This is a genomic window from Curtobacterium sp. MCBA15_012 (genome assembly GCF_001864935.2).
In the GTDB taxonomy this organism is placed as follows: Bacteria; Actinomycetota; Actinomycetes; order Actinomycetales; family Microbacteriaceae; genus Curtobacterium.
Window position 1 is genome coordinate 1891884 of the sequence record NZ_CP126267.1, and the last position, 57671, is coordinate 1949554.

Annotated in this window: 47 protein-coding genes, 1 tRNA gene and 2 pseudogenes (2 of these 50 cut by a window edge); 18 read left to right on the top strand and 32 right to left on the bottom strand. The window is 71.6% G+C overall.

Translation table 11 applies throughout. The annotated features are described in order from the left end of the window. Positions 1-798, top strand: the 3' portion of a protein-coding gene (locus QOL15_RS08725) for a hypothetical protein (RefSeq protein ID WP_065959002.1). It extends 12 nt beyond the left edge of the window; the window shows 798 of its 810 coding nt (coding positions 13-810); its start codon lies beyond the left edge, outside the window; the stop codon is at positions 796-798. A 193-nt stretch (positions 799-991) separates the two neighbouring features. Here the strand turns inward: QOL15_RS08725 and QOL15_RS08730 are convergent, their stop codons facing one another. From QOL15_RS08730 to glgA, 3 genes are all read right to left on the bottom strand, one after another. Then, the gene (locus QOL15_RS08730; RefSeq protein WP_065959005.1) at positions 992-1240 is read right to left on the bottom strand and encodes a type B 50S ribosomal protein L31; all 249 of its coding nucleotides are present in this window, start codon (positions 1238-1240) and stop codon (positions 992-994) included. A 145-nt stretch (positions 1241-1385) separates the two neighbouring features. Further along, positions 1386-2168 (bottom strand): ABC transporter ATP-binding protein, encoded by a 783-nt coding sequence (locus QOL15_RS08735; protein WP_065959006.1) that lies wholly within the window; start codon positions 2166-2168, stop codon positions 1386-1388. Positions 2169-2177: 9 nt separating this feature from the next. Then, positions 2178-3377: a glycogen synthase gene (glgA, locus tag QOL15_RS08740; RefSeq protein WP_071247054.1), complete on the bottom strand. Its 1200-nt coding sequence runs from the start codon at positions 3375-3377 to the stop codon at positions 2178-2180. A 47-nt stretch (positions 3378-3424) separates the two neighbouring features. On the opposite strand from glgA, the gene glgC reads away from it, so the two are divergent. Beyond that, entirely contained in the window at positions 3425-4666 is a 1242-nt protein-coding gene (gene glgC, locus QOL15_RS08745; protein WP_065959011.1) for a glucose-1-phosphate adenylyltransferase, read from the top strand. 113 nt (positions 4667-4779) lie between these two features. Next, positions 4780-5418: a phosphoserine phosphatase SerB gene (gene serB, locus QOL15_RS08750; RefSeq protein ID WP_071247052.1), complete on the top strand. Its 639-nt coding sequence runs from the start codon at positions 4780-4782 to the stop codon at positions 5416-5418. A 23-nt stretch (positions 5419-5441) separates the two neighbouring features. Here serB and fabG read toward each other — a convergent pair whose 3' ends face one another. Beyond that, positions 5442-6155 (bottom strand): 3-oxoacyl-ACP reductase FabG, encoded by a 714-nt coding sequence (gene fabG / locus QOL15_RS08755; RefSeq protein ID WP_065959014.1) that lies wholly within the window; start codon positions 6153-6155, stop codon positions 5442-5444. 165 nt (positions 6156-6320) lie between these two features. On the opposite strand from fabG, the gene QOL15_RS08760 reads away from it, so the two are divergent. From QOL15_RS08760 to QOL15_RS08770, 3 genes are read left to right on the top strand one after another with little or no spacing between them, the layout of a single operon-like run. Continuing rightward, on the top strand, positions 6321-6821 hold the full coding sequence (locus QOL15_RS08760) for a DUF3099 domain-containing protein (protein ID WP_065959015.1): 501 nt from the start codon (positions 6321-6323) through the stop codon (positions 6819-6821). Further along, on the top strand, positions 6821-7129 hold the full coding sequence (locus QOL15_RS08765; protein WP_065959017.1) for a hypothetical protein: 309 nt from the start codon (positions 6821-6823) through the stop codon (positions 7127-7129). Before QOL15_RS08760 ends, QOL15_RS08765 begins: the two co-directional genes overlap by 1 nt. Then, positions 7126-8121, top strand: a complete 996-nt coding sequence (locus tag QOL15_RS08770) for an SURF1 family protein (protein ID WP_083393971.1) — start codon at positions 7126-7128, stop codon at positions 8119-8121. The genes QOL15_RS08765 and QOL15_RS08770 overlap by 4 nt, the downstream gene beginning before the upstream one ends. Positions 8122-8322: 201 nt before the next feature. Here QOL15_RS08770 and QOL15_RS08775 read toward each other — a convergent pair whose 3' ends face one another. Beyond that, entirely contained in the window at positions 8323-9921 is a 1599-nt protein-coding gene (locus tag QOL15_RS08775; protein WP_065959018.1) for an ABC-F family ATP-binding cassette domain-containing protein, read from the bottom strand. 116 nt (positions 9922-10037) lie between these two features. Here QOL15_RS08775 and QOL15_RS08780 point away from each other — a divergent pair, with 116 nt between their 5' ends. Further along, positions 10038-10637 carry a biotin transporter BioY gene (locus QOL15_RS08780; protein WP_071247050.1) on the top strand — a complete coding sequence of 200 codons (600 nt, stop codon included), beginning with the start codon at positions 10038-10040 and terminating at the stop codon, positions 10635-10637. Positions 10638-10955: 318 nt separating this feature from the next. Here the strand turns inward: QOL15_RS08780 and QOL15_RS08785 are convergent, their stop codons facing one another. The 5 genes from QOL15_RS08785 to sufB all read right to left on the bottom strand — a co-directional run bounded on the left by QOL15_RS08785 (position 10956) and on the right by sufB (position 15195). Further along, positions 10956-11285 carry a metal-sulfur cluster assembly factor gene (locus tag QOL15_RS08785; protein ID WP_022902786.1) on the bottom strand — a complete coding sequence of 110 codons (330 nt, stop codon included), beginning with the start codon at positions 11283-11285 and terminating at the stop codon, positions 10956-10958. A gap of 2 nt (positions 11286-11287) precedes the next feature. Beyond that, on the bottom strand, positions 11288-12061 hold the full coding sequence (gene sufC / locus QOL15_RS08790) for a Fe-S cluster assembly ATPase SufC (RefSeq protein ID WP_065959025.1): 774 nt from the start codon (positions 12059-12061) through the stop codon (positions 11288-11290). A 103-nt stretch (positions 12062-12164) separates the two neighbouring features. Beyond that, positions 12165-12491: a non-heme iron oxygenase ferredoxin subunit gene (locus QOL15_RS08795; protein ID WP_083229935.1), complete on the bottom strand. Its 327-nt coding sequence runs from the start codon at positions 12489-12491 to the stop codon at positions 12165-12167. Further along, positions 12491-13777: a Fe-S cluster assembly protein SufD gene (sufD, locus tag QOL15_RS08800; protein ID WP_071247048.1), complete on the bottom strand. Its 1287-nt coding sequence runs from the start codon at positions 13775-13777 to the stop codon at positions 12491-12493. The genes QOL15_RS08795 and sufD overlap by 1 nt, the downstream gene beginning before the upstream one ends. Further along, a complete protein-coding gene (gene sufB / locus QOL15_RS08805) occupies positions 13777-15195 on the bottom strand; it encodes a Fe-S cluster assembly protein SufB (RefSeq protein ID WP_065959033.1) in 1419 nt (472 codons plus the stop codon). The genes sufD and sufB overlap by 1 nt, the downstream gene beginning before the upstream one ends. A gap of 264 nt (positions 15196-15459) precedes the next feature. Here sufB and QOL15_RS08810 point away from each other — a divergent pair, with 264 nt between their 5' ends. Continuing rightward, positions 15460-16446, top strand: coding sequence for a heme A synthase (locus QOL15_RS08810; RefSeq protein ID WP_083229936.1), 987 nt, complete (start codon positions 15460-15462; stop codon positions 16444-16446). A gap of 396 nt (positions 16447-16842) precedes the next feature. On the opposite strand, the gene QOL15_RS08815 is transcribed toward QOL15_RS08810, so the two are convergent. Continuing rightward, the gene (locus QOL15_RS08815; protein ID WP_065959037.1) at positions 16843-17775 is read right to left on the bottom strand and encodes a heme o synthase; all 933 of its coding nucleotides are present in this window, start codon (positions 17773-17775) and stop codon (positions 16843-16845) included. A gap of 383 nt (positions 17776-18158) precedes the next feature. Between QOL15_RS08815 and tkt the strand changes: the two genes are divergently transcribed. The 6 genes from tkt to pgl all read left to right on the top strand — a co-directional run bounded on the left by tkt (position 18159) and on the right by pgl (position 26519). Then, on the top strand, positions 18159-20252 hold the full coding sequence (gene tkt, locus QOL15_RS08820; RefSeq protein ID WP_071247047.1) for a transketolase: 2094 nt from the start codon (positions 18159-18161) through the stop codon (positions 20250-20252). A 134-nt stretch (positions 20253-20386) separates the two neighbouring features. Continuing rightward, positions 20387-21499 (top strand): transaldolase, encoded by a 1113-nt coding sequence (tal, locus tag QOL15_RS08825; RefSeq protein ID WP_071247045.1) that lies wholly within the window; start codon positions 20387-20389, stop codon positions 21497-21499. Beyond that, positions 21500-23098 carry a glucose-6-phosphate isomerase gene (locus QOL15_RS08830; RefSeq protein WP_071247043.1) on the top strand — a complete coding sequence of 533 codons (1599 nt, stop codon included), beginning with the start codon at positions 21500-21502 and terminating at the stop codon, positions 23096-23098. It abuts the gene before it with no gap. Between the two features lie 23 nt (positions 23099-23121). Further along, on the top strand, positions 23122-24660 hold the full coding sequence (gene zwf / locus QOL15_RS08835; protein ID WP_065959048.1) for a glucose-6-phosphate dehydrogenase: 1539 nt from the start codon (positions 23122-23124) through the stop codon (positions 24658-24660). Then, on the top strand, positions 24657-25601 hold the full coding sequence (locus QOL15_RS08840; protein ID WP_065959052.1) for a glucose-6-phosphate dehydrogenase assembly protein OpcA: 945 nt from the start codon (positions 24657-24659) through the stop codon (positions 25599-25601). Before zwf ends, QOL15_RS08840 begins: the two co-directional genes overlap by 4 nt. A gap of 147 nt (positions 25602-25748) precedes the next feature. After that, on the top strand, positions 25749-26519 hold the full coding sequence (pgl, locus tag QOL15_RS08845) for a 6-phosphogluconolactonase (protein WP_065959056.1): 771 nt from the start codon (positions 25749-25751) through the stop codon (positions 26517-26519). Between the two features lie 282 nt (positions 26520-26801). On the opposite strand, the gene QOL15_RS08850 is transcribed toward pgl, so the two are convergent. From QOL15_RS08850 to polA, 15 genes and pseudogenes are all read right to left on the bottom strand, one after another. Then, positions 26802-27161 (bottom strand): RNA polymerase-binding protein RbpA, encoded by a 360-nt coding sequence (locus tag QOL15_RS08850; RefSeq protein ID WP_065959058.1) that lies wholly within the window; start codon positions 27159-27161, stop codon positions 26802-26804. Positions 27162-27164: 3 nt separating this feature from the next. Next, positions 27165-27416: a preprotein translocase subunit SecG gene (gene secG / locus QOL15_RS08855; RefSeq protein ID WP_065959060.1), complete on the bottom strand. Its 252-nt coding sequence runs from the start codon at positions 27414-27416 to the stop codon at positions 27165-27167. 183 nt (positions 27417-27599) lie between these two features. Next, positions 27600-28379, bottom strand: a complete 780-nt coding sequence (gene tpiA / locus QOL15_RS08860) for a triose-phosphate isomerase (RefSeq protein WP_071247042.1) — start codon at positions 28377-28379, stop codon at positions 27600-27602. A 52-nt stretch (positions 28380-28431) separates the two neighbouring features. Further along, positions 28432-29649 carry a phosphoglycerate kinase gene (gene pgk, locus QOL15_RS08865; protein ID WP_071247041.1) on the bottom strand — a complete coding sequence of 406 codons (1218 nt, stop codon included), beginning with the start codon at positions 29647-29649 and terminating at the stop codon, positions 28432-28434. Then, on the bottom strand, positions 29646-30656 hold the full coding sequence (gene gap, locus QOL15_RS08870; RefSeq protein ID WP_058742911.1) for a type I glyceraldehyde-3-phosphate dehydrogenase: 1011 nt from the start codon (positions 30654-30656) through the stop codon (positions 29646-29648). Before gap ends, pgk begins: the two co-directional genes overlap by 4 nt. A 266-nt stretch (positions 30657-30922) precedes the next feature. Then, positions 30923-31903 (bottom strand): DNA-binding protein WhiA, encoded by a 981-nt coding sequence (whiA, locus tag QOL15_RS08875; protein WP_071247039.1) that lies wholly within the window; start codon positions 31901-31903, stop codon positions 30923-30925. A 73-nt stretch (positions 31904-31976) separates the two neighbouring features. Further along, positions 31977-32813, bottom strand: coding sequence for an RNase adapter RapZ (rapZ, locus tag QOL15_RS08880; protein ID WP_071247235.1), 837 nt, complete (start codon positions 32811-32813; stop codon positions 31977-31979). A 565-nt stretch (positions 32814-33378) separates the two neighbouring features. Then, a pseudogene (uvrC, locus tag QOL15_RS08885) lies at positions 33379-35265 on the bottom strand (excinuclease ABC subunit UvrC); the annotation flags it as partial. After that, a complete protein-coding gene (uvrA, locus tag QOL15_RS08890; protein WP_065959294.1) occupies positions 35266-38226 on the bottom strand; it encodes an excinuclease ABC subunit UvrA in 2961 nt (986 codons plus the stop codon). Between the two features lie 121 nt (positions 38227-38347). Beyond that, positions 38348-39277 carry an SDR family NAD(P)-dependent oxidoreductase gene (locus tag QOL15_RS08895; protein ID WP_065959069.1) on the bottom strand — a complete coding sequence of 310 codons (930 nt, stop codon included), beginning with the start codon at positions 39275-39277 and terminating at the stop codon, positions 38348-38350. Further along, the gene (gene uvrB, locus QOL15_RS08900; RefSeq protein WP_171898683.1) at positions 39267-41351 is read right to left on the bottom strand and encodes an excinuclease ABC subunit UvrB; all 2085 of its coding nucleotides are present in this window, start codon (positions 41349-41351) and stop codon (positions 39267-39269) included. The genes QOL15_RS08895 and uvrB overlap by 11 nt, the downstream gene beginning before the upstream one ends. A gap of 75 nt (positions 41352-41426) precedes the next feature. Then, positions 41427-42038, bottom strand: a complete 612-nt coding sequence (gene coaE, locus QOL15_RS08905; RefSeq protein WP_071247037.1) for a dephospho-CoA kinase — start codon at positions 42036-42038, stop codon at positions 41427-41429. A 140-nt stretch (positions 42039-42178) separates the two neighbouring features. Continuing rightward, positions 42179-43657, bottom strand: a complete 1479-nt coding sequence (gene rpsA, locus QOL15_RS08910) for a 30S ribosomal protein S1 (RefSeq protein WP_065959074.1) — start codon at positions 43655-43657, stop codon at positions 42179-42181. Between the two features lie 348 nt (positions 43658-44005). After that, positions 44006-45685 carry a DUF885 domain-containing protein gene (locus tag QOL15_RS08915; protein ID WP_065959298.1) on the bottom strand — a complete coding sequence of 560 codons (1680 nt, stop codon included), beginning with the start codon at positions 45683-45685 and terminating at the stop codon, positions 44006-44008. A 126-nt stretch (positions 45686-45811) separates the two neighbouring features. Beyond that, a complete protein-coding gene (polA, locus tag QOL15_RS08920) occupies positions 45812-48457 on the bottom strand; it encodes a DNA polymerase I (protein ID WP_305404218.1) in 2646 nt (881 codons plus the stop codon). A gap of 143 nt (positions 48458-48600) precedes the next feature. Between polA and QOL15_RS08925 the strand changes: the two genes are divergently transcribed. After that, a complete protein-coding gene (locus tag QOL15_RS08925; RefSeq protein ID WP_071247232.1) occupies positions 48601-48969 on the top strand; it encodes a PaaI family thioesterase in 369 nt (122 codons plus the stop codon). Positions 48970-48980: 11 nt separating this feature from the next. On the opposite strand, the gene QOL15_RS08930 is transcribed toward QOL15_RS08925, so the two are convergent. The 3 genes from QOL15_RS08930 to QOL15_RS08940 all read right to left on the bottom strand — a co-directional run bounded on the left by QOL15_RS08930 (position 48981) and on the right by QOL15_RS08940 (position 50488). Beyond that, a complete protein-coding gene (locus QOL15_RS08930; RefSeq protein ID WP_071247034.1) occupies positions 48981-49451 on the bottom strand; it encodes a GNAT family N-acetyltransferase in 471 nt (156 codons plus the stop codon). A 227-nt stretch (positions 49452-49678) separates the two neighbouring features. After that, the gene (locus QOL15_RS08935) at positions 49679-50284 is read right to left on the bottom strand and encodes an ANTAR domain-containing response regulator (protein ID WP_022903868.1); all 606 of its coding nucleotides are present in this window, start codon (positions 50282-50284) and stop codon (positions 49679-49681) included. Positions 50285-50407: 123 nt separating this feature from the next. After that, positions 50408-50488, bottom strand: a tRNA-Leu gene (locus QOL15_RS08940). 186 nt (positions 50489-50674) lie between these two features. On the opposite strand from QOL15_RS08940, the gene QOL15_RS08945 reads away from it, so the two are divergent. Beyond that, positions 50675-52102, top strand: a complete 1428-nt coding sequence (locus tag QOL15_RS08945) for a 26S protease regulatory subunit (RefSeq protein ID WP_071247032.1) — start codon at positions 50675-50677, stop codon at positions 52100-52102. A gap of 115 nt (positions 52103-52217) precedes the next feature. Then, a pseudogene (locus QOL15_RS16670) lies at positions 52218-52430 on the top strand (tetratricopeptide repeat protein); the annotation flags it as partial. A 989-nt stretch (positions 52431-53419) separates the two neighbouring features. Here the strand turns inward: QOL15_RS16670 and QOL15_RS08950 are convergent. Together QOL15_RS08950 and QOL15_RS08955 are read right to left on the bottom strand one after the other, a co-directional pair. Then, complete coding sequence (locus QOL15_RS08950) at positions 53420-55390, bottom strand: HAMP domain-containing sensor histidine kinase (protein WP_305404226.1); 1971 nt, start codon at positions 55388-55390, stop codon at positions 53420-53422. Then, the gene (locus QOL15_RS08955) at positions 55387-56070 is read right to left on the bottom strand and encodes a response regulator transcription factor (RefSeq protein ID WP_071249296.1); all 684 of its coding nucleotides are present in this window, start codon (positions 56068-56070) and stop codon (positions 55387-55389) included. The genes QOL15_RS08950 and QOL15_RS08955 overlap by 4 nt, the downstream gene beginning before the upstream one ends. 144 nt (positions 56071-56214) lie before the next feature. Here QOL15_RS08955 and QOL15_RS08960 point away from each other — a divergent pair, with 144 nt between their 5' ends. Further along, a complete protein-coding gene (locus tag QOL15_RS08960) occupies positions 56215-56760 on the top strand; it encodes a hypothetical protein (protein ID WP_071249294.1) in 546 nt (181 codons plus the stop codon). Positions 56761-56950: 190 nt separating this feature from the next. Here the strand turns inward: QOL15_RS08960 and QOL15_RS08965 are convergent, their stop codons facing one another. Next, positions 56951-57671 carry the 3' portion of a GAF domain-containing protein gene (locus QOL15_RS08965; RefSeq protein WP_175473869.1) on the bottom strand. Its footprint extends 485 nt past the window's final position, so the window shows 721 of its 1206 coding nt (coding positions 486-1206); its start codon lies beyond the right edge, outside the window; its stop codon occupies positions 56951-56953.

The window sequence follows — 57671 nt, forward strand, 5'->3', positions numbered from 1 at the left end:
GTCGGATTCGACCTCGACCGCACCCTCGTCTACTCGGCCGCCGCGCTCCTCCTCGGCGGCCCCGACCAGGATGCCCCACCCCTCGTCGTCGCGGAGGTCTACCAGGGTGCCCCGCTGTCCTTCATGACACGCGCAGCCGAGACCGCCCTCGCCGACCTCGCCCGCGCCGCGACCGTCGTGCCGGTCACCACCCGGACGGTGGCGCAGTACCGTCGCATCCGCCTCCCGCTCCCGACCGCCGGGTGGGCGGTCACGACGAACGGCGCCGTCGTGCTGCACGACGGCGAGCCGGACGCCGACTGGACGCGGACGCTCCGCACCGACATCGACGCGTCGAGTGCACCGCTGCCCGAAGCCGAGGAACGCTTCCTCGCCCTCCTCCCCGAGGGGGCGCTCCTCCGCAACCACCGCGCCGAGGAGCTGTTCGTCTACGCCGTCGTCGACCGAGCACAGCTCCCCGACGACGCGCTCGCGACCCTCACGGCCGAACTCGACGCCCGCGGCTGGGTCGTCTCGCTGCAGGGCCGGAAGCTCTACGCCGTGCCGCGCGCGATCCGCAAGGAACGTGCCCTCGCCGAGGTCGCGGCCCGGGTCGGCGCGACCACCTCGGTCGCCGCCGGCGACTCCCTGCTCGACCGGGACATGCTCGCCTGGGCAGACGTCGCGCTCCGACCGGCGCACGGCGAACTCCACGCCGCCGGGTGGACGGCCCCGCACTGCACCGTCACCGACGCGTCCGGCGTGCTCGCCGGCGAGGAGATCGTGCGCCGCGCCGCCGCAGCGGTCGCGCGCGCCTGAGGCGCCACCAGCGACCGTCCGCCGGACGGGAGGCGCGCCACCAGCCCGCCCCGCGCCTCCCGTCCGACCATCCGCCGGACGGGAGGCACGCGACCAGCCCGCCCCGCGCCTCCCGTCCGACACGACCCACGCCGCACACGCAGAACGGGCGGCCCTCCCAGGGGAGGACCGCCCGTCCGGACGCCGTGGCTGCTTACTTGCTGAAGCCCTTGAAGCGCTGGTTGAACTTCTCGACGCGGCCGGCCGAGTCGAGGATGCGCTGCTTGCCCGTGTAGAACGGGTGCGACGCGGAGGAGATCTCGACGTCGATGACCGGGTAGGTCGCACCGTCGAGCTCGATGGTCTTGTCGCTGGTCGCGGTCGAACGCGTCAGGAACGTCTCACCGGAAGCCAGGTCACGGAAGACGATGGCGTTGTACTCGGGGTGGGTTTCGGTCTTCATGGCGATTCCTCGGTTGAGATGGGTCGGACTGTGTCGCGATCGAGACGAGCGCGGCACGGGAAGTCTGTGGCGTGCGCCAGCCGTCTACGTTACCAGACGACCGGCCCGCACGGGAGCATCCGGGCGGGTGTGGAGCGGCGCGTCGTCAGGACGCGCGAGCCGTCCAGCGACCCGCGTCCTTCGTGACGGTGAGCCCGATGCCGAACGCCGTGGACAGCGTCTCGCCGGTCAGGACCTCGTCGATCGGACCGGCCGCCTGCACGTGTCCGTCGGACAGCACGAGTGCGTGCGTGAAGCCCTCGGGGATCTCCTCGACGTGGTGTGTGACGACCACGATCGCGGGCGAGTCGCTGCTCTGGGCGTAGCCGCCGAGGGTGCGGACGAGGCTCTCGCGGGCGCCGAGGTCGAGCGACGCCGCCGGCTCGTCGAGGAACAGCACCTCGGGGTCGGTCATCACGGCGCGGGCGATCTGGACGCGCTTCTGCTCACCGTCGCTCAGCTCGCCGAACGTCCGATCGGTGAACGACCCGAGGCCCCACTCGTCGAGCACGCGCTGGGCACGGCGGACGTCGAGCTCCTCGTACTCCTCGTTCCAGCGCCCGGTGACCGCGTACGCGGCGGTGAGCACGACGTCGACGACCTTCTCGGTCACCGGGATGCGGCGCGCGAGTGCCGTCGACGCGAAGCCGATGCGGGGCCGCAGCTCGGCCAGGTCCGCGCTGCCGAGCTCGGTGCCGAGCACCTCGACCGAACCGGACGTCGGGAAGGTCTGCGCGCCGGCCACCTGCAGCAGCGTGGTCTTGCCCGCGCCGTTCGCGCCGAGCACCACCCAGCGCTCGTCGTCCTGCACCTCCCACGAGATCCCGTCGAGGATGGTGGACCCGTTGCGGACAACGGAGACGTCTGACAAGCGCACGACCGAGGGCATGGCCCCAGCCTACGGCTTCTGTGCGAGCACCTCGTCGTAGACCTGCCGTGTCCGGCGGGCGATCGCGTCCCACGTGAACTCGGTCTCGACGCGCAGGCGGCCCGCGCGTCCCATGAGCTTCGCGAGGCCCTCGTCGGCGAGCACCTCCTCGAGCGTCGCGGCCAGGTCGGCGACGAACCGGTCGGGGTCGTTCGGCGTCCCGGTACCGTCCTGCGCCTGGTCGATCGGCACGATCCGGCCGGTCAGGCCGTCGGCGACGACCTCGGGGATGCCGCCGGTCCGCGTGCCGACGACGGGGATGCCGCACGCCATGGCCTCGAGGTTGACGATGCCGAGGGGCTCGTAGATCGAGGGGCAGACGAAGACCGTGCCGGAGGACAGGACGTTGACGATCTCCTGGTGCGACAGCATCCGGTCGATCCAGACGACGCCCTCGCGCTCGGTCCGGAGGGACTCGACGAGCTCGGTGACCTCGGCCATGATCTCGGGGGTGTCGGGCGCGCCCGCGCAGAGCACGACCTGGACGTCCTCGGGGAGCGACGCGACCGCGCGGAGCAGGTAGGGCAGGCCCTTCTGGCGGGTGATGCGCCCGACGAAGACGACGCTGCGCTTGCCGGGGTCGATGCCGAGCGCGCGGACGGCGTCCTCGTCGACGGTGGGCTTCCACGCGTCGATGTCGATCCCGTTGTAGACGACGCGGACCTTCGCCGGGTCGATCGACGGGTACGAGCGGAGGATGTCGGCGCGCATGGCCTTCGACACCGCGATGACCCCGTCGGCGTTCTCGAACGCCTCGCGCTCCATCCAGCTGGACAGGCGGTACCCGCCGCCGAGCTGCTCGGCCTTCCAGGGGCGCAGCGGCTCGAGGCTGTGCGCCGAGACGACGTGCGGGATGCCGTGCGTCAGCTGGGCGATGCGGCCCGCGGCGTTCGCGTACCAGGTGTGCGAGTGCACGATGTCGGCGCCCGCGACGTCGGCCGCGATGGCCACGTCGGTGCCGAGGGCCTGGAGCGCGCCGTTCGCGTTCTCCAGACCGGCGGGCGTGCGGTACGCCCACACGTCGGGTTCGTCACGGAAGGCCCCGAAGGCCCGGACACGGACGTCCGTCTCCGTCCCCGACCGCAACGCAGCGGTGAGTTCGGCAACGTGGACACCCGCTCCGCCGTAGACCTCCGGCGGATACTCCCTGGTCAGCAGATCGACTCGCACTGGTTCAACGTAACGGGTTCACTGTCCGGACGCCTACTGTGAACCACATGGCACCAAAGAAGGTATTCGGCATCGTCCTCGCCGGTGGCGAGGGCAAGCGGCTCATGCCGCTCACAGCCGACCGCGCGAAGCCCGCAGTCCCGTTCGGCGGCAACTTCCGCCTCATCGACTTCGCGCTCTCCAACCTGGTCAACTCCGGGCTGCAGAAGATCGTGGTCCTGACGCAGTACAAGTCGCACAGCCTCGACCGCCACGTCGCCGAGACCTGGCGCATGGAGGGGCTCCTCGGGTCCTACGTCGCGTCGGTGCCCGCGCAGCAGCGACTCGGCAAGCGCTGGTTCGCCGGCTCGGCCGACGCGATCCTGCAGTCGCTCAACCTGCTCCGTGACGAACGCCCCGACATCGTCGTCGTGGTCGGTGCCGACCACGTCTACCGCATGGACTTCCACCAGATGATCGAGGCCCACATCGCCTCCGGCCGCAGTGCCACGGTCGCGGCGATCCGTCAGCCGATCGGTCTCGCCGACCAGTTCGGCGTCATCCAGGTGGACGAGGAGGACCCGACCAGGATCGACGCGTTCCTCGAGAAGCCGAAGGACGCCGTCGGCCTGGCCGACTCCCCCGACGAGATCCTCGCGTCGATGGGCAACTACGTCTTCAACGCCGACGCGCTCGTCGACGCCGTGCTCCGCGACGGGCAGATCGAGACGAGCAAGCACGACATGGGCGGCGACATCGTCCCCGACTTCGTGGCCCGTGGCGACGCCGGCGTCTACGACCTCAAGGGCAACGACGTGCCGGGGTCGAACGAGCGCGACCGGTACTACTGGCGCGACGTGGGGACGATCGACTCGTTCTTCGACGCCCACATGGACCTCATCGCGCCGGTGCCGGTGTTCAACCTGTACAACCAGGACTGGCCGATCTTCAACCAGCAGACGAACCTGCCCCCGGCAAAGTTCGTGCGCGACGCAAACGGCAACACCGGCTCGACCGTCGACTCGATCGTGTCGCTCGGCTGCCTGCTGTCCGGCGCGCAGGTCGAGCGCAGCGTGATCGGTCCGTGGTGCGGGATCGACTCCGGCGCGAAGGTCCTCGACTCGATCGTGTTCGAGCGGGCCTCGATCGGTGCCGGCGCCGTCGTGAACCGCGCCATCCTCGACAAGGACGTCGTGATCGCCCCCGGCGCCCGGGTCGGCGTCGACCGCGAGACCGACGAGGCCCGCGGCTTCACGGTCACCGAGTCCGGCATCACGGTCGTCGGCAAGGGCGTCCGCGTGGAGGCCTAGGCAGGTCCACCGACCGCCACGCCCGGTCGCGTCCACGACGCGGCACCGGGCCGGGAGGCGCGGCTGACGTCACGGACGTCGGCCGCGCCTCCTGCTGTCGGTACCGTTGGTCCGTGCCCCGCTTCCTCGTCGTCCTCGATGCCGACTCCACGCTGCTCGAGGACGAGGTCATCGAACTGCTCGCCGACCACGCCGGGACCCGGCCACAGGTGCAGGCGGTGACGGAGCGCGCCATGCGCGGCGAACTCGACTTCGCCGCGAGCCTGCGGGAGCGGGTCGCGACCCTGGCGGGCCTCCCGGCCGAGGTGTGCACCCGCGCGCAGCAGGCGGTCCGCGTCACGCGGGGTGCGGACGACCTGGTCCGCGGCGTGCACGCCGCCGGCGGGACCGTCGGTGTGGTGTCGGGCGGGTTCCACGAGGTGCTCGACCCGTTCGCGGCGCGCCTCGGGCTCGACCACTGCCGGGCGAACCGGCTCGAGGTCGTCGACGGCGTCCTCACCGGGCGGGTGTCCGGCGCGGTCGTCGACGCCGCGGCGAAGGCCGAGACCCTGCGCGCCTGGGCCGACAAGGACGGCGTGCCCATGACGCGGACGGTCGCGGTCGGGGACGGGGCGAACGACCTCGTGATGCTCGGCGTCGCGGCGCTCGGGGTGGCGTTCGACGCGAAGCCGCTCGTGCGCGAGCGGGCGGACGTGGCGGTCGTCGACCGAGACCTGTCCGCGGTGCTCGCGACCCTCGGGCTGCGCGGCTAGCGCGGACGCCGGCCGCGGTCGGGCTAGTGACCCATCCCGAGGCCGCCGTCGACCGGGATGACCGCGCCGGAGACGTACCCGGCACCGTCGCCGGCGAGGAACAGCGTCGCCTCGGCCACGTCGTCCACGGTGCCGTAGCGCGCCGCGGGGATCTGCTTCTTGAACTCGGCCTGCAGCTCCTCGGGCAGCGCGGCGGTCATGTCGGTCTGGATGAAGCCGGGCGCGACGACGTTCGCGGTGATGCCGCGGGAGCCGAGCTCGCGCGTGATCGACCGGGCCATGCCGACGAGGGCGGCCTTCGACGACGCGTAGTTGACCTGACCGACCTGGCCGTAGGCGCCGACGACGCTCGACATCAGGACGATGCGGCCGAACTTCGCCTTCATCATGCCCTTCGTGGCGCGCTTGACGACGCGGAAGGTGCCCGTGAGGTTCGTGTCGACGACGCTCGTGAAGTCCTCCTCGGACATGCGGAGCAGCAGCTGGTCGTTCGTGATGCCGGCGTTGGCGACGAGGACCTCGATCGGCCCGAGCTCCGCCTCGACCTGCGAGAACGCGGCGTCGACCGAGGCCGAGTCGGTGATGTCCGCGGCGACCGTGAGCGCGCCCTCGGGGCCGCCCTGGCCGCTGCGGGAGGTCACAGCGACGCGGTGCCCGGCGGCGACGAAGCGCTCCGCGAGGGCGTGGCCGATGCCGCGGTTGCCGCCGGTGATGAGGACGGTACGGGGGGTGCTCATGGTCGCTCCGTTCGGTGGTGTGGGGCTCGGCGTGCCGTCGGTCTCCCGGCCGGACACGCCCGGACGAGCGTACCGGAGCCGATCCCCGCACTTGTCCCCCGCGCGGCGGGGTGACTGTCGGTGGTGCGGGCTTAGGGTTGTCGGAGACCGAGGGAAGAACACGGGATGAAGTCGACGCAGCGGTACCAAGAGCAGCGACGTCACGACGCCGGTCGTCGTGGGGCGCGACAGCTCCAGAGCACGAACAGCATCACGTCCTTGCCGGACTCGCCCGAGCAGGACCGGGCGCACCGCCTGTCCCGCTACGTGTGGCAGATGGGCGTCCGCGTCGTGTGCTTCGTCGGGGCGGTGCTCATCTGGACCACGTGGCACACCTGGCTCGCGGTCATCCCGATCGTCCTCGCCGCCGTGATCCCGTGGGTCGCGGTCATCGTCGCGAACGCCGGCAACCACAGCGAGAGCGACCTCGTGTCCCCGGCCGGTGCGATCGAGCTCTACGACGCGGTCGACCCGCGGCTCCGCGAGCAGCAGGAGGACGCGCGGGCCGAGGCCTACCGTGCCGAGCAGGAACGCCTCCGCGAACAGGCCCAGCACGCGCAGGAAGAATGGCAGCGCAACGGCGACCGCTCCCGCGTCTGGTCCTCCAAGTCCCGAGCGCACCGCTGATGGGGGCGACGTTCGACCTCTTCACCGAGCCGGGCTCGACGCCGGTGTGCTCCCGTGCCGGGTGCACGAACACCGCGGAGTGGCGGATCAACTGGCGCAACCCGCGCATCCACTCGGTCGACCGCGTGAAGATCTGGGCGGCGTGCGAGGAGCACTGCGACTTCCTCGCCGACTACCTGCGGTCCCGCTCGTTCCCGGTGCGGGTGACCGGCATGCAGGAAGAGGTCGACCACCTGGACGACGTCCGTGCGCGTGAGGACGCCCCGAAGAACGACGTCGGGGTGCGTTCCTCCGGAACCGGGCGATGACCCAGGGGTTCGACCCGAGCACCCGGTACGGGCGCAAGCACGCGGCGAAGATCCGGCAGCAGGCCGGCGGACGACCGCCCGTCGACCCCGACACCACGCCGTCGTCCGACCGCGATGGCGGACCGGGCACCGGCGGCCCCACGCCAGGGTGGCACTTCGTCCGCAGTCGTCGCTGGCTGGGCTACTTCGCGATCGCCGTCGCGTTCGCGATCATCTGCACGCTGTTCGGCATGTGGCAGTGGGACCGCCGGAACGAAGCCGTGCGGGTGAACGAACAGATCGCCACGAACTACGACCACACCCCGGTGCCCCTCGACCAGGCGCTCCCCCGGGCGTCGAGCTGGGACGACGACCAGACCTGGCTGCGGGTCGAGGTCACCGGACGCTACGACACCGACGAGCAGCTGCTCGTCCGGAACCGGGTGCACAACGGCCAACCCGGCTTCGAGGTGCTCACGCCGCTCGTCACCGCCGACGGTCGTGCGTTCGTGGTCGACCGCGGCTGGGTGCCGACCGGCAACGCCCAGGACGCGCCCGACCACGTCCCGGCGCCGCCGTCGGGCGAGGTCACGGTCACCGCACGCCTGCAGCAGAGCGAGCCGCGGATCCCCGGGCGCACCGACCCGAAGCACACCGACCAGGTCCAGTCGGTCACCCTGCCGGACGTCGCGGACAAGGTCGACGTCCCGATCTGGACGGGTGCGTACGGCCAGCTCGCCACCGAGCGCCCCGGGCCCACCGAGGCACGGCCGCTCGGCTGGGACCGCCCCTCGGCCGACACCGGGCTGCACCTCAGCTACTTCATCCAGTGGTTCCTCTTCGCGTTCGGCGGTTTCGGCTTCCTGGCCTACGTGATGGTGCAGGAGTACCGCAACCTCAACCAGGACGACCCCGAGGAGCGGGAGCGCGCGCTCGAACGGCAGCGGCGCAAGGACGCCAAGCCGCGGTCGGACGACGAGGTCGAGGACGCCCTGCTCGGCGCGCAGCGCTGACGACCGGCGCCGCACCGAACCGAACCGACGACCGGCGCACGGCGCCGACGACGCGGCAACAGCGCCGACCTCCACCGTCAGCGCGCACCGCTCGACGGACGGACGGACGGACAGACGGACGGACAGACGGACGGGAGGCGCGGTGCCAGCCGGCACCGCGCCTCCCGTCCGGTGGGTGCGCCGACCGGCGCACCCTGGCCGCTACGCGAGCTCGATGAGCTCGGCGTAGTCCTTGTTCCAGTGGTCCTCGGTGCCGTCCGGCAGCAGCAGGACCCGCTCGGGGTTCAGGGCCTCGACCGCCCCGGCGTCGTGCGACACGAGCACGACGGCGCCCTCGTAGCCGGCCAGCGCGCCGAGGATCTCCTCGCGCGACGCCGGGTCGAGGTTGTTGGTGGGCTCGTCGAGCAGCAGCACGTTCGCGCCGGAGACCACGATCATCGCCAGGGACAGGCGGGTCTTCTCGCCGCCGGACAGGACGCCGGCCTTCTTGTAGCCGTCGTCACCCGTGAACAGGAACGACCCGAGCACCCGACGGGCCTCGGTCTCGTTGAGCTCGGTGGACGCCGAGACCATGTTCTCGATGACGGTCCGGTTCACGTCGATGTTCTCGTGCTCCTGCGCGTAGTAGCCGATGCGCAGGCCGTGGCCGGGCTGGATCTCCCCCGTGTCGGGCTGGTCGGCGCCCGCGAGGATGCGCAGCAGGGTCGTCTTGCCGGCACCGTTGAAGCCGAGGATGACGACGCGCGAACCGCGGTCGATCGCCAGGTCGACGCCCGCGAAGATCTCGAGCGACCCGTACGACTTCGACAGGCCCTCGGCCATGAGCGGGGTGCGTCCGCACGGCACCGGCGTCGGGAAGCGCAGCTTCGCGACGCGGTCGGCGACGCGCTCGTCCTCGAGCCCGGCGAGCAGCTTGTCGGCGCGCGCGACCATCTGGTGTGCCGCAGCGGCCTTCGACGCCTTCGCCCCGAAGCGCGCGGCCTGGTCCTTGAGGGTCGCGGCCTTCTTCTCGGCGCTCGCGCGCTCCTTGCGGCGGCGCTCCTCGTCGGCGGCACGCTGGCGCTGGTACAGCTTCCAGCCCATGTTGTAGATGTCGATGCTCTGCCGGTTCGCGTCGAGGTAGAAGACGCGGTTCACGACCTCGTCGACGAGTTCGACGTCGTGCGAGATCACGATGACGCCGCCCGGGTAGGTCTTGAGGTGCTCCCGGAGCCACACGACCGAGTCGGCGTCGAGGTGGTTCGTCGGCTCGTCGAGGATCATCGTCTCGGCGTCCGAGAACAGGATCCGGGCGAGCTCGATGCGGCGACGCTGACCGCCGGACAGGGTCTTCAGCTGCTGGTCGAGGATCCGGTCCGGCAGCTTGAGGTTCGACGCGATGGACGCCGCCTCGGCCTCGGCCGCGTAGCCGCCGAGCGCGTTGAACTGGTCGTCGAGCCGGCTGTACCGACGCATGGCCTTCTCGGAGACGGCCGGGTCCTCGCTCGCCATGTCCAGGGTGGCCTGCCGGATGCCCTCGACCAGCTCGCCGAGACCACGGGCGTCGAGGATGCGCTTGCGTGCCGTGTCCTCCGGGTTGCCGGAGCGCGGGTCCTGCGGCAGGTAGCCGATCTCCCCGGTGCGCTCGATCTTGCCGCCGGTCGGCTGCGTCTCACCCGCGAGGGCCTTCGTCATCGTGGTCTTGCCGGCGCCGTTGCGCCCGACCAGACCGATCTTGTCGCCCTTCTCGACGCGGAACGACACGTCCTCCATGAGGAGTCGGGCCCCGACGCGGATCTCGAGTTCGTGCACGGCAAGCACAGAGGACGTCCAATCAGTTGGTGGTTTTGCACAACGGTGTGTGCGGGAGGTGCACCGCTACGCTGACGGGACCGATGGTCACCGAACGGGACCAGCAGTCCATTCTAGGAGAATCCATGACGAACGCCACCGGGTTCGCTCGCCGCGCAGTCCTCGCCGACCGTCTTCGGACCCACGGCCTCGCCACGAACGTCGCACTCGTCGCCGGTGGAGCGCTGTTCACCGCCGCCATGGCACAGGTGCAGGTCCCGATGTGGCCCGTGCCGATCACCGGGCAGACGCTCGCGGTCGTCCTCGTCGGCGCCACCCTCGGTGCCCGCCGTGGCATGCTCTCGCTGCTCGTCTACGCGGTCGCCGGGCTCGCCGGTGCGCCGTTCTTCGCCGAGGCCTCCGGCGGCCTCGCAGCGCTGGCCTCGCCGAGCTTCGGGTACGTCGTCGGCTTCGTCCCCGCCGCGGGCGTCGTCGGCTGGCTCGCTCGTCGCGACTGGGACCGCAAGGTCGGCCGCGCCACCGTCGCCATGCTCCTCGCGAGCGCGATCCCCTTCGTCACGGGGCTGCCCTGGCTCGCGGTCGTGCTCGGTGAGCTCGGCGCGCCGAACGACCTGCAGTCGGTGCTCGCCGCCGGCCTCTACCCGTTCGTCGTCGGCGGTGTCGCCAAGGCGCTCATCGCCGCGGGCCTGCTGCCCCTCACGTGGAAGCTGGTCGGCCGCCGCTGACGCAGCGCGCCGACGCTGCGTCGTGACGCAGCGTCCCGCCGACGAGGGCCCCGCACCGGACGGTGCGGGGCCCTCCGTCGTTCGGGGGGGGCGGCCACGACCGGGCGGGACACGCCGTGGGTCCAACGCCGAGCGGGCCGGACCGGTCGGCCCGACGCGGGGAGGGTGACGAAACGGTCCCGCTCGGCGGTGCCCTGCGCCGACGACGGACGGGAGGCGCGGTGACGTCGGGCCCGTCCGGCGGCGACCCGCACCGACGACGGACGGGAGGCGCGGTGCCAGCTGGCACCGCGCCTCCCGTCCGTCTGGGGGTCGCGACTAGATCGAGAAGCCGAGGGCGCGCATCATCTCGCGCCCGTCGTCGGTGATCCGCTCCGGACCCCACGGCGGCATCCACACCCAGTTGATGCGGAACGCGTCGACGATGCCGTCCAGCGCGTTGGCCGTGTCGCCCTCGATGACGTCGGTCAGCGGGCAGCCGGCGCTCGTCAGCGTCATGCTGATGACGAGTGCGTTGGCCTCGTCGTCCATCGCGAGGTCGTAGATCAGGCCGAGGTCGACGATGTTCACGCCGAGCTCGGGGTCCTGGACCTCCTTGAGGCCCTCGACGACCTCGTCGAACTTCTCCGGGGAGAGTGCGGTGATCACGGTCACTCCGCCGTCGTCGCGGCAGCGGCCTGCACGTAGCGGTCGTAGCCCTCGTTCTCGAGACGCTCGGCGAGCTCGGGGCCGCCCTGCTCGGCGACCTTGCCCGCGACGAACACGTGCACGAAATCCGGCTTGATGTAGCGGAGGATGCGCGTGTAGTGCGTGATGAGCAGCACGCCCAGGCCGGTCGCGGCCTTGGCGCGGTTGACGCCCTCGGACACGATCTTCAGCGCGTCGACGTCGAGGCCGGAGTCGGTCTCGTCGAGCACCGCGAACCGGGGCTTGAGGAGCTCGAGCTGCATGATCTCGTGGCGCTTCTTCTCGCCACCGGAGAAGCCCTCGTTGACGTTGCGCTCGGCGAACGCCGGGTCCATCTTGAGGTCGGCCATCGAGCTGCGGAGGTCCTTGACCCAGCCGCGGAGCGCCGGGGCCTCGCCGTCGATCGCGGTCTTCGCGGTGCGCAGGAAGTTCGACACCGTGACGCCCGGGATCTCGACGGGGTACTGCATCGCGAGGAACATGCCCGCCCGGGCGCGCTCGTCGACGCTCATCGCGAGGACGTCCTCGCCGTCGAGGGTGATCGAGCCGCCGACGACGTGGTAGCGCGGGTGACCGGCGATCGTGTAGGCCAGGGTCGACTTGCCGGACCCGTTCGGCCCCATGATCGCGTGGATCTCGCCCTCGTTGATGGTGAGGTCGACACCCTTCAGGATCTCCTTCGTGCCCTGGTCGGTGTCGATCGAGACCTGCAGGTCGCGGATTTCCAGAGTGGACATTGCGTGTGTTCCTTCGTTTGCGGTCGTGCCGCGGACGAGCCGCGGGAAGTCGTTGCGCCCGGTCGGGCGACGGGCACGAGGCCGGTCGACGGACCGGGGACGGTCAGTCGACGGGTACGGGGTCGTGGACGTCGACGTACACGTCGCCGTCCCGGACCTCGACCCGGAAGACCGGGACCGGCTCGTAGGCCGGGAAGTTCTGCGGCTTGCCGGTGGCCAGCGAGAACCGCGAGCCGTGCGCCCAGCACTCGAGGGTGTCCCCCTCGACGAAGCCCTCGGCCAGCGAGATGTCGCCGTGCGTGCAGGTGTCGCCGATGGCGTGCACCGCACCCGCGGAGTCCTTCACGATCGCGACCGCTGTGCCGTCGACGACGACCCGCATCGGGCTGTCGACGGTGATCTCCGACTCGGCGCAGACCTTCTCGGCCATCAGGCGTCCGCCTGCTCGGCGCCGGCCTCGGGCTCGGCGATCACGGTCCGGCCGGCGGCGAGCTCCTGCTCGACCGCGGCGATGAGACGCTCCTCGAGCTCGGGTGCGCCGATCTTCTGGATGACCTCGACGAGGAAGCCCAGGACGACGAGGCGACGGGCCTCTTCCTCGGGGATGCCGCGGGCCTGCAGGTAGAACAGCTGCTCGTCGTCGAACCGCCCGGTCGCACTCGCGTGCCCGGCGCCCTCGATGTTGCCCGTCTCGATCTCGAGGTTCGGGATGCTGTCCGCACGCGTGCCGTCCGTGAGTACCAGGTTGCGGTTCTGCTCGTACGAGTCGGTCCCGTCGCCGGCACGGCCGATGAGCACGTCGCCGATCCAGACCGTGTGCGCGCCCTCGCCCTGCAGCGCGCCCTTGTAGTTGACCCGGCCGCGCGTGTTCGGCGCGTCGTGGTTCACGTAGACCTGCTGCTCGATGTACTGCCCGGCGTCCGCGAAGTACACGCCGTACATCTCGGTGTCCGCGCCCTGCGCCCCGAGGTGCGTCGACGGGTTGACGCGCACGACGTCACCGCCGAGCGAGACGACCACGTGCTTGAGGAAGGCGTCACGGCCGACCTCGGCGAACTGCGTCGACACGTGCACGGCGTCGTCGTCCCAGTCCTGCAGGCTGACGACGGTCAGGCGAGCGCCGTCCCGCACGACGATCTCGACGTTCTCGCTGAGCAGTGCGGACCCGCGGTTGTCGATCACGACGATGCCCTGCGCGTGCTGCTCGGCGGTGATGACCGTGTGTGCGGCACGAGCCTGCGAGCCGAAGTCGGACCGCGTGATCGTGATCGACTCGTGGGCCTCGGTCGCCTTCACGGTGACCTTCAGCACAGCGTCGCGCGCGGTCCAGGCCGCCGCGGCCGCACGGTCCTCCGGCAGGCCAGCGGTCCCGACGGCCGGGTCGTCGCTGCGACCCCACTCGACGTCGGCACCCTCGGTCTGACGGGCGAGGAACGGGTACGCGGATCCGTCGAGCCCGCCGTCGAGCAACGGCTGCAGCTTGGCGATCGGCGCGAACTTCCAGTTCACCTCACGCCCGGTCACGGGCGGGAAGGCTTCGAGGTCGCCGGACTGCGGACGCTCGGAGCGCGTCTGGACCGGGACCTTCTTCTCGGCGCCGTCGGCGGTCGGGGCGTCCCAGCCGCCGTCGGAGTGCGCCTTCGCGCCGTGCTGCTCCGAGCCGGGGGCCGGGGCGACCGGCTGGTCGATGCGGGGGGTGGGCGTGGTGCTGCTCACTAGCCGACGGATCCTTCCATGCTCATCTCGATGAGCTTGTTGAGTTCGAGTGCGTACTCCATCGGGAGCTCCCGGGCGATCGGCTCGATGAAGCCGCGGACGATCATCGCCATCGCCTCGTCCTCGGGCATGCCGCGGGACATGAGGTAGAACAGCTGCTCCTCGCTCACGCGCGAGACCGTCGCCTCGTGGCCGAGCTGCACGTCGTCGACGCGGATGTCGATCGCCGGGTAGGTGTCACTGCGGCTGACCGTGTCGACCAGGAGCGCGTCGCACCGGACGGTGTTCGCCGCGTGGTGGGCCCCCGGGTCGACCCGGACCTCGCCGCGGTACCCGGCACGACCGCCACCGCGGGCGATGGACTTCGAGACGATCGACGACGTCGTGTACGGCGCCATGTGGATCATCTTCGCGCCGGCGTCCTGGTGCTGACCCGGACCGGCGAACGCGACCGAGAGGGTCTCGCCCTTGGCGTGCTCGCCGGCGAGGTAGATCGACGGGTACTTCATCGTGACCTTGGAGCCGATGTTGCCGTCGATCCACTCCATCGTGGCGCCCTCGTGCGCGATCGCACGCTTGGTCACGAGGTTGTAGACGTTGTTCGACCAGTTCTGGATCGTCGTGTAGCGCACACGGGCGTTCTTCTTCACGATGATCTCGACCACGGCGGAGTGGAGCGAGTCCGACTTGTAGATCGGCGCGGTGCAGCCCTCGATGTAGTGGACGTAGGAGTCCTCGTCCGCGATGATCAGCGTCCGCTCGAACTGGCCCATGTTCTCGGTGTTGATCCGGAAGTAGGCCTGCAGCGGGATCTCGACGTGCACGCCCTTCGGGACGTAGACGAACGAGCCGCCCGACCACACGGCGGCGTTCAGCGCGGCGAACTTGTTGTCGCCGGCCGGGATGACGGAGCCGAAGTACTCCTCGAAGAACTCCGGGTGCTCGCGGAGCGCCGTGTCGGTGTCCATGAAGATGACGCCCTGCTGCTCCAGGTCCTCGCGGATCTGGTGGTAGACGACCTCGGACTCGTACTGCGCGGCGACACCGGCGACGAGGCGCTGACGCTCGGCCTCGGGGATGCCGAGGCGCTCGTAGGTCGCCCGGATGTCCTCGGGCAGGTCCTCCCAGGACTGCGCCTGCTTCTCGGTCGACTTGACGAAGTACTTGATGTTGTCGAAGTCGATGTCCGACAGGTCGGCACCCCAGGAGGGCATCGGCTTGCGGTCGAAGAGGGTCAGGGCCTTGAGCCGGTTCTTCAGCATCCACTCCGGCTCGGACTTGCGAGCCGAGATGTCGCGGACGACCTCCTCGGACAGGCCGCGGCGGGCGGAGGCCCCGGCGGTGTCGGAGTCGGACCAGCCGAACTCGTACTGGCCGAGCCCTTCGAGCTCGGGACGGTCGATGAGCACGTCGGACATGGTCTCCTCAATTCTCTTCGCGGCAGCTGCAGCCGGTGCAACCGGTCGGTGTCGGACGACATTCCACCGCAGACCCCCGACACGGTGCTGCCGTGTGCCGCGGACGCGGTGTTGCTGCCTCGCAACGTCGATGGTCCCACGCAGTCCCCGGATCGATCGGCGATCACGGCCCATTCGGAGCCGGCGCCTGCCTAGACTTGACTGCTGCTGAACCCTCGAATCCTACAGGCTCAGCGCACCGAACAACAGGAAGGCACCATCCTCGTGACCCGCGTCGGACCACCCGTCGAACAGCACGTCGCACACGACGGCCGGACCGCACGGTGGTGGTCCCTCCCCCGGGCGGTCGACCCCCGCGTGATCTGGCTCGCGTGGGCGTCCTTCGTGGTCGAGGTCGTCCTGATCGGCACCGGCGGGCTCGTCCGGCTCACGGCGTCCGGGCTCGGCTGCCCGACGTGGCCGAAGTGCACGGCCGAGTCGCTCGTGTCGACGCCCGAGATGGGCATCCACGGTGTGATCGAGTTCGGGAACCGGCTCCTCACCTTCGTGCTCGTCGTCGTCGCGATCGCCACCTTCCTGGCCGTCGTCCGGATGCGCCGCACCCGCCCGGAGCTGTTCTGGCTCGCCTTCGCCCAGGGCATCGCCATCCCGGTGCAGGCGGTCATCGGTGGCCTGAGCGTGCTCACGAACCTCAACCCGTTCGTCGTCGGCCTGCACTTCGTGGTCTCGGCGACCCTCGTGGCGGTCACCGCGACGCTCGTGTACCGGTCGATGAACGGCCCCCGCGCCGCGGCCCGTCTGGTCCCGGCGTGGTACACCGGCGTCGTCCGTGCGACCGTCGCGGCCGTCGCGGTCACGGTGCTCGTGGGCATCCTCACGACCGGGAGCGGCCCGCACGCCGGCGCCGACGAAGCCGTCGACGGCGGACGGCTCCACCGCACGGGCTTCGACCCGCAGCTCATGGAGCACCTGCACGCGGTCCCGGCCTACGTCCTGTTCGCCCTGACGCTCGTCCTCGTCGCCGGTGCGGTGGTGCTGCGCATGTCGAGCCGGTGGGCACTCGTGCTCCTCGTCGTCGAGTTCGTGCAGATCGCGGTCGGCCTCACCCAGGCGCGCACCGGCCTCCCCGTCGGACTCGTCGGCACGCACATGGTCCTCGCGGGTCTGCTCGTCGGCGCGGTCACGGTCGTCGTGCTCTCGACGCGCGCGAGCGCCGGTCGCCAGGCCGTGCGGGAGCCCCTGCACGCCTGACCCGTCCACGCCACCCTGCGATGCCCCGCGAGCCCTCGGCGCGCGGGGCATCGTCGAGTCCGGGCGACCGGCGTCGCACGTGCCCCGCGCACGCGACGTCGTCGACGTCGCACGACAGCGGCGATGACGCAGACAGCCGCCCCGCGGACACTCGGCCGCGTCGTGCGACGACTCCGACGTCGAACGACAGCGGCGATGACGCCGGACAGCGGCCGGGCCCCTGCGACCGGACCACCCACGCGACGGGAGGCGCGCAACCAGCCCGCCATGCGCCTCCCGGCCTGCCACCCGTCGGACGGGAGGCGCGCAACCAGCCCGCCACGCGCCTCCCGGCCTGCCACCCGTCGGACGGGAGGCACGGATCCGGCCAGGCGGCGCGGCGCGCGACCCGCGGGACTACACCGAGAAGGTGAAGACCTGCGGCAGCAGCGGGTCGATGCCCACGGCGATGAACAGCAGCGTCAGGTACGTGATGGAGCTGTGGAACACGCGCATCGGCTGGACGTGCTCGACGTGCTGGATCGCCCGCGAGTACAGGCGGTGCGACTCGACGACGAACCAGATGCCCCCGGCCAGCGCGACCACGGTGTAGAGCGGGCCCATGTTCGCAACAGGCACGAGCAACAGCGAGCAGACGAGCGTCGCCCACGCGTACAGGACGACCTGGAGCCCGACGACCGTGCGGCCCCGCACGACGGCGAGCATCGGCACGTCGGCGGCGTCGTAGTCGTCGCGGTACTTCATCGACAGCGGCCAGTAGTGCGGCGGCGTCCAGAGGAAGATCACCATGAACAGGATGATCGGCGTCCAGGACAGCGAACCGGTGACCCCGGCCCAGCCGATGAGCACGGGCATGCAGCCGGCCGAGCCGCCCCAGACGATGTTCTGCGGCGTCCGACGCTTGAGCCAGAGCGTGTAGACGCACACGTAGATGAGGATCGCGACGACGCTCAGCGCGGCGGCGAGCCAGTTGACCAGGAACCCGAGGACCGCGGTCGACAGGACGGCGAGCACCCACGAGAACACCAGGGCCTCGCGGTCGGACAGCTCCCCCGTCACGAGCGGACGCGTGCTCGTGCGCTTCATCAGCCGGTCGATGTCGCGGTCGATGTAGCAGTTGAACGCCGAGGCGGAGCCCGCAGACATCGCGCCGCCGAGCATCGTCCAGAACACGAGCCAGAGGTCCGGCACGCCGCGTTCGGCGAGGAACATCGTCGGCGCGGTCGTCACGAGCAGCAGCTCCATCACGCGCGGCTTCGTCAGCGAGACGTACGCACGGACCTTGCGGGACAGCGTCGAACGGGGTCGATCGGTGTCCGGCCGGGTCACGGTGGCAGTCGGCAAGGGAACCTCAGTCTGTTCGCATCGGCTCGCACACTCGGTGGACGGCTCCGTCGTCGTCGGGGCGTGCGTCGACCCGGAATGCACACGGGTCACCGTCAGTTTAGGCCATCACGGCGCCGCGACGATGCCCCGCCCCGCCGGACCGGTCGACGTCCGACACCAGACCGTGTCACCTGAACACCTTCTGAGTACGTGGTCACTATGCTGGGGGTGCCCTCCCGCAGTGCGTGCCCCGAAGACGTCGGCCGCACCGTGCCGGATCGGCCGCCGCTCGACGGCGACACGACACACGGCCCGGGACGGCGACCATGTCCGTGCGATGGCACGAGCCCTCGCACATGTCGCAACAACGAAGGGTCTACATCCAAGTGGCTGAATTCACCTGGGACGCCATCGACCGGAAGGCCGTCGACACGGCACGGGTCCTCGCCGCCGATTCGGTCGAGGCCGCCGGCAACGGTCACCCCGGCACCGCGATGAGCCTCGCTCCCGTCGCCCACCTGCTCTTCCAGAAGGTGATGCGTCGCGACCCCAGCGACTCCACCTGGATCGGCCGCGACCGCTTCATCCTCTCCGCCGGTCACGCCTCGATCCTGCAGTACGTGCAGTTCTACCTGCACGGCTACGGCCTCGAGCTCGAGGACCTGCAGCACCTGCGCAAGTGGGGCTCGAAGACCCCGGGTCACCCGGAGTACGGCCACACCGACGGTGTCGAGATCACCACCGGCCCGCTCGGCCAGGGCCTCGCCTCGGCCGTCGGCTTCGGCTACGCGCAGCGCTTCGAGCGCGGCCTGTTCGACCCGGAGACCGCCGACGGCGAGTCGCCGTTCGACCACTTCACCTACGTGATCGCCGGTGACGGCGACATGCAGGAGGGCGTCACGAACGAGGCCGCGAGCCTCGCCGGTCGCCAGCAGCTCGGTCGCCTGGTCGTGTTCTACGACTCGAACCAGATCTCGATCGAGGACGACACCGACATCGCCTTCTCCGAGGACGTCGCGGCTCGCTACGAGGCGCTCGGCTGGCACGTCCAGCACGTCGACTGGAAGAAGACCGGCGAGTACTCCGAGGACGTCGAGTCCCTGTACCGCGCCGTCGAGGCCGCCAAGGCCGAGACGACCAAGCCGTCGCTCATCGTCCTCAAGACGATCATCGGTTGGCCGTCGCCGACCAAGCAGAACTCCGGCAAGATCCACGGCTCGGCCCTCGGTGCCGACGAGCTCAAGGGCCTCAAGGAGGTCCTCGGCTTCGACCCGGAGAAGACCTTCGAGGTCGACCCCGAGGTGCTCGAGTACACCCGCGGCGCCATCGCCAAGGGCCAGGCCGAGCACGCCGAGTGGCAGCAGACCTTCGACGCGTGGGCCGAGGCCAACCCGGAGAAGAAGGCGATGCTCGACCGCATCAACTCGGGCGAGCTCCCCGAGGGCCTCGAGGAGGCCCTCCCGGTGTTCTCCACCGAGAAGGAGGTGTCGACCCGTGCCGCCTCCGGCAAGGTGATCAACGCCATCGCGCCGCTCATGCCCGAGTTCTGGGGCGGTTCGGCGGACCTCGCCGAGTCGAACCTGACCACCATCGAGGGCGCCAAGTCCTTCGGTCCCGCCGAGGCGAGCACGAAGACCTGGTCGACCGACCCGTACGGCCGCGTGCTGCACTTCGGCATCCGCGAGCACGCGATGGGCTCGATCCTGTCGGGCATCGTCCTGCACGGGAACACCCGCCCCTTCGGCGGCACGTTCCTGATCTTCAGCGACTACATGCGCCCGGCCGTCCGTCTCGCCGCGCTCATGGGCGCGCCGGCGATCTACGTCTGGACGCACGACTCCATCGCCCTCGGCGAGGACGGCCCGACGCACCAGCCGATCGAGCAGCTCACGGCCCTCCGTGCGATCCCGGGTCTCGACGTCGTCCGTCCGGCCGACGCCAACGAGGTCGCGTACGCCTGGCTCGAGATGCTCAAGCACAAGGACCGCCCGGCCGGCATCGCGCTGAGCCGCCAGAACCTCCCCGTCTTCGAGCGTGGCGAGGGCGAGGCGTCCGGCGAGACCTTCGCCTCGGCGAAGAACGTCGGCAAGGGTGCGTACATCCTGGCCGAGGCGCCGAACGGCACCCCGGACGTGATCCTCATCGCGACCGGTTCCGAGGTCCAGATCGCGGTCGACGCACGCGAGCAGCTCAAGGGCGAGGGCATCAACGCCCGCGTCGTGAGCGCGCCGTCGCTCGAGTGGTTCTTCGAGCAGTCGGAGAACTACCGCGACCAGGTCCTGCCGAAGGACGTCACCGCCCGCGTCTCGGTCGAGGCCGGCATCGGCATGAGCTGGCGCGACATCGTCGGCGACAAGGGCCGCAGCGTCTCGATCGAGCACTTCGGTGCGTCGGCCGACTACCAGCGTCTGTTCGCCGAGTTCGGCTTCACGACCGAGCACGTCGTGGCCGCCGCCAAGGAATCGATCGCAGCTTCCTGACCCACCGGGGCCGGGTCCGGGACACCGGATCCGGCCCTCCTGCCGGGAGGCGCGGCTCGGCTCCGCCACGCGCCTCCCGTCCGCAGGACCCAGACTCAACGGCCCCACACGGGCCCGTCACAGAAGAAGGAACCATGGCTGAGAACACCCCCACCGCCGCCCTCTCCGAGGTCGGCGTCAGCATCTGGCTCGACGACCTGTCGCGCGAGCTGCTCGAGACCGGCAAGCTGACCGAGCTCATCGAGCAGAAGAACGTCGTCGGTGTCACCACCAACCCGACGATCTTCGCCTCGGCCCTCGCCAAGGGCGAGCGCTACGACGCGCAGGTCAAGGAGCTCGCCGCGGCGGGCACCGACGTCACCGCGGCGATCTTCGAGATCACCACGCAGGACGTCGCGAACGCGTCCGACGTCTTCAAGCCGATCTACGACGAGACCAAGGGCTTCGACGGCCGCGTCTCGATCGAGGTCGAGCCGGGCCTCGCGCACGACACCGCGAAGACCATCGAGCAGGCCAAGTTCCTGTTCGACAAGGTCGGCCGCGAGAACGTCCTCATCAAGATCCCCGCGACCGTCGAGGGCCTCGAGGCCATCACCGAGGTCATCGGTGCCGGCATCTCGGTGAACGTCACCCTGATCTTCTCGCTCGAGCGCTACCGCGCCGTCATCGACGCCTACCTCGGTGGGCTCGAGAAGGCCAAGGCCGCCGGCCACGACCTGTCGAAGATCCACTCGGTCGCGTCGTTCTTCGTGTCGCGCGTCGACTCCGAGATCGACAAGCGTCTCGACGCCGTCGGCACGGACGAGGCGAAGGCCCTCAAGTCGAAGGCCGGCATCGCGAACGCCCAGCTCGCCTACCAGGTCTGGACCGAGCTCTTCTCCACCGAGCGTGCCCTCGGCCTGCTCGAGGCCGGCGCGAACACGCAGCGTCCGCTCTGGGCCTCGACCGGCGTCAAGGACCCGTCGCTGCCCGACACCCTGTACGTGACGGAGCTCGCCGCGCCGAACACCGTGAACACCATGCCGGGCAAGACGCTCGACGCCACGTTCGACCACGGTGAGATCCACGGCGACGCCATCGCCGGCTCGTTCGACGACGCCCAGCAGGTCCTCGACCAGCTCGCCGCCGTCGGCATCGACTACGACGACGTCGTGGCGCTGCTCGAGAAGGAGGGTGTCGACAAGTTCAACGTCTCCTGGGGCGAGCTCGTCGACACGGTGAAGACCGCGCTCGAGAACGCCAAGTAAGTGACGGTCTCCATCGCTGCCACCGGCGACGCTGCACGGGCCGTCGAGACGACGGTCCCGCGGCTCGTCGCCGACCTGGTCGCGTCGGGCATCACCGCGCAGGACCCCGAGCTCTGGGGTCCGGACGCCGAGGCCGAGGCGTCGAAGCGCCTCGGCTGGGTGGAGGCCGTCGCGGTCTCCCGCCCGCTCGTCGCCGAGATCACCGCGCTGCGGGACTCGCTCCGTGCCGAGGGGATCGACCGCGTCGTCCTCGCCGGCATGGGCGGCTCCTCGCTGGCGCCCGAGGTGATCACGCGCACGGCCGGCGTCCCGCTGACGGTGCTCGACTCGACCGACCCCGCCCAGGTGCGGGCAGCGGTGGAGCACGACCTCGAGCGCACGGTGCTCGTGGTCTCGTCGAAGTCCGGCTCGACCGTCGAGACGGACGCACAACGCCGGGTGTTCGAACAGGCGTTCCGTGACGCGGGGCTCGACCCCGCGTCACGGATCGTCGTCGTCACCGACCCGGGTTCTCCGCTCGAAGCGGCGGCCACCGACGCGGGACACCGCGTCTTCACGGCCGACCCGAACGTGGGCGGCCGGTTCTCGGCGCTCACCGCGTTCGGTCTCGTTCCCTCCGGGCTCGCGGGCGCGGACATCGCCGAGCTGCTCGACGAGGCCGAGGCGATCTCGGTCCTCCTCGCGGTCGACACCGACGAGAACCCGGGCCTCGTGCTCGGTGCCGTGCTCGCCGGGACGCAGCCCCTCCGGGACAAGATCGCGATCGTCGCGGACGGCACCCACATCGTCGGCTTCGGCGACTGGGCCGAGCAGCTCATCGCCGAGTCGACCGGCAAGGACGGTCGCGGACTGCTCCCGGTGGTGCTCGACCCCGACTCCCCCGAGATCACGGCCGGTCTGCCCGACGTGCAGGTCGTGCGCCTCGTCGGTTCGCGCGACGACGAACGCCACGTCGACGACGGCGAGGTCGAGATCGCCGGCTCCCTCGGCGGTCAGCTCCTGGTCTGGGAGTACGCCGTCGCGGTCGCCGGCCGCCTGCTCGGCATCGACCCGTTCGACCAGCCCGACGTCGAGGCCGCGAAGGCGGCCACGCGCGAGCTGCTCGACGCGCGCCCCGCACCGTCGGAGCCGGCCTTCGTCGAGGACGGCACCGCCGTCCGCGCGACGCACGGACTCGTGGTCGGGACCTCCATCGCCCAGGCCGTGTCGAGCCTCCTGGCCGAGGTGGACGCGACCGGCTACCTGGCCGTGCAGGCCTACGTCGACCGCACCGCGAACGCCGACCTGGCGTCGCTGCGCGACGCCTTCGCGGCCCGCACGGGCCGCCCGGTCACGTTCGGCTGGGGCCCCCGGTTCCTGCACTCGACCGGCCAGTACCACAAGGGCGGTCCCGCGAACGGTGTGTTCCTGCAGATCGTGGCGGACCACGCCGACGACCTCGCGATCCCCGGCCGGCCGTTCACGTTCGGCCAGCTCATCCAGGCCCAGGCCGCCGGAGACGCGAGCGTCCTCGCCGCGCACGGCCGCCCGGTCCTGACCCTCACGACGACGGACGTCGCCGCTGTCACCACAGCACTGCGCTCCGCCGTCTCCCTCTGACTCTCGAAGGAGTTCACCGACTCATGTCACCGGTGGCTGTCACCCCGGAGCACAACCCGCTCCGGTTGCCGACCGATCGTCGACTGAACCGGATCGCGGGACCGAGCACCCTCATCATCTTCGGCGTGACGGGCGACCTGTCACGCAAGAAGCTGATGCCCGCGGTCTACGACCTCGCGAACCGGGGGCTCCTGCCGCCCGGGTTCGCGCTGGTCGGGTTCGCCCGTCGCGACTGGGAGGACCAAGACTTCTCCCAGCTCGTGCACGACGCGGTCAAGGAACACTCACGCACCCCGTTCGACGAGGACGTCTGGCGTCAACTCGAACAGGGCATCCGGTTCGTCCAGGGCTCGTTCGACGACCCCGAGGCGTTCCGCGAGCTCAAGCGCACCGTCGACACCCTCGACGAGGAGCGCGGGACGCTGGGCAACCACGCGTTCTACCTGTCCATCCCGCCGAAGATGTTCCCGGTCGTCACCGAGCAGCTCAAGCTGTCCGGGCTGACCGAGCAGCGCGAGGGCTCCTGGAGCCGCGTGGTCGTCGAGAAGCCGTTCGGGTCGGACCTCCGCACCGCACGCGAGCTGAACGCGATCGTCGAGAGCGTGTTCGCGCCCGACGACGTGTTCCGCATCGACCACTACCTCGGCAAGGAGACCGTCCAGAACCTGCTGACGCTCCGGTTCGCGAACCAGATGTACGAACCCATCTGGAACTCGAACTACGTGGACCACGTGCAGATCACGATGGCCGAGGACATCGGCGTCGCCGGTCGTGCCGCGTACTACGACGGCATCGGTGCGGCGCGCGACGTCATCCAGAACCACCTGCTGCAGCTCCTCGCCCTCACCGCGATGGAGGAGCCCGTCTCGTTCAAGGCCGGACACCTCCGCGCCGAGAAGGAGAAGGTGCTCTCCGCGGTGCGCCTGCCCGAGGACCTCGCCACGGCGACGGCCCGCGGTCAGTACGCCGGCGGTTGGCAGGGCGGCGAGAAGGTGCTCGGCTTCCTCGAGGAAGCGGGCATGAACCCCGAGTCCACGACCGAGACGTTCGCGGCCATCAAGCTCGACATCGCCACCCGCCGCTGGCAGGGCGTGCCGTTCTACCTGCGTGCCGGCAAGCGCCTGGGCCGACGGGTGACCGAGATCGCGATCGTGTTCAAGCGCGTCCCCGAGGACGTCTTCGGCATCCCGCAGTCCCCCCTCGGGCAGAACGCCCTGGTCATCCGCGTCCAGCCGGACGAGGGCGTGACCCTGCGCTTCGGCTCGAAGGTCCCCGGCGTCGGTACCCAGGTGCGCGACGTGACGATGGACTTCGGCTACGGCCACGCGTTCACCGAGGCATCCCCCGAGGCGTACGAGCGACTCATCCTCGACGTGCTCCTCGGCGACCCGCCCCTGTTCCCCCGGCACCAGGAGGTCGAGCTCTCCTGGAAGATCCTCGACCCGATCGAGGAGTTCTGGGCCACGCAGGGCCAGCCCGAGCAGTACCGTCCCGGCACGTGGGGACCGGCCTCGGCCGACGACCTGCTCGCCCGTGACGGCCGGACCTGGAGGCGTCCATGAAGATCGACCTGCCCGACACCACGGTCTCGAAGATCCAGAAGACCCTGGTGCACATCCGCGAGGAAGGTGGCGCCGTCGCCCTCGGCCGCGTCCTGACCCTCATCATCTCGACCGGCCTCGGCCACGAGGAAGAGGCGATCTCGGCCGCGAACGAGGCGTCCCGCGAGCACCCGATGCGCGTCATCATCGTGTCGAAGAACGCCGGGGACACGAAGTCCCCGGGTCGCCTCGACGCCCAGATCCGTGTCGGCAGCGACGCGGGTGCGAGCGAGGTGATCGTGCTCCGCGCCTACGGCGAGACCGCGACCGACGAGGAGAGCCTGGTCACCGGCCTGCTCCTGCCGGACGCCCCGGTCGTCGCCTGGTGGCCGCAGCACGCCCCGGAGCAGCCCGCCGCGTCGGCGCTGGGCCGGATCGCGCAGCGTCGCATCACCGACGCCGCCGCGCAGAAGGACCCGAACCGGGCGATCGAGGCCCTCGGTGCGACCTACGTGCCGGGTGACACCGACTTCGCCTGGACCCGTCTGACGCTCTGGCGGAACCAGCTCGCCGCGGCGCTCGACCAGCCGCCGTACGAGCCGATCACGGGCGTCGAGGTCTCCGGCGCGAGCGACAGCCCGTCCACGATCCTGCTCGCCGCGTGGCTCCAGCTGCAGCTCCAGGTCCCGGTCCGCGTCGTGACGTCGCCGCGGGCCACGGGGTCCAGCGGCATCCACGGGGTCAAGCTCGAACGTGCCTCGGGCGTCATCGACCTCGAGCGTTCCCTGGTGGACGTCGCCACGCTCTCGATGCCGGGCCAGCCCACGCACGACCTGTCGCTGCCGCGCCGCAACCTGCGCGACTGCCTGGCCGAGGAACTCCGTAGACTCGACCCTGACGTCCTCTTCGGGGACGTCGTCAAGCACGGGGTACCCCAGCTCCGCGAGTCGATCGCGGGCTAGCACCCACACACGGTCGGCCGGACGGGCCGGGAACGAGCGTCACCGACGCCGGGCCCGGCCCTCCGATCGGCCGGACCGGCCGGCCGAGGCCTCCGGTCGGACCGAAGGCGGTCGCACCCGATCGGCCGCCACGAACACGGGAGTCACGTGACCAACGAACGACGGGTGCTGGTGCACCCGGACAAGCAGGCCCTCGGCGCATCCGTCGCCGCTCGCTTCATCACGAAGATCATCGACGTGCTGGACGAGCAGGAGCGTGCCGACATCGCCATCAGCGGCGGTTCGGTGTCGACGCTCGTCCTCGCCGCGATCGGGCAGTCCCCCGCGCGCGAGAGCGTCGACTGGTCGAAGGTGCACGTCTGGTGGGTCGACGAGCGCTGGGTCGCCGAGGGCGACACCGACCGCAACGTCACCGGTACCCAGACCGACTTCCTCGACCACGTCGGGATCCCCGCCGAGAACGTGCACCCGATGGCCGCGTCCGACGCCGGGCTCTCCATCGACGAGGCCGCCGCGCAGTACGAGCGCGAGCTGCAGGACGCCGCCCCCGAGGGTGCCGTCGCGCCGCGCTTCGACATCACGCTGCTCGGCGTCGGCCCCGACGGGCACACCGCCTCGCTCTTCCCCGAGTTCCCGCAGCTGTCGGTCACCGACCGCGCGGTGCTCACGGTCGACGACTCCCCCAAGCCGCCGCCGCAGCGTCTGACGCTGTCGTTCCCGGTCATCAACGCGTCGCAGCGGGTCTGGGTCATCCTGTCGGGTGCCGAGAAGGCGTCGGTGCTCGGTCTCGCCCTCGCCGGCGCCGCGGTGGACGAGGTCCCCGTCGGTGGCGTGCAGGGTCGCAAGCGCACGGTGTTCTTCGTCGACCAGGACGCGGCGCGCGACGTACCCGAGAACCTCATCGCGTCGACGTACTGACGCGCGCGACGACGGACGGGAGGCGCGGTGCCAGCTGGCACCGCGCCTCCCGTCGTCCGTGTGTCCGGTGACCCCCGAGGGTCCAGAATTCTGGCATCTCGCGGCCGGCAGGAGCTCGCAGTGCGACCTCGCAGGACGCCACGCGGCGTTTCGCGGAACCTCGACGAGCGCGCCTCGGCTTGTTGCAGCTGCTGTCCGACCGAACCGCGCGGCAGCCCGCAGGCGGGAGACGCAGAAGGCCCCCGCACCGGATCGGTGCGGGGGCCTTCGATGTGGGAGTCGCTACTTCGCGGTACCGCGGCGGGCGCGGAGCTGCTGCAGCGCGTCCTCGAGGAGCTGTGCTGCCTCTTCCTCGGTGCGCCGTTCCTTCACGTACGCCAGGTGCGTCTTGTACGGCTCGGTCTTCGTGACCTGCGGAGGGTTCTCCTTGTCACGGCCAGCCGGGAGCCCGCTCGACGGCGAGTCCACCGTCTCGGGGATCTCCTCGTCGGGGAGGGTCGCGGAGAAGTACCGCACGACCTCGTTGCCGAGCGCGTCCCAGTACGAGACGGCGACGCGCTCGGCCTGGACCCCGCGGTCCTGCTCCCCCATCGGTCCTGCTCCGACGCGGGACCCTCGGATTGCACTGCCTCCGGATGCCATGGCTCAGCTCCCCGCTGTGAACTTGTTGATGAGACCGAGCACGATGATCGAGATGATCCAGATCAGACCGAGGATCACCGTGATGCGGTTGAGGTTGCGCTCGGCGACGCCGGACGCCCCGAGGTTGCTCGTCACGCCGCCGCCGAACATGTCGGAGAGGCCGCCACCGCGGCCCTTGTGCAGCAGGATGAGGAGCGTGAGCAGGAGACTCGTGATAGCGAGCAGGACCTGCAGCACGACGGAGAGTATCGCCACGACGTACCTTTCGTGTCAGTCAGCCTTGCAAGTGTAGCGGGCCGGGGCGGCGGCCCGTCGCACCGGCACGGGTGTGGCCCCGGTCGGGGCGTGGTCGGGTGCCCGGGGCGCTGTCGCCCGGGTCGTGCGACAGGCCGACCGCGCGGACGCGGACGGCCTGTCGGAGCGATCGGGTCGGGAGCCTCAGAGGCCGACGTGCTGGCGGAAGCGCGCGATGGCCGCGAACTCCTGCACGTCGAGCGAGGCGCCGCCGACGAGCGCACCGTCGACGTCGGGCTCGCGGAGGAAGCCGGCGATGTTGCCCGACTTCACCGAACCGCCGTAGAGCACCCGGGTCGCCGCGGCGGCCTCGTCACCCCAGGCGGCGGCGATGCCACGACGGATCGCGGCACACTCCTCCTGGGCCTGCTCGGCGGTCGCGGCCTGGCCGGAGCCGATGGCCCAGACCGGCTCGTACGCGACCACGATCTCGGCGGGCTGCACGGCGTCGAGGACGACCTGCAGCTGCTCGACCGCGACGACACCGGCGCCGCGCTCCTCGCGCTGCGCACCGGTCTCGCCGACGCAGACCACCGGCACGAGTCCGTGCTTGACGGCTGCGGCGGTCTTGGCCGCCACGACCTCGTCGGTCTCGCCGTGCATCGTGCGACGCTCGGAGTGCCCGACGATCACGTACTGCGCGTCGAGGGCCTTGAGGAACGCGCCGGACACGTCACCGGTGTAGGCACCGGAGTCGTGCTGCGACAGGTCCTGGGCACCGAAGCGGATCGACAGCTTGTCGGCCGCGATGAGCGTCTGCACGCTGCGGAGGTCGGTGAAGGGCGGGAACACCGCGACCTCGACGTCGTCGTGGTCGTGGCGCGCGTCCTTCAGCGTCCACGCGAGCTTCTGCACCGTGGCGATGGCCTGGAGGTGGTCCAGGTTCATCTTCCAGTTGCCGGCGATCAGCGGCGTGCGGTTCATGCTGTGCCTCCCCGAGCGTTCCCGGCGATCAGCGGCGTGCGGGTACCGCGGCTCATGCGGACCACCCCAGCGCTTCGAGACCGGGCAGCGACTTGCCCTCGAGGAACTCGAGGCTCGCACCGCCACCGGTCGAGATGTGCCCGAACTGGTCGTCGGAGAACCCGAGCGACCGCACGGCCGCAGCGGAGTCGCCGCCACCGACGACCCCGAGGCCGGCGACCTCGGTGAGCGCCTGGGCGACGGTCTTGGTCCCCGCGGCGAAGGCCGGGAACTCGAACACGCCCATCGGCCCGTTCCAGAACACCGTCTTCGACCCGGACACCGCAGCGGCGAAGCGCTCCGCCGTCTCCGGACCGATGTCGAGGCCGACACCGTCCGTGCCGAACGCGGTGGACTCGATCGCGTCCGCGGCGACCGTCTCGTGGTCGGCGTCGGCCGCGAAGCCGGAGGCCACCACGACGTCGGTGGGCAGGTCGATCGTCACGCCGAGCTCGTCGGCGCGGGCGAGGTACGTCCGCACGGTGTCGAGCTGGTCCTGCTCGAGCAGCGACTTCGCGACCCCGTGACCCTGGGCCGCGAGGAACGTGAAGAGCATGCCGCCACCGATGCACAGCGTGTCCACGCGGGGCAGCAGGTGGTCGATGACGCCGAGCTTGTCGCTGACCTTCGAGCCGCCGAGGACGACCGTGTACGGCCGTTCGGGGTCGGCGGTCAGGCGGTCGAGCACGCGCAGCTCGGACTCGATGAGCGAGCCGGCCGCGCTCGGCAGCGCCGCCGCGAGCTCGTAGACCGAGGCCTGCTTGCGGTGCACGACCCCGAACCCGTCGGACACGAACGCGTCGCCGAGGGCGGCGATCCGCTCGGCGAAGGCCTGCCGCTCGGACGCGTCCTTCGAGGTCTCCTCCGGGTTGAAGCGGAGGTTCTCGAGCAGCAGGACGTCGCCGTCCCCGAGGGCCTCGGCGGCCGCGGTGGCCTCGTCGCCGACGGTCTCGCCGACGAAGGTCACCTCTTTCCCGAGCAGCTCGGAGAGCCGCTGGGCGACCGGCGCGAGGGAGTACTCCTGCGCCGGCTTGCCGTCCGGGCGGCCGAGGTGCGAGATCACGACGACCCGCGCCCCGGCGTTCACCAGCGTGTTCAGCGTGCCGAGCGAGGCGCGGACACGACCGTCGTCGGTGATCCGGCCGTCCTTGAGCGGGACGTTCAGGTCGCAGCGGACGACGACGCGCTTGCCGGCGAGGTCGCCGAGGTCCTCGAGGGTGCGGAGGCTCATGCCGAGAGTCGCTCGCCCACGTACTCGGTCAGGTCGACGAGACGGTTGGAGTAGCCCCACTCGTTGTCGTACCACGAGGTGATCTTCACGAGACCGCCGATGACCTTGGTCAGGCCGGAGTCGTAGATCGAGGAGTGCGGGTCCGTGGTGATGTCGGTCGACACCAGCGGGTCCTCGCTGTAGAGCAGGATGCCCTTGAGCGGACCCTCGGCGGCCTCCTTGTACGCGGCGTTGATCTCGTCGACCGTGACCTCGGACTTGGTCTCGAGGGTGAGGTCGGTGATCGAACCGGTCGGGACCGGGACACGCAGCGCGTAGCCGTCGAGCTTGCCGGCGAGCTCCGGCATGACCAGGCCGATGGCCTTCGCGGCACCGGTCGAGGTCGGGACGATGTTCAGCGCGGCGGCGCGGGCACGACGGGGGTCCTTGTGCGGGCCGTCCTGCAGGTTCTGGTCGGCCGTGTACGCGTGCACGGTCGTCATGAGGCCGCGCTCGATGCCGAACTTGTCGTGGAACACCTTGGCGAGCGGCGCGAGGCTGTTCGTGGTGCAGGACGCGTTCGAGATGATGTGGTGGTTCGCCGGGTCGTACTGGTCCTCGTTCACGCCGAGCACGATGGTGACGTCGTCACCCGTGGCCGGGGCGGAGATGATGACCTTCTTGGCGCCCGCGTCGATGTGCTTCTGCGCGTCGGCGGCCTTGGTGAAGAAGCCGGTCGACTCGATGACGACGTCGACGCCCAGCTCGCCCCAGGGCAGGTTCGCGGGGTCGCGCTCCGCCAGGACCTTGATCGGCTTGCCGTCGACGACGATGCTGTCGCCGTCGAGCTCGACGGAGACGCCGAGACGACCCGTGACGGAGTCGAACTTCAGCAGGTTCGCGAGGGCCGCGTTGTCGGTGAGGTCGTTCACCGCCACGATCTCGAGGTCGGAGCCCTTGGCGAGGGCGGCCCGGAAGAAGTTACGGCCGATCCGGCCGAAGCCGTTGATGCCGATCTTGACGGTCAATGGATCTCCTGTTGGGTCTGGGCGCCCGGAGGGCGCTGCGTTCGGAGTCGCGGGCCCTGCGGGCCCACCTGCGGTGGACGATACGCCCGTGACGTCGCCGTCTCGACCCTAGCAGTCGGACACTGCGCAGCAGCGCCGTGAGACGGTCCGTCCGGACGGTCCCCGACGGGCCGGGAACCGGCCCGTGGACCCGCCACACGACGGACGGGAGGCGCGGTGCCAGCTGGCACCGCGCCTCCCGTCCGGTGGGTGGGGACCCGCGTCGGTCAGACCCCCTCGAGCTCCTCCGGCACGCTGGCCTCGGTGCCCGGGATGCCGAGGTCCGACGCCCGCTTGTCGGCCATCGCGAGGAGTCGACGGATGCGTCCGGCGATGGCGTCCTTGGTCATGGGCGGGTCGGCGTGCTGTCCGAGCTCGTCGAGCGACGCGTCGCGGTGCTCGAGGCGGAGGGCGCCGGCGTACTTGAGGTGGTCCGGCACCTCGTCGGCCAGGATCTCGAGCGCACGCTCGACGCGGGCGCACGCCGCGACCGCTGCCTGCGCCGACCGGCGGAGGTTCGCGTCGTCGAAGTTGACGAGCCGGTTCGCGGTCGCGCGGACCTCGCGGCGCTGCCGCATCTCCTCCCAGTCCGCCGTGGTGCGGGCGGCACCCATGACGGTGAGCATCTGGCCGATGGCCTCGCCGTCGCGGATGACGACGCGGTGCACGCCCCGGACCTCGCGGCCCTTGGCGGCGATCCCGAGCCGCGAGGCCGCGCCGACGAGGGCCATCGCGGCCTCGTTGCCCGGGCACGTGACCTCGAGGGCGGCCGCACGCCCGGGGTCGGTCAGGGTGCCGGCCGCGAGGAACGCGCCGCGCCACACGGCGGCGAGGTCCTCACGGTTGCCCGTGGTGAGCCGGTTCGGCAGCCCGCGGACCGGGCGGCGACGGGCGTCCATCAGGCCCGTCTGGCGGGCCAGGGTCTCCCCCGCCTCGAGCACGCGGACGAGGTAGCGGGTGCCGCGACGCGACGATGCCGTCGAACCGACGGACGCCTCGGAGCGCACCCCGTACAGCTCGGCGAGGTCCTTGCGGACCCGGTGGACGATGATCCGGGTGTCGAGTTCGACCTCGACCGCGATCCTGCCCGAGATGACGTGCAGGCCGCCCGCGAACCGCAGGATGGTCGCGAGCTCGGCGGCGCGGACCGTGTTGCGGTTCACGACGACCCTGGCCAGTTCGTCCTTGACCTCGGCAGTCAACGGCACAGCATCATTCCTAACGTTTCTTCGGTGGGGTCCGCGGGCCCGGCGCACTCGTGTGGCACGGCCGGAGGGACGGTCACTCCCGGCCGAGATCTCGGTTCTTCACACGCACGGCGACGTCGGGCATCCCGCGGAGGAGGTTCGCCAACTCGGCGACGACGGCGGCCGAGCGGTGCTTGCCGCCGGTACAGCCGATGGCGATCGTAGCGTGTCTTTTGTTCTCGCGTTGGTATCCCGCCAGCACGGGCTCGAGCACGGCGGCGTACCGCTCGACGAACGAGCGGGCACCCGGCTGGGCCAGGACGTACTCGGAGACGGGTGCGTCGAGGCCCGTGTGCGCCCGGAGTTCCGGGACCCAGTACGGGTTCGGGATGAACCGGACGTCGGCGACCATGTCGGCGTCGGCGGGCAGACCGTACTTGAAGCCGAAGCTCATGAGCGTCACCTGGACACCGACGAAGTGGTCGTCGGCGAACCGCTCGGTGACGGTGTTCGCGAGCTGGTGGATGTTGAGGTCGGACGTGTCGATGACGACGTCGGACGCCTCGCGGAGCCCGGCCAACCGCGCGCGCTCCCGCCCGATCCCGTCGAGCAGCGTGCCGTCCTCCTGCAGCGGGTGCGGCCTGCGGACCTGCTCGAACCGGCGGACGAGCACGGCGTCCGTCGCCTCGAGGAAGAGCACCCGGACCCGCGCGGACGCGCTCGCGCGCACCTGGGCGACCGCCTGCTCGGGGTCGGTGAAGAACCGGCCGCCGCGGACGTCCACGACGGTCGCGATCTTGGGGATCTTCTCACCCGCGCGGTCGGCGAGCTCGGTCAGCGGCGCGAGCATCTGGGTCGGCAGGTTGTCGACCACGTACCAGCCGAGATCCTCGAGGGCCTTGCCGACCGTCGAGCGGCCGGCACCCGACATGCCCGTGACGATGAGGATGTCGTGCTGCTGGGAGCTGCGGGGGGCGGCGTCCGCGGCGTGCTCGGCCCCCGCTTCCTCGTGGTCGTCGGCCGGTGCCGGGTCGCTGCTGGTGCGGTCGCTCGTGTCGCTCGTGTCGCTCATGTGTGGGAGGGCTCCGTCGTGACGGGCCGGGCCCGTGGCCCGGGGCGGCTTCGGTTGGTCTCGAGGGTACCGCCCGGCGTCCGGACGGGGTCGTCGGAGCGGGCCGGGGCCGTCAGCGGGGGCGGTGCGGTCCGTCCGCGCTGACGGCCGGCACGCTGACGGTGTCGCTGGCCGCGCCGGGCTCGCGGTCCGGTCGGGAGGCGGGGCTCGGCTCCGGTGCGCTGGTCGGCTCCGGTGCGCTGGTCGGCTCCGGCGCGCTGGCCGGCTCCGGCGCGCTGGCCGGCTCCGGCGCACTGGCCGGCTCCGGCGCACTCGGCGGCTCCGGCTCGCTGTCGGTCGGCGTGCGGCCCGGCTCGGGCGCGCTGGCGGGCTCCGGTGCGCTGTCGGTCGGGGCACTGCCCGGCTCGGCCGCGCTGGCCGGGGCCTGTGCCAGCTTCGTCACCACGGCCGCCGCGGTCGCGGGACCGACGCCGTTCACCTCGGCGATCTGCTCCGCCGTCGCCTCCCGCAGTCGCGCCACGGACCCGAAGTGCTTGAGCAGCGCCGACACCCGGGTCGGCCCGAGCCCCGGGATCTCGGCGAGCTGCGACCGGACGTCCCGCTTGCGCCGGGTGCGCTGGTGCGTGATCGCGAAGCGGTGCGCCTCGTCGCGGATGCGCTGGATGAGGAACAGCGCCTCGGAGTTGCGCGGCATGATCACCGGGAAGTCGTCGTCGGGGAGCCAGAGTTCCTCGAGACGCTTCGCGATCCCGACGAGGGCGATGTCGTGCACGCCGGCCTCGTCCATCGCGCGCTTCGCGGCCTGCACCTGCGGTTGCCCGCCGTCCACGATGAGCAGCTGCGGTCGGTACGCGAACCGCTTGGTCGGCTTCGTGCCCTCGACGACGGCGTCGCTCGTGGCGTCGGGGACGTCCGGCACGGCGGCGTCCTCGTCGAGCCGGGCGAGTCGGCGCGACAGCACCTGGTACATGCTGTCGGTGTCGTCGGTCGTCTCGGCGATCGAGTAGCGGCGGTACTGGTCCTTGCGCGGCAGACCGTCCTCGAACACGACCATCGACGCCACGACGTTCGTGCCCTGCAGGTGGGAGATGTCGTAGCACTCCATCCGCAGCGGTGCCTCGGTCATGCCGAGGGCCTCCTGGATGTCCGCGAGGGCCGCGGCACGCGTGGTGTAGTCCGCGCTGCGCTTGGTCTTGTAGAGCATGAGCGCCTGCGCGGCGTTCTGCGCGGCCGTGCGGGCGAGTCCGGCACGGTCGCCGCGCTGGGCGGTGCTGAGCTTGGTCCCCCGCCCGCCGCGCCGTTCGCTGAGCCACTGCTGCAGCGCCTCGGCGTCCTCGGGCAGCTCCGGCACGACGACCTCGCGCGGGGGCTCCTCGGTCGTGGCGTACTGCCCCTGCACGATCTGCTCGACGAGGTCGCCCGTGCTGATGTCGAGCTCCTTGTCGACCACCCAGCCGCGGACACCGCGGATGCGGCCGCCGCGGACCGAGAACAGCTGCACCGCGGCCGCGAGCTCGTCCTCGGCGACGCCGAACAGGTCGAGGTCGACCGAGTCGCGGAGCACGACGGCGGACTTCTCGAGCACGGCCTCGAGCGCGCCGACCTGGTCGCGGTAGCGCGCCGCCTGCTCGTACTGCATGGCGTCGGCCGACGCGGCCATGCGCTGCTTCAGCTCGGTGATGACGCGGCGGTCGTAGCTCGCCATGAAGCGGACGAACTGCTCGACGATCGCCCGGTGTTCGGCGATCGTGACCTTCTGCGAGCAGGGGCCACCGCACTTGCCGATCTGCCCCGGGAAGCAGGGCTTGCCGGTCTGCATCGCCCGCTTGTAGGACGAGTCCGAGCAGGTACGGATCGGGAACACCTTGATCATCAGGTCGATGGTGTCGTGCACCGCCCAGATCTTCGGGTACGGACCGAAGTACTTGGCACCCTTGATCTTGCGGTTGCGGGTCACCATCACCCGCGGTGCTTCCTCGCCGAGGGTGATCGCCATGTACGGGTACGACTTGTCGTCCCGGAACTTGACGTTGAACGGCGGGTCGAACTCCTTGATCCACGTGTACTCGAGCTGGAGTGCCTCGATCTCGGAGCCGACCGTGGTCCACTCGACGCTGCGCGCCGTGAGGACCATGCGCCGGGTGCGCTCGTGCAGCGTGGGCAGTGGCGCGAAGTAGTTGCTGAGGCGGGCGCGGAGGTTCTTCGCCTTGCCGACGTAGAGCACCCGCCCCGCCTCGTCACGCCACCGGTAGACGCCCGGGTCGGTCGGGATCTCCGACGCCTTCGGCCGCCACGAGACGGTGTTCGCCACCTACCGAGCCCCTGCCTTCTGCTTCGTCGCGGTGCCGGACCGCTTCTGGGTCGCCGTCCGCGCACCCACCGCCTGCTGCTTGCCGACCCGGGCGTCCTGCGCGTCGAAGATCTCGCGCAGGAAGACGCCGGTGTGGCTCTCGGGGACGTCGGCCACGTGCTCCGGGGTCCCGACAGCCAGGACCGTGCCGCCGCCGGCACCGCCCTCGGGGCCCATGTCGACGAGCCAGTCCGCCGACTTGATGACGTCGAGGTTGTGCTCGATCGTGATGACGGTGTTGCCCTTGTCGACCAGGCTCTGCAGGACGAGCAGGAGCTTGCGGACGTCCTCGAAGTGCAGACCGGTGGTCGGCTCGTCGAGCACGTACACCGTGCGCCCGTTCGACCGGCGCTGGAGCTCGGTCGCGAGCTTCACGCGCTGTGCCTCGCCGCCGGACAGCGTCGTGGCGCTCTGCCCCAGCCGGACGTAGCCGAGACCGACGTCGACGAGGGTGGCCATGTACCGGTGGATCGCGGAGATCGGCTCGAAGAACTCGGCCGCTTCGCTGATCGGCATGTCGAGGACCTCGGAGATGTCCTTGCCCTTGTAGTGCACCTGCAGCGTCTCGCGGTTGTACCGCGCGCCGCCGCAGACCTCGCACGCGACGTACACGTCGGGCAGGAAGTTCATCTCGATCTTGATCGTGCCGTCGCCGGAGCAGTTCTCGCAGCGGCCGCCCTTGACGTTGAAGCTGAACCGGCCGGGCTGGTAGCCGCGTGCCTTCGCCTCGGGGGTCTCGGCGAAGAGCTGACGGATGCGGTCGAAGACGCCCGTGTACGTCGCCGGGTTCGACCGCGGGGTACGGCCGATCGGCGCCTGGTCGACGTGCACGACCTTGTCGAGCTGGTCGAGGCCCTTGACGCGCGTGTGCTTGCCCGCGATGTGCCGTGCACCGTTGAGCTGGTTGGCGAGCACCTTGTACAGGATGTCGTTGACCAGTGTCGACTTGCCCGAGCCGCTCACCCCGGTGACCGCGGTGAAGACGCCGAGCGGGAAGTCGACGTCGACCTGCTTGAGGTTGTTCGCCCGCGCGCCCTGCACGCTGATCACGCGCTTCGGGTTGATCTTCCGGCGCTCGGTGGGGACCTCGATGGCGCGGCGCCCGGCCAGGTAGTCACCCGTGACCGATTCGCGGTTCGCGATGATGCCCTCGTACGACCCGGAGTGTACGACCTTGCCGCCGTTGACCCCGGCCCCCGGGCCGATGTCGACGACCCAGTCGGCGGTGCGGATCGTGTCCTCGTCGTGCTCGACGACGATCAGCGTGTTGCCGAGGTCCTTGAGCTTGACGAGGGTGTCGATGAGCCGGCGGTTGTCGCGCTGGTGCAGGCCGATGCTCGGTTCGTCGAGCACGTACAGCACCCCGGTCAGGCCGGAACCGATCTGCGTCGCGAGCCGGATGCGCTGGGCTTCGCCGCCGGAGAGGCCACCGGCCCCGCGCGCGAGCGTCAGGTAGTTCAGGCCGACCTCGAGCAGGAACTCGAGCCGGGCCCGGATCTCGCGCAGGACCGCGGCGGCGATGTGGGCCTCGCGCTCGGTGAGCGTGAGCGAGTCCATGAAGTCGTACGCCTGGTCGAGGGACATGTCGGTGACGTCGGCGATGCTGCGCCCGTCGACCGTCACGGCGAGGACCTCGGGCTTCAGCCGCGTGCCGTCGCACACCGGGCACGGGACCTCGCGCAGGTACCCCTGGAAGCGCTGCCGCTGCGAGTCCGACTCGGCCTCGGCGAACTTGCGCTCGATGTACGGCATGACGCCCTCGAAGCCGCTCGTGTAGCGCATCTCGCGACCGAACCGGTTGCGCCAGGACACCGAGACCTCGAAGTCCTTGCCGGTGAGGATCGACGCCTGCACCTTCGGGTCGAGCTGGTTCCACGGGGTGTCCAGGTTGAAGCCCAGCTCCTTGCCGAGACCCGCGAGGAGCTTCTCGAAGTAGGAGTACAGCCCGCTCGTGCCCGTCCAGGGCAGCAGGACACCGTCACGCAGCGAGGCCTCGGGGTCGCCGAGCACGAGGTCGGGGTCGACCGACATGCGGGTGCCGAGGCCCGAGCACTCCGGGCACGCACCGAACGGCGCGTTGAACGAGAACGTGCGGGGCTCGATCTCGGTCAGCGCGAGCGGGTGGTTGTTCGGGCAGGAGAGGTTCTCGGAGTAGGTGCGGACGGCACCCGGGCCCTCGTGGTCCACGAGGTCGATCGCCACCGTGCCGTTCGTCAGGCGCAGCGCCGTCTCGAGCGAGTCGGTGAGGCGTCCGAGGCCGTCGTCGCTGGCCACGAGGCGGTCGACGATGACCGAGATGTCGTGCTTGACCTGCTTCTTGAGCGTCGGCGGGTCGCTCAGTTGCACACGCTCGCCGTCGACGATCGCGCGGGCGTAGCCGGAGGCGGCGAGCTCCTGGAAGAGGTCGACGAACTCGCCCTTCTTCTTCGACACGACCGGCGCGAGCACCTGGAACCGCGTCCCTGTCTCGAACTGCATGAGCTGGTCGGCGATCTGCTGCACGCTCTGCTTGCTGATCACCTCGCCGCAGACGGGGCAGTGCGGGACGCCGATGCGCGCCCAGAGCAGACGCATGTAGTCGTAGACCTCGGTGATGGTGCCCACCGTCGACCGCGGGTTGCGGTTCGTCGACTTCTGGTCGATCGACACCGCGGGCGACAGGCCCTCGATGAAGTCGACGTCCGGGCGGTCGACCTGGCCGAGGAACTGGCGCGCGTAGGCGGACAGCGACTCGACGTAACGACGCTGCCCCTCGGCGAAGATCGTGTCGAACGCCAGCGAGGACTTGCCGGAACCGGAGAGCCCGGTGAACACGACGAGGGAGTCCCGCGGGATCTCGAGGTCGACGTCCTGCAGGTTGTGCACGCGCGCACCCCGGACACTGAGCGTCGAGGTGCTGTGCGGAGCGGTCCCGCCGGGCATGTGGAGGTCGGCGGGCTCGCCGAAGGCGTCGCCGCCCGACGTCGAGGTTCCGCGGTCAGAGGTGATGGTCATCGGAGACGAGTCTACGAACCCGCACCGACATCCGCCCGCGCGTGGCGGGTCAGAGCACTCCGTCGAGAGCGAACGCGACACCGGTCGCCCGCTCGCTCGCGGCCCACAGCCGCGCTGCCGCGGTGCGGTCGTGCGCGCGGGTCCGGGCCGGGACGAGCGCCGGCGGACCGGCGAACTGCAGCGGACCGCCCGGCCCCCAGTACTCCCCCGACCGGACACCGTCGCCGACGGCAGCGTGCACGAGCGGGTGCGCACCGGCGTCCTTGCCCTGTGCCACCCAGCCGGAGCCCGCACGCATCCACGCCGGTTCGGACCGGGTCGGCGCGATCTCCGGCCGCGGTGGGGCGGCCGCGTCGAGCGCGAGGCCGGGGTGCGCCACGACGCTGCGCAGCCGGGACCCCGCGTCGCCGAGGCGTTGGGCGAGCTCGAACCCGAAGAGCATGACGGCGAGCTTGCTCCGCGCGTACTGGCGGTGCCCCTCGTACCGACCGGTCGCGAGCGGGTCCGTCCGGTCGAGCGTCGTGAACCGGTGTGCGATCGAGCCGAGGTGCACGACGCGGCCGACCGCGGGGTCGAGCAGCGGCAGGACGAGTGCGGTCCAGGCGAAGTGCCCGAGGTGGTTCGTGCCGACCTGCAGCTCGAACCCCTGCGCCGTGCTGCGGCGCTCGGCGGACCCGACGACGCCGGCGTTGTTGAGGACCGCGTGGACCGGTCCGTGGTCGGCGAGGGCCGTGGCCGCGGACCGGACGCTGTCGAGGTCGGCGAGGTCGAGTCGGAGCACCGCCGTGTCCGCACCGTCGACGTGGCGCTGGATGCTCCGCTCGGCGGCCGCACCCCGCTCCGGGTCCCGGACGGCCAGGACCACCCGGTGCCCACGGGCCGCGAGCTGTTCGGCCGCGTGGTAGCCCAACCCGGCGCTCGCCCCGGTCACCACGACCGTGCGGTGCTCCGGCTCGGCCCGGACGGCGTCAGCGGACATGGCCGGCGGACTCCATCTGCCGGAGCGCCTTCTTGAGGTCCTGCACCTCGTCGCGGAGGCGGGCGGCGAGCTCGAACTTCAGCTCGGCGGCGGCCTGGAGCATCTGCTCGTTGAGGTCGGCGATCGTCGCGCCGAGCTGCGTCGCACCCTCGCCGGCGATGCCCTCGCGCCGCAGGTTCGGCGTCGGGGACCGCCGACCGTCCGCACCGCCCCGACCCTCGAGCAGGGCCTTGGTGTCGTCGTTCTCGCGCTGCAGGACCTCGGTGATGTCCGCGATCTTCTTGCGCAGCGGCTGCGGGTCGATGCCGTGCTCGAGGTTGTACGCGACCTGCTTCTCGCGGCGCCGGTCGGTCTCGTCGATGGCGTTCCGCATCGAGTCGGTCATCTTGTCGGCGTACATGAGCACCTGGCCGGACACGTTGCGCGCCGCGCGACCGATCGTCTGGATGAGCGACGTCGACGACCGGAGGAAGCCCTCCTTGTCGGCGTCGAGGATCGCGACGAGGGACACCTCGGGCAGGTCGAGGCCCTCACGCAGCAGGTTGATGCCGATGAGGACGTCGTACACGCCCTGGCGCAGCTCGGTGAGGAGCTCGACGCGCTTGAGCGTGTCGACGTCGGAGTGCAGGTACCGCACCCGCACGCCCGCGTTGCCGAGGAAGTCGGTGAGTTCCTCGGCCATGCGCTTGGTGAGCGTCGTGACGAGCACACGCTCGTCGCGCTCGGTGCGGAGCTTGATCTCCTCGAGCAGGTCGTCGATCTGTCCGTCGCTCGGCTTGACGACGATCTCGGGGTCGACCAGGCCGGTCGGGCGGATGATCTGCTCGACGACGCTGTCCGTCACGCCGAGCTCGTACTTGCCGGGCGTCGCCGACAGGTAGACCTTCTGCCCGACGCGCTCGAGGAACTCTTCCCACGTGAGCGGGCGGTTGTCGAGGGCGCTCGGCAGGCGGAAACCGTGCTCGACCAGGGTGCGCTTGCGCGAGGCGTCGCCCTCGTACATCGCGCCGATCTGCGGCACCGTGACGTGCGACTCGTCGATCACGATGAGGAAGTCGTCGGGGAAGTAGTCGATGAGGCAGTGCGGGGCCTCGCCGGCCTCGCGCCCGTCCATGTGCCGCGAGTAGTTCTCGATGCCCGAGCAGAACCCGATCTGCTCCATCATCTCGATGTCGAACGTCGTGCGCATGCGGAGCCGCTGGGCCTCGAGCAGCTTGCCCTGGCCCTCGAGCTCGGCGAGCCGGTCGGCGAGCTCGTCCTTGATGCGCTCGATCGCCTTGTGCATGACGTCGGTGTCCGCGACGTAGTGCGACGCCGGGAAGATCGACACCGCGGGCAGGTCGTCGATCACGCTGCCCGTGAGCGGGTGCAGCGAGGACAGCGCCTCGATCTCGTCACCGAACATCTCGATGCGGATCGCGTGCTCTTCGTACATCGGGATGATCTCGATGGTGTCGCCGCGGACCCGGAAGGTGCCGCGCGCGAAGTCGACGTCGTTGCGCTGGTACTGCATGCCGACGAACTTGCGGACGAGCTGGTCGCGGGAGATCGTCTGGCCCACGTGCAGCGCGACCGAGGCGTTCATGTACTGCTCGGGCGTGCCCAGGCCGTAGATGCACGACACGGTCGACACCACCACGACGTCGCGCCGGCTGAGCAGCGAGTTGGTCGTGGAGTGGCGGAGGCGCTCGACCTCGGCGTTCACGGACGAGTCCTTCTCGATGAAGGTGTCGGTCTGTGGGACGTACGCCTCGGGCTGGTAGTAGTCGTAGTACGAGACGAAGTACTCGACGGCGTTGTTCGGCATGAGCCCGCGGAACTCGTTCGCGAGCTGCGCCGCGAGGGTCTTGTTGTGCGCCAGGACCAGGGTCGGACGCTGCACCTGTTCGATGAGCCAGGCGGTCGTCGCCGACTTGCCCGTACCCGTCGCGCCGAGCAGGACCACGTCGGTCTCACCGGCGTTGATGCGGCCGGCGAGCTCGGCGATCGCCGCCGGCTGGTCGCCGCTCGGCGAGTACTCGCTGATGACCTCGAACGGACGGATCGCCCGCGTGGGCTCGATCGACACTGCCATGCAGGCAACGGTAGTCGGGACCGCCGACACCGGACCGGCCGCTTCGCCCAGGGCAGAAGGACCCCGCCCACCTGGTCAGTCCTGCACGCCAGCGATCCGCCGCCAGACCTCGTCCGCAGACCGCACCGTGTCGTCGAGCGTCCCCGTGGCGTCCACGACGTGGTCGGCGAGGGCGAGCCGTTCGGCGTCGGACGCCTGGGCCGCCACACGCCGCTCGGCCTCGTCGCGGGGCATCCCCCGGTGTGCGACGAGCCGCTCGACACGTTGCGCGGCCGGGGCGTCGACGACCACGACGGCGTCGAACGCGAGCGGACGGCTCCCCCGGGCCTCCGCGAGCAACGGGACGTCGTAGACCACGACCGCGTCCGGGTCTGCGGCCTCGGCCGCGTCGAAGGCCTGCTGGGCGAGCCGCCAGACCTCCGGGTGGGTGATGCCCTCGAGGTCCTTCCGCGCCTGCGGGTCGGCGAAGACGATGCTGCCGAGTGCCGGCCGGTCGAGCGAGCCGTCTGCGGTCAGCACACCGGCCCCGAAGCGCTCGGCGACCCGGGCGAGTCCGGGGCTCCCCGGCGCCACCGCCTGCCGAGCGAGCTGGTCGGCGTCCACCACGACGGCGCCGTGCTCCGCCCAGCGTCGGGAGACCGTGGACTTGCCCGCGGCGATGCCGCCCGTCAGACCGATGATGCGCACGCCACCAGGCTACCGAGCGACACCCGGACGGGACGGCGTCCCGGAACGCCGCACGCACGAGGGGACGACGACGCCCGGGAACGCCGGAAGCCCGGCACCCACGATGGGTGCCGGGCTTCCGGTCGGTGCGACCAGCTCGATCAGTTGTTCGAGCTGAGCTTCTCGCGGAGCGCCGCGAGCGAGGCGTCGTCGGCCAGGGTGCCCTGACCGTTCGACTCGCTCGAGAACGACGGCGTCGAGGAGGTCGACGTCGAGGACGCGCCGGCCGGGAGGTCGAAGCCACCCTTCTCCTCGTCGGCGATGGTCTTCGCGACCTGCGCCTTGTGGGCTTCCCAACGCGCCTGGGCGGCGGCGTACTGGCCCTCCCACTCGGTGCGCTGGGTGTCGTAGCCCTCGAGCCACTCGTTGGTCTCCGGGTCGAAGCCCTCGGGGTACTTGTAGTCACCCTTGTCGTCGTACTCGGTCGGCATGCCGTAGAGCGCCGGGTCGAACTCGGTGCCCTCCGGGTCCACGCCCTCGTTCGCCTGCTTGAGGCTGAGCGAGATGCGGCGACGGTCGAGGTCGATGTCGATGATCTTGACGAAGACCTCGTCACCGACGGAGACGACCTGCTCGGCGAGCTCGACGTGCTTGTTCGAGAGCTCCGAGATGTGGACGAGACCCTCGATGCCGTCGGCGACGCGGACGAAGGCACCGAACGGCACGAGCTTCGTGACCTTGCCCGGCGCGATCTGACCGATCGCGTGGGTGCGGGCGAAGACCTGCCACGGGTCCTCCTGGGTGGCCTTGAGCGAAAGCGACACGCGCTCGCGGTCCAGGTCCACCTCGAGGATCTCGACGGTGACTTCCTGACCGACCTCGACGACCTCGCTGGCGTGCTCGATGTGCTTCCAGGAGAGCTCGGAGACGTGGACGAGACCGTCGACGCCGCCCAGGTCGACGAACGCACCGAAGTTGACGATCGACGACACGATGCCCTTGCGGACCTGGCCCTTGTGGAGGTTGTTGAGGAAGGTGGTGCGCGACTCGGACTGCGTCTGCTCGAGCAGGGCGCGGCGCGAGAGGACCACGTTGTTGCGGTTCTTGTCGAGCTCGAGGATCTTCGCCTCGAGCTCCTGGCCCAGGTACGGGGTCAGGTCGCGGACGCGACGCAGCTCGATGAGCGAGGCCGGGAGGAAGCCGCGGAGACCGATGTCGACGATCAGGCCGCCCTTGACGACCTCGATGACCGTGCCGGTCACGACGCCGTCGGACTCCTTGATCTTCTCGACGTCGCCCCACGCACGCTCGTACTGCGCACGCTTCTTCGACAGGATCAGGCGACCTTCCTTGTCCTCCTTCTGGAGGACCAGGGCCTCGACCTCGTCGCCGACCTCGACGACCTCGTTGGGGTCGACGTCGTGCTTGATCGAGAGTTCGCGCGAGGGGATGACGCCCTCGGTCTTGTAGCCGACGTCGAGGAGGACCTCGTCGCGGTCGATCTTCACGACGGTTCCGGAGATCAGATCGCCGTCGTTGAAGAACTTGAGGGTCTTCTCGACCTCGGCCAGGAAGTCATCAGCCGAGCCGATGTCGTTGATGGCGACCTGCTTGGGAGCCTTGGTCGTGGTGGTTGTCATGTAGAGATTGCTCCGAACGGACATGAGTCGGGCCGTGACGACGAGGGAGCGACCCCCTGGTCCACACCGATCGTCGGTGCGAGCCGTCATGGCAGTGATTGGTTGGCGCGGATTGCGCCAATGGAGTCTAACCGCACCGCGCGGGCACCCACAACCAGGCCGGTCGGGCGTGTCACGGAGCGTCACGTGCGGTGCAGACCCGGCGGTGGTGCCGCGGTGCGGCCGCACCGCGGCGGACGGGAGGCCCGTGGCGGGGCCGCCACGGGCCTCCCGTCCGCCAGGTGCGCACCCCCGGCGACGCGGGCCGGCCCCGATGACCGGCGACGGTGACCCGCCCCCGGCGTCCGCTCAGTCGAGCAGTGCGCTCCGGAGCGTGTCGAGCCCGACGCCGCCGAGTGCGAGCGCGCGGTGGTGGAACGCCTTGAGGTCGAACGCGTCGCCCTCGCGCGCCCGGACCTCGTCGCGGATCGACTCCCACACGCGCTGGCCGACCTTGTACGACGGCGCCTGCCCGGGCCAGCCGAAGTACCGGGCGACCTCGAACTGCACGAACTCGGGCGCCATGTTGACGTTCTGGCCCATGAAGTCGAGCGCGTACTCCCACGTCCAGCCGCCGCCGTCCGGGTTCGTCTTCTGCAGGTGCACGCCGATGTCGAGCACGACCCGCGCGGCACGCATCCGCTGCCCGTCGAGCATGCCGAGCCGGTCGCCGTCGTCGTCGAGGAAGCCGAGCTGCTCCATCAGGCGTTCGGCGTAGAGCGCCCAGCCCTCGACGTGCCCCGACGGTCCGGCGAGCTGCCGGCGCCAGGTGTTCAGCTCGCCGCGGTTGTGCACGGCCTGGCTGATCTGCAGGTGGTGGCCCGGGACGCCCTCGTGGTAGACCGTCGTCTTCTCACGCCAGGTGCCGAAGTCGGTGACGCCCTCGGGCACCGACCACCACATGCGGCCGGGGCGGGAGAAGTCGTCCGAGGGCCCCGTGTAGTAGATGCCGCCCTCCTGCGTCGGCGCGATCCGGCACTCGAGGCGCTTGATCGGGTCCGCGATGTCGAAGTAGACGCCGTCCATCGCGCGGATCGAGGCGTCGCTCGTCTCCTGCATCCACCGCTGCAGCGCGTCGGTGCCGTGCAGGACCCGGGCCGGGTCGGCGTCGAGCAGCTCGATGGCACGGGCCACCGAGGCGCCGGACTCGATGCGGTCGGCGATGCGCTCCTGCTCGTCGCGCATCCGGGCGAGCTCCTCGATCCCCCACTCGTACGTCTCGTCGAGGTCGACGACCGCGCCGAGGAAGCGGCGGGAGTGCAGCGCGTAGTCCTCGCGTCCGACGGCGTCGACCGGCGTCGCGAGGGGCAGCAGCTCGTGCTCGAGGAACCCGCCGAACGAGCGGTAGGCAGCCGCGGCCACCTCGGCGCCGCGGGCGAGCTCGGCCTGCAGCGACTCGGGCAGCGGCGCACCGCCCTCGAGCGCGGCGGACGCGACGAACTGGCGGAAGAAGCCGTCAGGGGCGCCGGTGCGGGCGGCCTGCTCGGCGATGAGCGCGACCTGCCGCCGTGCCGGCGTGACCTGCTCCCGGGTGCCCTGGAGGAGGGTCTCGCGGTAGCCCTCGAGGGCGTCCGGCAGCGCGTGCAGCCGGCCGGCGACGTGCTGCCAGTCGTCCGTCGTCGCGGTCGGCATGAGGTCGAGCACGTCCCGGAGCTCCTGCGCGGGGCTCGCGATGACGTTGAGGTCGCGCAGGTGCAGCTGCCGCTCGTGCGACTCGAGCACGAGGTCGAGCTCGGCACCGAGGTCGGTCTTCGTCACCCGGTCGACGTCGTCGGCCGCGGGGGCCGCGTCGAGCGCGCGACGCGCGGCGCGGGCGGCGTCGGCCAGCGCGTCGGCACCGGCGGGCGACGTGTCGCCGTACCCGTCGGTGCGGCCCGGGACGCCGATGTACGTGGCGACGGTCGGGTCGAGATCGACGAGCGTGGACACCCAGTCCTCGGCGACACGGTCGACGGCGGACGGTTGGCGGACGGGACGGGCTTCGGTCATGTCCCCGACCCTACCCACGTGCGTTCCGGAGCATGGGAGTGGCCGCGGAACGCCCGGGAAGGCGGACGGGAGGCGCGGTGCGGGCCCGCACCGTGCCTCCCGTCCGTCCGCTGGTCGCGGCCGGCGTCAGTGCGCCGCCGCCTCCCAGTTCGGGCCCACGCCCACCGACACGTCGAGCGGCACGCTGAGCTCGGCGGCACCGCCCATGCGCGTGCGCAGGATCTCCTCGACGCGCTCCTGCTCCCCCGGTGCGACCTCGAGGATGAGCTCGTCGTGCACCTGGAGCAGCAGGTGCGACGCGAGGTCGCCGTCCCGCAGGTCGGCGGCGACGCCGAGCATCGCGATCTTCATGATGTCCGCGGCGGACCCCTGGATCGGCGCGTTCAGCGCGGCGCGCTCGGCGTTCTCGCGCAGGACGCGGTTCGGGCTCTTCAGGTCGGGGAACGGGCGTCGGCGTCCGAAGATGGTCTCGGTGTAGCCGTCCTCGCGGGCCTGCTCGACGACGCCGCGCAGGTAGTCGCGGACGGCGCCGAACCGGGCGAAGTACTCGTTCATGAGCGTGCGCGCCTCGGACTGCTCGATGCGCAGCTGCTTGGACAGGCCGAACGGGCTGAGGCCGTACGCGAGGCCGTACGACATCGCCTTGACCTTGGTGCGCATCTCGGGCGTGACGTCGGCCGGCTCGACGCCGAACACCCGGGCGCCGACGAAGCGGTGCAGGTCCTCGCCCTCGTTGAACGCCTGGATCAGCCCGGGGTCGCCGGACAGGTGCGCCATGATGCGCATCTCGATCTGCGAGTAGTCGGCGGTGACGAGGGTCGTGTACGGCTCCGCGACGGCGAACGCCGACCGCACCCGACGGCCCACGGCGGTCTTGACGGGGATGTTCTGCAGGTTCGGGTCGGTCGACGAGATGCGGCCGGTGCTGCTGCCGGTCTGCTCGTAGCTGGTGTGGATGCGGCCGTCGACGACCGCGGCGTCGAGGGTGTCGACGATCTGCCGGAGCTTGGTCGCGTCGCGGTGCTGGAGCAGCAGGCCGAGGAACGGGTGCGGGTGCTGCTCCTGCAGGTCGGCGAGGCTCGCGGCGTCGGTCGAGAAGCCGGTCTTGGTCTTGCGGGTCTTCGGCATCGCCAGCTCGGTGAACAGGACCTCCTGCAGCTGCTTCGGCGAGCCGAGGTTCACCTCGTGGCCGATCTCGGCGAACGCCTGCTGCGCGAGCTCGGCCGCGCGCTCCCCGAGGTCGTGCGACAGACCGGTGAGCACGGGCCGGTCGATGCCGACGCCGATGGTCTCCATGCCGGCGAGGACCGGGACGAGCGGGAGCTCGATCGTGTCGAGGACCCGGAGCGAGGACTCGTCGACCCGGGCGCGCAGGGCCGTGTCGACGCGGAGCACGTACCAGGCGTGCACCCCGACGTTCACCGGGTCGGTCTCGGGCACGAGCTGGTTCGGGTCGGCGGTCGGGAGTTCCTCGCCGAGCTCCTGGTAGACGAGGTCGGCGAGGGGCTGGCCCTGCTTGCCGGGCTGCGCGAGCCACCCGGTCAGTCGGGCGTCACCGGCGATGCCGTGCACGGTGATGCCGACCGTGCCGAGCGCCTTGATCGCGGCCTTGGCGTCGTGGAAGTGCTTCGGCGCATCGGAGGCGAACCAGGCCGCGAGCTGCTCGTAGTCCTTCGTGCCGCTGCCGCCCGGGATGAGCACGGCGTCGTCGTGGGTCGCGATGCCGATGGCGCTGAGGCGGCCGTCGATGACCTCGACCGCGACGCCGAACCCGTTCTCGGCGTCCTTCGCGACCTTCTGGTCGAGCCAGTGGCCGAGCTCCTCGTCGATGACGGTCTTCACGGGCGGCGGGGTCGGCGCACCGCTGTCGACGGCGCCCTCGGCAGCGGTGCCGTCGGACGGCTCGCCGGTGCCCGCGACCTTGAGGACGCGGTCGAGCAGGGTGCGGAACTGCAGCTTCGCGAACAGCTCGCGCACGGCCTGCTCGTCGAGCGGCCGGAGCGCCACGTCGCCGGGGCCCACCGGCAGCTCGACGTCGTCCACCAGTCGGTTCAGCCTGCGGTTGCGGATCGCTCGGTCCTTCTGGTCGCGCAGGTTGCCGCCGACGACGCCCTTGATCTCGTCGGCGTGCTCGAGGACGCCGTCGAGCGAGCCGTACTGGGTGATCCACTTCACCGCGGTCTTCTCGCCGACCTTGTCGATGCCGATGAGGTTGTCGCTCGTCTCACCGACGAGGGCGGCGATGTCCGGGTACTGGTGCGGTTCGATGCCGTACCGCTCGTACACCTTGTCGCGGTCGTAGCGCGTGAGCTCGGACACCCCGCGGACCGACGGGTACAGCAGCGTCACGTCGTCGTTGACGAGCTGGATCGAGTCGCGGTCGCCCGAGACGACGTACACCTGGTAGCCCTGCTCGGACCCCTGGCGGGCGAAGGTGGCGAGGATGTCGTCGGCCTCGTAGTCCTCCTTCGTGACGGTGGTGATGCCCATCGCCTCGAGCGCCTGCTGCAGGAGCGGGATCTGCCCCTTGAACTCGGCCGGGGTCTCGGAGCGGGTGCCCTTGTAGTCCTCGTACTCCCGCGTGCGGAAGGAGAACCGGGAGATGTCGAACGCGACCGCGAGGTGCGTGGGCTTCTCGCGCTGGAGGAGCATGAGCAGCATCGAGATGAAGCCGTGGATGGCGTTCGTGTGCTGCCCCTCGCGGTTCACGAAGCTGTCGACCGGCAGGGCGTAGAAGGCACGGAAGGCGAGCGAGTGGCCGTCGATGACCATGAGGGTAGGCTTTGCGGAGTCCGACACCCGGACAGCCTACCGACGCCATACGACACGGGAGTCCTGCGCGCGTGACCGACGAAGCGACCACCGGTGGAACCCTCGCCGACGCCGGGGTGGACCCCCGTCTGGCCGACCGCGGCATGGGGGAACTCGCCGAGAAGATGGGCATGGTCATCACCGAGCTGACCGCCGAGCGCGCGGTCGGGTCGATCCCGGTCGAGGGCAACCGGCAGCCGGTCGGCCTGCTGCACGGCGGCGCGTACGTCGTGCTCGCCGAGAGCCTCGGGTCGATGGCCGCGAACGTGCACGCCGGCACGGGTCGGTACGCCGTCGGGATCGAGCTGAGCGCCTCGCACTCGCGCAGCGCCACGAGCGGCCGGGTCACCGGGACGTGCACGGCGATCCACCTCGGCGGGACGCTCACCACGCACGAGATCGTGCTCACCGACGACGAGGGCCGACGCTGCTCGACCGTCCGCATCACGAACATGATCCGCGAGCGGCGCTGACCCCGCAGCCGTCAGTCCTCCGGCGGTCGCTGCAGCAACAGTCGTGCGTCGCCGAAGCCGAGCCGCCGGTAGAGCCGCTCCCCGACGACGCTCGAGTGCACGACGACCCGCTCCGCGCCGGCCTCGTCCGCGAGGTCGACCAGCGCGGCGACGAGCGCACCCGCGACGCCACCACCACGCAGGTCCGGGTGCACGTAGACGCTCTGCAGCTCCGCCGCGACGCGGCCGTGCGGCCGGTGCGGCACCGGCGGGCGCGGGTTCAGCGCGAGCCACGCCATGCCGAGCACGACGCCGCCCCGTTCCGCGACGACGCACCGGTGCGAGTCCGCGTGCTCGCGCCCGAACGCCGCCGTCGCGTCGCGGTACGCCTCGGGTGTGACGGTCGGTACCCGACCGTCCTCGTCGACGCTCCACCGCCACCGCAGGTCGGCCACCGCTGCCATGTCCTCCGGCCGGGAGGCACGGATCACCACGTCGTCCATGCCCCCACCCTGCCAGGTGGCCGGTCCGCGGCGGGGCCGACCCGCGCCTCCCGTCCGACCCGCACCACGCGTCGGCCGTCACCCGCGCCGACGGAGCAGACGACGTCGGGTCGCGGGCGCCCACCCGACGGTTCCTGCTCCATCGGCGGCCGGGGCGGGCGGCCCGGGAACGCGACAAGCGCCGCCGGACGGTGTCCGGCGGCGCTTGTCGCGTGAGCGAGCGGGTGCTACTTCTTGGCGCTGAGCTGCTCGATGATCGCCTTGGCGACGTCGTGCATGGTGAGGCGGCGGTCCATCGACGCCTTCTGGATCCAGCGGAACGCCTCGGGCTCGGTGAGGCCCATCTTCTCGTTGAGGAGGCCCTTCGCGCGGTCGACGAGCTTGCGGGTCTCGAAGCGCTCGACCAGGTCGGCGACCTCGGCCTCGAGCGTGATGATCTGCTGGTGCCGCGAGAGGGCGATCTCGATCGCGGGGAGCAGGTCGTTCGGGGTGAAGGGCTTCACGACGTAGGCGAGGGCACCCGCCTCGGTCGCGCGCTCGACGAGGTCCTTCTGGCTGAACGCCGTGAGGAGGACCACCGGAGCGATGTGGTTCTTGGAGAGCTTCTCGGCCGCGGAGATGCCGTCGAGCTGGGGCATCTTGACGTCCATGACCACGAGGTCCGGGCGGAGGTCGGTCGCGAGCTGTACGGCGGTCTCGCCGTCACCCGCTTCGCCGACGACGTCGAAGCCGTTGTCGCGGAGGATCTCGACGATGTCGAGACGGATGAGCGACTCGTCCTCGGCGACGACGACGCGACGCGGTGCTGCTGGGGTTGCTTCTGTGTCACTCACGACGGAGAGCCTACTAGACGGCCGGAGAGGACGCCGCCGGGCATCGCGACGGACGACCTGCCCGACCGAGGACCCGGCCGACGGAGCACCGGCCGTCGGTCGACCGGGCCGACGGACGATCGGTACGAGTGGCGGGACTCGAACCCGCACGCCGTGAGGCAGAGCATTTTGAGTGCCCCGTGTCTACCGTTCCACCACACTCGCGAGGAGGCCAGGCTAGCAGCCCGGCACGCCGCACCCCGTTCGCGCGCCCGCCGTCCGCCGCGGTCGTCGTCCGCGGCGGTCGCCGTCCGCCGCGGTCGTCGGGGCCGGCCGCTACAGTCGGTCGCACGGGGATGCGGGGGCGCGAGGCCGACGTCGTCGTCCCCTCGCACCGACCCGGAGGCACCCATGACCGACGACGCCCTGTTCTCGAGCCTGTTCGCCGCGGTGGCCGCAGCCCCCGACGACGTCGCCCTGCGCGGGCAGGTCGCACAACTCCTGCTCGACCGCGGCCGTCCGGCGGAGGCGCTGCAGCACGCGGCGGTCGCCCTGCAGCACGCCCCGGGCGACGCGACCGCGCTGCGGGTGCTGACCGCGGCGTCCGCAGCCCTGCGCGGGTCGGCGGCGGGCGACGCCGTCCCGACCCCGGAGCGCGGGACGGACGGCGGCGTCCGGCCGCACGCGGATGCGACACCGGAGGCGACCGGGGACCGCAGCACCGCGGCGGACGGCGACCACCCCGCCGACGCGGGCGGCCCCGGGACCGGCACCGCGCCTCCCGGCCGTGCCGGCGACGACTTCGACTGGCGACGCGCGGAGGCGGACCTGGGCCACGTCGTGCCGCCGCCGTTCGTCGACGCGACCCCGACGTCCGACCGGTCCACGGCGGACGGCGACGGCGACCGCCCGGAGCGGATCCGGGTGGACGGCGGCGACGGCGAACCGGTCGTCGACGTCGAGGTCGAGCGCCCGCAGGTGACCCTCGCCGACGTGGGCGGCCTCGAGGACGTCAAGCAGCGGATCCGGGAGTCGTTCCTCGAACCGATGCGGCACCCCGAGCTGGCGGCGGCGTTCGGCAAGACCCTCCGCGGCGGCCTCGTGCTGTACGGCCCGCCCGGGTGCGGCAAGACGTTCATGGCGCGGGCGATCGCCGGGGAGCTCGGTGCGCACTTCCTCACGGTGCGGATCGACCAGGTGCTCGACCCGTACGTCGGCGCGACGGAGAAGAACCTGCACGCGGTGTTCGAGGCCGCGCGGGCCAAGGCACCCGCGGTGCTGTTCCTCGACGAGATCGACGCCCTCGGTGCACGCCGGTCGAGCATCGGCACGGGGTGGAGCGGCCTGCGGCAGATGGTCAACCAGCTGCTGCTCGAGCTCGACTCGGTCGGGTCGGACAACGACGGCCTGTTCGTCCTCGCCGCGACGAACAGCCCGTGGGACGTCGACCCCGCGCTGCTGCGACCCGGGCGCTTCGACCGGATGACACTCGTGCTACCGCCCGATGCCCCGGCTCGCGAGGCGATCCTCCGGCACCACTTCGCGCGACGGCCGATCGCCGGGATCGACCTCGCGGAGGTCGTCGCCGCGACCGAGGACTTCAGCGGAGCCGACCTGGAGCACCTCGTCACCTCGGCGGCGGAGCAGGCGATGGCGCGGTCGGTGGCCGCCGGACGGATCGAACCGGTCGTGATGGACGACGTCCTGCGTGCTCGCTCGCAGGTGCAGCCGTCGACCGGGTCCTGGCTCGTCACGGCGAAGAACGTCGCGGCCTTCGCGAACGCGGACGGCCGGTACGACGACCTCGTCGCGTACCTGCGGCGCAAGCGTGTCCTCTGACGCCGACGCGACCGCGTCCGCGGCGGCACTGGCCGGGTCGCTCCGCGCCGTCGGGCAGCTCGACCGTGCGGAGCAGGTGCTGCGCGAGGCGTCCGCGCACGCGCCCGAGGACCCGGTGCTGCTCGTCGAGTGGGCGACCCTGCTCCAGCACCGCGGCGACCTCGCGGGCGCCGAGTCCGCCGCGCGAGCCGCGGTCCGCGCCGCGCCCGAGTCGCTCGCGGGGTACGTCCGGCTGGCCCTGGTGCTCGTCGCGGCACAGCGCGGGCGCGAGGCGCGGGCGGTCACCGCGCAGCTCGTCGCCCAGGCGCCGGACGTGCCCGCGGTCTGGACGACCCACGCACTGGCCTCCGTCGACGACCGACGCCCGGGGTCGCTCGCGACCGTGCGCGACGCGTACCGCCGGGCGATCGACCTGGCGCCCGACGTCCCCGACCACGTGGTCGTCGCCGCGGTCTGCGAGCACGCGTACCGCCAGCACGCGGTCGCGCGGGACCTCGTGGCGCGCGGGCTCGCGATCGCGCCGCAGTCCCCCGCCCTGCTCGGGCTCCGCGCCGAGTACGCGCCCGTCCGCGAGCAGCCGGCCCTGCTGCTCGACCTGCTCACGACGAACCCGTCGGACCAGGAGGCGCGGGAACTGCTCGACGCGGCCGTCACCTGGGAGCGCCGGCTCGCCGCCACCGCCGCGGTGCTGCCCGTCGTGGTCGCGGTCGTCGCGCTCGGTGCGGTCGTCGCCGCTCCGGCTGCCGCCGGCCCGCTGACGACCCTGCTCGCCGCGGTGTCGGGCGGGCTCGCGCTGCTCGTCCGGCGGCGGTACCGGGCGCGGCGGGACCGACTGCCGACGAGCTACCTCGACACCCTGCCCGCCACCGGGCGACGGCCGGCGCGGTGGGCGGCGTGGACCGCGGCGGTCGCGACGGCTGCCGGTGCGGTCCTCGCGTGGACGCCCCTGACCGTGGTGGCCCCGGTCGCGGTCCTGGCCGTCCTCGGCGTCGCGGTCGTGGCCGGCCTGGTCGTGGTCGCCACGCCGCTGCCCGGTGACGACCGGGTCCTCCTCGCAGCCCGACGCCGCTCCGGTCGGGTCGCGTTCGGCACCGCCTGGCGGTACGGCGGGCTGCGCCAGGAACTCGCGCTCGGGACCGGCCTCGCGGTCGCGGCCCTCACGGCAGCCGTCGCCGGAGCGGTGCTGCCCACGGCGCCGGACGGAGCGGTCACCGTCCTCGCGTGGCCGGTCGCGCTCGTCGCCGCCGCCTCGTTCGTCGAGGCCGTCCGCGCCGGTCGGCACGCACCGCAGCGCTGGCTCCGTGCCGTCGGCGTGCGCTACCGGCTCGTCGCACTCCTCGGGTTGACGGCGCTGCTGCTCGTGCTCGGCGGGCTCGGGCTCCGGGACGCGTCGGCGCGGGCCGTGCCGGTCGACGACGGGCGCTCCGTCCCGGCACCGGCACCGTCGTGGGCGCCGCCGACGAGCGTGCCGACGCCGACGCTCGACCTGCCGTCGTTCCCACCGTTCGACGTGCCCTCGATCGGCACCTGACCGACGCGGTCGTCCGCTGCCGGCGGCACCTGACCGGCGCGGTCGCCCGCTGCCGGCGGCACCTGACCGGCGCGGTCGCCCGCTGCCGGCGGCACCTGAGCAGCGCGGTCGCCCGCGGCCGGCGGCACCTGACCGGCGCGGTCGCCCGCTGCCGGTCCTGGCGCCGTTCGGGCCGTCCGGACGGGTAGGCGGAGGACGAAGCGTGCGCCGCCGAGCGGCGTCTCGTCCGGCGGCGCGTGCTCGGGCGCGTGCGCGAGCGTGCCGCCGTGCGCCGTCGCGATCCCGCGGGCGATCGGCAGCCCGAGGCCGGCCCCGCCGGACCGGACGTCGCGTGCCTCGGCGAGCCGGACGAGCCGGTCGAACACCCGCTCGCGGTCGGCCGCGGGGATGCCGGGGCCGTCGTCCTCGACGATGAGCAGCGCCGCATCGTGCTCGCGCGCGACCGTCACCCGGATGGTGCCCACGCCGTCGGTGGCGCGGGCGGCGTTGTCGACGAGGTTGCCGAGGACCTGCGCGAGTCGGTCGGGGTCGACCTCGGCGGTGACGGCGTGGTCGGGCGCCCGGACGTCGAGCGTCATCGCGGGGAGGCGGACCCACGCGCGGTCGACCTCGGCGCGTGCCCAGGCGACGAGGTCGACCGGGCGCCGGTCGAGCGCGATCCCCCGGTCGAGCCGGGCCATCGTGAGCATGTCGTCGACGAGCCGCGCGGCACGGTCGGCCTGTCGGACCACGTGCACCGCGAGCTCTTCGCGCATCGCGGGGTCGGCATCCCGGACGAGCGTGTCCGCCGCCGCGCGGACGCCCGCCACGGGGGTGCGCAGCTCGTGGGCGGCGTCGGAGAGGAAGCCACGGACGCGCTCCTCGGCGGCCACGGCCTGCGCCTCGGCACCCTCGACGGCGTCGAGCATGTCGTCGAGGGCCACCGCGACCCGGCCGATCTCGGTGTCCCGGCGCGTCGGGCGGAGCCGCCGACCGCGGTCGCCCTGCGTGATGGACCGCGCCGTCGCGGCGAGCTCGTCGAGGGGCCGGAGGGAGCGCCGCACGACGAACACGACGCCGACCACGGCGACACCGAGGAACGCGACGGAGGCGCCGCCCATCACCCAGCCCAGCTGCGTGAGGGTCTCTTCGACGTCCCGGGTCCCGGCGGTGAGGGTGATCCGGGTGCCGTCGTCGAGCACGGACCGGAGTGTCAGGACCCCGTCGTCGGACGAGACGGACGACGACGCCACCGAGACGCCGCCCGTCCGCGCGGTCGACGACGTGCCGTCCGACGCGTCGGTCCCCCGGTCCGCGGTCGACCCCGAGGTCGCGGAGCCGCGGCCCTCGCGACCCGCGGGTCCGGGGAGGGTCGCGGGGTCCGGCGGTCCGGAGCGCAGCTGGTCGGGCGTGGGTCCGGCGTCGACGGCCGCTCCGTCGGGTTGCACGATCCGGACCGACAGTCCCTGTGCGGACAGCCGGTCGGCCAGGTCGTCGGCGTCGAGCACGCCGACGAGGGCCGCCGCGGCCGAGGCACGGTCGCGCAGTCGGTCCTCGACCTGGGCGCGGAGCCGGGCGCCGAGGACCGCCTCGACCGCGACGACGAGTCCGGTGAGCAGGACGGCGAGGAGCACGAGCACGGCGACGACGGTGCGCAGCCGGAGCGACGGGGTGCGCAGGCCACGCTGCCCCGCGGGACCCGCAGCGTCCGCGGGACCCTCCGTGCCCGCGGGACCCGCCGTGCCCGCCGTGCCCGCGGTGCCCGCGTCGGCAGTCACGCCGCACCCCGGTCGACACCGAGCCGGTACCCGAGGCCCCTGACCGTGTGCACGAGCCGGGGCCCGTGCGCCTCCATCTTGCGACGCAGCGCGCTGAGGTGGACCTCGACGAGGTTCCCCGCGACCGCGTCGTAGCCCCACACCTGCGTCGTGATCTGTCCCTTCGAGACCGTCCGGCCGCGGCTCTCGGCGAGGAAGCGGAGCAGCCGGAACTCCGTCGCGGTGAGGTCGAGCAGCACGCCGCCGCGCCGGACCGTCGCGCCCTCGGGGTCGATCACGAGGTCACCGACCTCGATCACGCTGGGCACGCGACCGCGCCGACGGAGCACTGCCGTCACGCGCGCGACGAGCTCGGCCATCGCGAACGGCTTCACCACGTAGTCGTCGGCGCCCTCGGCGAACCCGCGGAGCCGGTCGTCGAGCTCGTCCCGCGCCGTCATCATCACCACGGCGGCGTCCGAGCGGGCCCGGATGCGGGCGGCCAGGGCGATGCCGCTCGGTCCCGGCAGCATCCAGTCGAGGAGGACGAGGTCGGGGACCCCGCGCTCGAGGTCGTCGACGACCGTCCGACCGTCGGCCGCGGCAGCGACGAGGTGCCCCTCGGCGCGCAGGGTCGTGACGACGGCGGTGCGGAGCGTGTCGTCGTCCTCGACCACGAGGATGCGTGCTGGTGCGTTCACGGCGGCAACCGTAGGTGGGTTCCGCCCGCACGGAGCATGGAGCGACCTGGACATCACCTGGACTTCAGTCCTGCTTCAGGTTCGGATCGGACCGTCGTCCTCGCCGGCGGACCGACCCGATCCGCCCGACGAACAGGAGAGACCATGCACGACGAACGACACGACCAGCCCACCGGTGACCGCCGTCGCCGGACCCTCCGTGCCGCGGGCATCGGCACCGCGGCCGCCGCGGTGCTCGTGCTCGGCGGGATCGGCGTCACTGCCGCGATGGCCGACGGGGGCGGGAGCGCGCCGACCGTGACCGCACCGAGCGGAGCGCCCAGCGGTGCGCCGACCGGGGCACCGAAGGGGGCACTCACGCCCGGTGTCGGCGGCACGGACGCGACGGGCAAGGACGCGACGGGCAAGGACGCGAAGGGCAAGGACGCCACCGCCCCCGGCGGATCGGCTGCGCCGGCTCCGGGGTGCGTCGCACTCCCGGCTCCCGGTGGGACCGCTCCGACGCCGCCCGCGGACGGCACCGCGCCGAAGGACGCGCCGGCCCCGCCCGCACCGCCCACCGGCGGCACCGCGCCGAAGGACGCACCGGCCCCGCCCGCACTACCCGCCGACGGCACGGCGCCGAAGGACGCGCCGGCCGCACCGGAGCAGGGCGACCAGGCGACCCCGGCCCCGACCTCCGGGTCCTGACCCGGACCGCACCAGGTGCGGGAGGCGCACCCGCAGGCCGGGCGGCCGTCGCGGGGCGCGCCTCCTGGCCGGCGTTCCGCACACGGGAGCCGACCCGTCGACGCGGGGCGCGCCTCCCGCCACGGGGTCCCGCGACCGCATGCCGACGCGTCGACCCGGGTCGCGCCTCCCGGCCCGGGTCCCGGACCCGTCAGCGGCGCTCGAGCGCCTCGATCGCGGCCACCAGACCGGCTCGTCGCGGTGACCGCCGCGGCAGGACCGCGAGGAGGGCGCGGAGCACCTCCGGGTCCGCGGCACCGTCCGCCGTGCGCGACCACGCGTGCAGCGCCTCCGCGCCGCCGTCGGTGAGAACCGACTCGCGGAACCGCAGACGCACCGCGTCGCGCAGGTCGTCGACCCCCGGGGACGCCGAACCCGGCAACACCGGTCCGGGGTACCCGTCGACGGCCTGGAGGCGCGCCCCGCGGTCGAGCGCGGACAGCACCGTGTCGACGTCGGTGCGGATCCCGGTCAGGCGGTACGGACGCGACGTCAGACGCGCGTCCGGCGCGTGCTCCGCGAGGACGCGCCGCAGCCGCACCACCTCGGCACGCAGCGTCGGCACCGCGCGGCGGTCGCCGTAGACGGCGACCGCGAGGTCCTCGGCGGCGAGCCCGCCGGGCGTCGATGCGAGCACGGCGAGGACCTCGGAGTGCCGCTCCGACAGACGGACCGAGCGGTCGCCCGTCCGCAGGGTCGCGGTGTCGGACCCGAGCAGGTCGAGCTCGGACCGGACAGTGGTCCGGCGCCGGGCGACGCCCGCGGTGGGCTCCTCGGTCGCCGCTCCCGGAGGACGCTGCACGGCGGCGAGGGCGATCTGCGCCTCGGCCGCTGCGGCGGTGGCGGTGAGGAGCGGCAGGGTGTGCCGTTCG

Coding starts and splice junctions, on each gene's coding strand:
- QOL15_RS08730 (WP_065959005.1), bottom strand. CDS start 1,240: ATGAAGACCGAAACCCACCCCGAGTACAACGCCATCGTCTTCCGTGAC.
- QOL15_RS08735 (WP_065959006.1), bottom strand. CDS start 2,168: ATGCCCTCGGTCGTGCGCTTGTCAGACGTCTCCGTTGTCCGCAACGGG.
- glgC (WP_065959011.1), top strand. CDS start 3,425: ATGGCACCAAAGAAGGTATTCGGCATCGTCCTCGCCGGTGGCGAGGGC.
- fabG (WP_065959014.1), bottom strand. CDS start 6,155: ATGAGCACCCCCCGTACCGTCCTCATCACCGGCGGCAACCGCGGCATC.
- QOL15_RS08760 (WP_065959015.1), top strand. CDS start 6,321: ATGAAGTCGACGCAGCGGTACCAAGAGCAGCGACGTCACGACGCCGGT.
- QOL15_RS08765 (WP_065959017.1), top strand. CDS start 6,821: ATGGGGGCGACGTTCGACCTCTTCACCGAGCCGGGCTCGACGCCGGTG.
- QOL15_RS08770 (WP_083393971.1), top strand. CDS start 7,126: ATGACCCAGGGGTTCGACCCGAGCACCCGGTACGGGCGCAAGCACGCG.
- QOL15_RS08780 (WP_071247050.1), top strand. CDS start 10,038: ATGACGAACGCCACCGGGTTCGCTCGCCGCGCAGTCCTCGCCGACCGT.
- sufC (WP_065959025.1), bottom strand. CDS start 12,061: ATGTCCACTCTGGAAATCCGCGACCTGCAGGTCTCGATCGACACCGAC.
- QOL15_RS08795 (WP_083229935.1), bottom strand. CDS start 12,491: ATGGCCGAGAAGGTCTGCGCCGAGTCGGAGATCACCGTCGACAGCCCG.
- sufB (WP_065959033.1), bottom strand. CDS start 15,195: ATGTCCGACGTGCTCATCGACCGTCCCGAGCTCGAAGGGCTCGGCCAG.
- tal (WP_071247045.1), top strand. CDS start 20,387: ATGGCTGAGAACACCCCCACCGCCGCCCTCTCCGAGGTCGGCGTCAGC.
- zwf (WP_065959048.1), top strand. CDS start 23,122: ATGTCACCGGTGGCTGTCACCCCGGAGCACAACCCGCTCCGGTTGCCG.
- QOL15_RS08840 (WP_065959052.1), top strand. CDS start 24,657: ATGAAGATCGACCTGCCCGACACCACGGTCTCGAAGATCCAGAAGACC.
- QOL15_RS08850 (WP_065959058.1), bottom strand. CDS start 27,161: ATGGCATCCGGAGGCAGTGCAATCCGAGGGTCCCGCGTCGGAGCAGGA.
- tpiA (WP_071247042.1), bottom strand. CDS start 28,379: ATGAACCGCACGCCGCTGATCGCCGGCAACTGGAAGATGAACCTGGAC.
- pgk (WP_071247041.1), bottom strand. CDS start 29,649: ATGAGCCTCCGCACCCTCGAGGACCTCGGCGACCTCGCCGGCAAGCGC.
- rapZ (WP_071247235.1), bottom strand. CDS start 32,813: ATGTCGGGTGCCGGCCGCTCGACGGTCGGCAAGGCCCTCGAGGATCTC.
- uvrA (WP_065959294.1), bottom strand. CDS start 38,226: ATGCCCGGCGGGACCGCTCCGCACAGCACCTCGACGCTCAGTGTCCGG.
- QOL15_RS08895 (WP_065959069.1), bottom strand. CDS start 39,277: ATGTCCGCTGACGCCGTCCGGGCCGAGCCGGAGCACCGCACGGTCGTG.
- uvrB (WP_171898683.1), bottom strand. CDS start 41,351: ATGGCAGTGTCGATCGAGCCCACGCGGGCGATCCGTCCGTTCGAGGTC.
- rpsA (WP_065959074.1), bottom strand. CDS start 43,657: ATGACAACCACCACGACCAAGGCTCCCAAGCAGGTCGCCATCAACGAC.
- QOL15_RS08915 (WP_065959298.1), bottom strand. CDS start 45,685: ATGACCGAAGCCCGTCCCGTCCGCCAACCGTCCGCCGTCGACCGTGTC.
- polA (WP_305404218.1), bottom strand. CDS start 48,457: ATGGTCATCGACGGCCACTCGCTCGCCTTCCGTGCCTTCTACGCCCTG.
- QOL15_RS08925 (WP_071247232.1), top strand. CDS start 48,601: ATGGGGGAACTCGCCGAGAAGATGGGCATGGTCATCACCGAGCTGACC.
- QOL15_RS08930 (WP_071247034.1), bottom strand. CDS start 49,451: ATGGACGACGTGGTGATCCGTGCCTCCCGGCCGGAGGACATGGCAGCG.
- QOL15_RS08945 (WP_071247032.1), top strand. CDS start 50,675: ATGACCGACGACGCCCTGTTCTCGAGCCTGTTCGCCGCGGTGGCCGCA.
- QOL15_RS08960 (WP_071249294.1), top strand. CDS start 56,215: ATGCACGACGAACGACACGACCAGCCCACCGGTGACCGCCGTCGCCGG.